This window comes from Paraburkholderia sp. Ac-20347 (genome assembly GCF_017104805.1).
Taxonomy (GTDB): Bacteria; Pseudomonadota; Gammaproteobacteria; order Burkholderiales; family Burkholderiaceae; genus Paraburkholderia; species Paraburkholderia tropica.
In genome coordinates this window covers 1-57,671 of the sequence record NZ_JAAGPN010000002.1, presented here as the reverse complement: position 1 = coordinate 57,671, position 57,671 = coordinate 1, and the positions used below count along the sequence as shown (strand labels likewise).

The 57,671-nt window shown below is 62.4% G+C and carries 52 protein-coding genes and 1 pseudogene (1 of these 53 running past the window's edge); 22 read left to right on the top strand and 31 right to left on the bottom strand.

Translation table 11 applies throughout. The annotated features are described in order from the left end of the window. The 4 genes in view from iolB to iolC are tightly spaced (at most 40 nt apart) and all read right to left on the bottom strand, a layout consistent with a single transcriptional unit that may run on beyond the window. On the bottom strand, positions 1-471 hold the 5' portion of the coding sequence (iolB, locus tag G3N97_RS00845; RefSeq protein WP_205991447.1) for a 5-deoxy-glucuronate isomerase. It extends 348 nt beyond the left edge of the window; the window shows 471 of its 819 coding nt (coding positions 1-471); its start codon is at positions 469-471; the stop codon falls past the left edge of the window. 38 nt (positions 472-509) lie between these two features. Next, entirely contained in the window at positions 510-1,439 is a 930-nt protein-coding gene (gene iolE, locus G3N97_RS00840; protein WP_205991446.1) for a myo-inosose-2 dehydratase, read from the bottom strand. 40 nt (positions 1,440-1,479) lie between these two features. Further along, on the bottom strand, positions 1,480-3,363 hold the full coding sequence (gene iolD / locus G3N97_RS00835; RefSeq protein WP_205991445.1) for a 3D-(3,5/4)-trihydroxycyclohexane-1,2-dione acylhydrolase (decyclizing): 1,884 nt from the start codon (positions 3,361-3,363) through the stop codon (positions 1,480-1,482). A 30-nt stretch (positions 3,364-3,393) separates the two neighbouring features. Next, positions 3,394-5,346: a 5-dehydro-2-deoxygluconokinase gene (iolC, locus tag G3N97_RS00830; protein ID WP_205991497.1), complete on the bottom strand. Its 1,953-nt coding sequence runs from the start codon at positions 5,344-5,346 to the stop codon at positions 3,394-3,396. Between the two features lie 314 nt (positions 5,347-5,660). On the opposite strand from iolC, the gene G3N97_RS00825 reads away from it, so the two are divergent. The 9 genes from G3N97_RS00825 (at position 5,661) to G3N97_RS00785 (ending at position 15,458) form a co-directional block, all read left to right on the top strand. Then, positions 5,661-6,587: a sugar ABC transporter substrate-binding protein gene (locus G3N97_RS00825; RefSeq protein ID WP_205991444.1), complete on the top strand. Its 927-nt coding sequence runs from the start codon at positions 5,661-5,663 to the stop codon at positions 6,585-6,587. A 65-nt stretch (positions 6,588-6,652) separates the two neighbouring features. Continuing rightward, positions 6,653-8,209: a sugar ABC transporter ATP-binding protein gene (locus G3N97_RS00820; RefSeq protein ID WP_241030281.1), complete on the top strand. Its 1,557-nt coding sequence runs from the start codon at positions 6,653-6,655 to the stop codon at positions 8,207-8,209. Positions 8,210-8,236: 27 nt separating this feature from the next. After that, positions 8,237-9,262: an ABC transporter permease gene (locus G3N97_RS00815; protein ID WP_205991443.1), complete on the top strand. Its 1,026-nt coding sequence runs from the start codon at positions 8,237-8,239 to the stop codon at positions 9,260-9,262. Between the two features lie 77 nt (positions 9,263-9,339). Next, positions 9,340-10,251 carry a sugar phosphate isomerase/epimerase gene (locus tag G3N97_RS00810; RefSeq protein WP_205991442.1) on the top strand — a complete coding sequence of 304 codons (912 nt, stop codon included), beginning with the start codon at positions 9,340-9,342 and terminating at the stop codon, positions 10,249-10,251. A 24-nt stretch (positions 10,252-10,275) separates the two neighbouring features. Further along, positions 10,276-11,286, top strand: a complete 1,011-nt coding sequence (locus tag G3N97_RS00805) for a Gfo/Idh/MocA family oxidoreductase (RefSeq protein ID WP_205991441.1) — start codon at positions 10,276-10,278, stop codon at positions 11,284-11,286. A gap of 10 nt (positions 11,287-11,296) precedes the next feature. Then, positions 11,297-12,223 carry a TIM barrel protein gene (locus tag G3N97_RS00800; RefSeq protein WP_205991440.1) on the top strand — a complete coding sequence of 309 codons (927 nt, stop codon included), beginning with the start codon at positions 11,297-11,299 and terminating at the stop codon, positions 12,221-12,223. 27 nt (positions 12,224-12,250) lie between these two features. Next, positions 12,251-13,423, top strand: coding sequence for a Gfo/Idh/MocA family oxidoreductase (locus tag G3N97_RS00795; protein ID WP_205991439.1), 1,173 nt, complete (start codon positions 12,251-12,253; stop codon positions 13,421-13,423). A gap of 59 nt (positions 13,424-13,482) precedes the next feature. Then, complete coding sequence (locus G3N97_RS00790; protein WP_205991495.1) at positions 13,483-14,376, top strand: MurR/RpiR family transcriptional regulator; 894 nt, start codon at positions 13,483-13,485, stop codon at positions 14,374-14,376. A gap of 827 nt (positions 14,377-15,203) precedes the next feature. Continuing rightward, the gene (locus G3N97_RS00785; RefSeq protein ID WP_205991438.1) at positions 15,204-15,458 is read left to right on the top strand and encodes a reverse transcriptase N-terminal domain-containing protein; all 255 of its coding nucleotides are present in this window, start codon (positions 15,204-15,206) and stop codon (positions 15,456-15,458) included. Positions 15,459-15,513: 55 nt separating this feature from the next. Here the strand turns inward: G3N97_RS00785 and G3N97_RS00780 are convergent, their stop codons facing one another. The 5 genes from G3N97_RS00780 to G3N97_RS00760 form a co-directional block, all read right to left on the bottom strand. Next, positions 15,514-16,263 (bottom strand): ABC transporter substrate-binding protein, encoded by a 750-nt coding sequence (locus G3N97_RS00780; RefSeq protein ID WP_205991437.1) that lies wholly within the window; start codon positions 16,261-16,263, stop codon positions 15,514-15,516. Positions 16,264-16,265: 2 nt separating this feature from the next. Then, positions 16,266-17,051 (bottom strand): SDR family oxidoreductase, encoded by a 786-nt coding sequence (locus G3N97_RS00775; RefSeq protein ID WP_205991436.1) that lies wholly within the window; start codon positions 17,049-17,051, stop codon positions 16,266-16,268. A 31-nt stretch (positions 17,052-17,082) separates the two neighbouring features. Continuing rightward, a complete protein-coding gene (locus G3N97_RS00770; protein WP_205991435.1) occupies positions 17,083-17,397 on the bottom strand; it encodes a non-heme iron oxygenase ferredoxin subunit in 315 nt (104 codons plus the stop codon). 25 nt (positions 17,398-17,422) lie between these two features. Then, positions 17,423-18,418, bottom strand: coding sequence for a 2Fe-2S iron-sulfur cluster-binding protein (locus G3N97_RS00765; protein ID WP_205991434.1), 996 nt, complete (start codon positions 18,416-18,418; stop codon positions 17,423-17,425). Positions 18,419-18,532: 114 nt separating this feature from the next. Beyond that, on the bottom strand, positions 18,533-19,480 hold the full coding sequence (locus tag G3N97_RS00760; protein WP_205991433.1) for a LysR family transcriptional regulator: 948 nt from the start codon (positions 19,478-19,480) through the stop codon (positions 18,533-18,535). A gap of 112 nt (positions 19,481-19,592) precedes the next feature. Here G3N97_RS00760 and G3N97_RS00755 point away from each other — a divergent pair, with 112 nt between their 5' ends. The 10 genes from G3N97_RS00755 (at position 19,593) to G3N97_RS00710 (ending at position 30,903) form a co-directional block, all read left to right on the top strand. Next, positions 19,593-20,855 carry an SRPBCC family protein gene (locus tag G3N97_RS00755; RefSeq protein WP_205991432.1) on the top strand — a complete coding sequence of 421 codons (1,263 nt, stop codon included), beginning with the start codon at positions 19,593-19,595 and terminating at the stop codon, positions 20,853-20,855. Between the two features lie 4 nt (positions 20,856-20,859). Beyond that, complete coding sequence (locus G3N97_RS00750) at positions 20,860-21,342, top strand: aromatic-ring-hydroxylating dioxygenase subunit beta (RefSeq protein WP_205991431.1); 483 nt, start codon at positions 20,860-20,862, stop codon at positions 21,340-21,342. A 25-nt stretch (positions 21,343-21,367) separates the two neighbouring features. Then, positions 21,368-22,393, top strand: a complete 1,026-nt coding sequence (locus tag G3N97_RS00745; RefSeq protein ID WP_205991430.1) for an aldo/keto reductase — start codon at positions 21,368-21,370, stop codon at positions 22,391-22,393. Between the two features lie 53 nt (positions 22,394-22,446). After that, positions 22,447-23,262, top strand: coding sequence for an alpha/beta fold hydrolase (locus G3N97_RS00740; RefSeq protein WP_205991429.1), 816 nt, complete (start codon positions 22,447-22,449; stop codon positions 23,260-23,262). 63 nt (positions 23,263-23,325) lie between these two features. Next, positions 23,326-24,726, top strand: a complete 1,401-nt coding sequence (locus tag G3N97_RS00735) for an MFS transporter (RefSeq protein WP_205991428.1) — start codon at positions 23,326-23,328, stop codon at positions 24,724-24,726. 174 nt (positions 24,727-24,900) lie between these two features. Continuing rightward, a complete protein-coding gene (locus tag G3N97_RS00730) occupies positions 24,901-25,980 on the top strand; it encodes a porin (RefSeq protein WP_205991427.1) in 1,080 nt (359 codons plus the stop codon). Positions 25,981-26,751: 771 nt separating this feature from the next. Continuing rightward, positions 26,752-26,985 (top strand): hypothetical protein, encoded by a 234-nt coding sequence (locus G3N97_RS00725; RefSeq protein WP_205991426.1) that lies wholly within the window; start codon positions 26,752-26,754, stop codon positions 26,983-26,985. A gap of 258 nt (positions 26,986-27,243) precedes the next feature. After that, positions 27,244-28,407: a porin gene (locus G3N97_RS00720; protein ID WP_205991425.1), complete on the top strand. Its 1,164-nt coding sequence runs from the start codon at positions 27,244-27,246 to the stop codon at positions 28,405-28,407. Between the two features lie 149 nt (positions 28,408-28,556). Next, a complete protein-coding gene (locus G3N97_RS00715) occupies positions 28,557-29,834 on the top strand; it encodes an MFS transporter (protein ID WP_205991424.1) in 1,278 nt (425 codons plus the stop codon). A gap of 163 nt (positions 29,835-29,997) precedes the next feature. After that, a complete protein-coding gene (locus G3N97_RS00710) occupies positions 29,998-30,903 on the top strand; it encodes an alpha/beta hydrolase (protein WP_205991423.1) in 906 nt (301 codons plus the stop codon). A gap of 208 nt (positions 30,904-31,111) precedes the next feature. On the opposite strand, the gene G3N97_RS00705 is transcribed toward G3N97_RS00710, so the two are convergent. The 7 genes from G3N97_RS00705 to G3N97_RS00675 all read right to left on the bottom strand — a co-directional run bounded on the left by G3N97_RS00705 (position 31,112) and on the right by G3N97_RS00675 (position 38,032). Continuing rightward, positions 31,112-32,209, bottom strand: a complete 1,098-nt coding sequence (locus G3N97_RS00705; RefSeq protein WP_205991422.1) for a mandelate racemase/muconate lactonizing enzyme family protein — start codon at positions 32,207-32,209, stop codon at positions 31,112-31,114. Beyond that, positions 32,206-33,006, bottom strand: a complete 801-nt coding sequence (locus G3N97_RS00700; RefSeq protein WP_205991421.1) for an NAD(P)-dependent oxidoreductase — start codon at positions 33,004-33,006, stop codon at positions 32,206-32,208. Before G3N97_RS00700 ends, G3N97_RS00705 begins: the two co-directional genes overlap by 4 nt. 20 nt (positions 33,007-33,026) lie before the next feature. Continuing rightward, on the bottom strand, positions 33,027-33,356 hold the full coding sequence (locus G3N97_RS00695) for a Dabb family protein (protein ID WP_346777995.1): 330 nt from the start codon (positions 33,354-33,356) through the stop codon (positions 33,027-33,029). Next, positions 33,317-34,789, bottom strand: a complete 1,473-nt coding sequence (locus G3N97_RS00690; protein WP_205991420.1) for an aldehyde dehydrogenase family protein — start codon at positions 34,787-34,789, stop codon at positions 33,317-33,319. Before G3N97_RS00690 ends, G3N97_RS00695 begins: the two co-directional genes overlap by 40 nt. Further along, positions 34,786-35,307 carry a nuclear transport factor 2 family protein gene (locus G3N97_RS00685; RefSeq protein WP_205991419.1) on the bottom strand — a complete coding sequence of 174 codons (522 nt, stop codon included), beginning with the start codon at positions 35,305-35,307 and terminating at the stop codon, positions 34,786-34,788. Before G3N97_RS00685 ends, G3N97_RS00690 begins: the two co-directional genes overlap by 4 nt. 167 nt (positions 35,308-35,474) lie before the next feature. Beyond that, a complete protein-coding gene (locus G3N97_RS00680) occupies positions 35,475-36,389 on the bottom strand; it encodes a hypothetical protein (protein WP_205991418.1) in 915 nt (304 codons plus the stop codon). 38 nt (positions 36,390-36,427) lie between these two features. Further along, positions 36,428-38,032, bottom strand: a complete 1,605-nt coding sequence (locus tag G3N97_RS00675) for an IclR family transcriptional regulator C-terminal domain-containing protein (protein WP_205991417.1) — start codon at positions 38,030-38,032, stop codon at positions 36,428-36,430. Positions 38,033-38,190: 158 nt separating this feature from the next. Here G3N97_RS00675 and G3N97_RS00670 point away from each other — a divergent pair, with 158 nt between their 5' ends. Next, on the top strand, positions 38,191-38,997 hold the full coding sequence (locus G3N97_RS00670) for a ribonuclease activity regulator RraA (protein WP_205991416.1): 807 nt from the start codon (positions 38,191-38,193) through the stop codon (positions 38,995-38,997). A gap of 347 nt (positions 38,998-39,344) precedes the next feature. Here the strand turns inward: G3N97_RS00670 and G3N97_RS00665 are convergent. The 15 genes and pseudogenes from G3N97_RS00665 to G3N97_RS00590 form a co-directional block, all read right to left on the bottom strand. Next, a pseudogene (locus tag G3N97_RS00665) lies at positions 39,345-40,666 on the bottom strand (IS5 family transposase). A gap of 390 nt (positions 40,667-41,056) precedes the next feature. Next, the gene (locus G3N97_RS40085) at positions 41,057-42,049 is read right to left on the bottom strand and encodes a zinc-binding alcohol dehydrogenase (RefSeq protein ID WP_205991415.1); all 993 of its coding nucleotides are present in this window, start codon (positions 42,047-42,049) and stop codon (positions 41,057-41,059) included. A gap of 118 nt (positions 42,050-42,167) precedes the next feature. Continuing rightward, complete coding sequence (locus G3N97_RS00655; RefSeq protein ID WP_205991414.1) at positions 42,168-43,637, bottom strand: NAD-dependent succinate-semialdehyde dehydrogenase; 1,470 nt, start codon at positions 43,635-43,637, stop codon at positions 42,168-42,170. An 11-nt stretch (positions 43,638-43,648) separates the two neighbouring features. After that, entirely contained in the window at positions 43,649-44,659 is a 1,011-nt protein-coding gene (locus tag G3N97_RS00650; RefSeq protein ID WP_205991413.1) for a dihydrodipicolinate synthase family protein, read from the bottom strand. Positions 44,660-44,675: 16 nt separating this feature from the next. Continuing rightward, positions 44,676-45,680, bottom strand: a complete 1,005-nt coding sequence (locus G3N97_RS00645; RefSeq protein WP_205991412.1) for an ornithine cyclodeaminase family protein — start codon at positions 45,678-45,680, stop codon at positions 44,676-44,678. Positions 45,681-45,734: 54 nt separating this feature from the next. Further along, positions 45,735-46,487 carry an SDR family oxidoreductase gene (locus G3N97_RS00640; protein WP_205991411.1) on the bottom strand — a complete coding sequence of 251 codons (753 nt, stop codon included), beginning with the start codon at positions 46,485-46,487 and terminating at the stop codon, positions 45,735-45,737. Between the two features lie 32 nt (positions 46,488-46,519). After that, the gene (locus G3N97_RS00635) at positions 46,520-47,653 is read right to left on the bottom strand and encodes an FAD-dependent oxidoreductase (RefSeq protein ID WP_205991410.1); all 1,134 of its coding nucleotides are present in this window, start codon (positions 47,651-47,653) and stop codon (positions 46,520-46,522) included. A 27-nt stretch (positions 47,654-47,680) separates the two neighbouring features. Further along, positions 47,681-48,019 (bottom strand): Rieske 2Fe-2S domain-containing protein, encoded by a 339-nt coding sequence (locus G3N97_RS00630; protein WP_205991409.1) that lies wholly within the window; start codon positions 48,017-48,019, stop codon positions 47,681-47,683. 26 nt (positions 48,020-48,045) lie between these two features. Continuing rightward, a complete protein-coding gene (locus G3N97_RS00625; protein WP_205991408.1) occupies positions 48,046-48,978 on the bottom strand; it encodes a VOC family protein in 933 nt (310 codons plus the stop codon). Between the two features lie 37 nt (positions 48,979-49,015). Next, positions 49,016-49,960: an NAD-dependent epimerase/dehydratase family protein gene (locus tag G3N97_RS00620; RefSeq protein WP_205991407.1), complete on the bottom strand. Its 945-nt coding sequence runs from the start codon at positions 49,958-49,960 to the stop codon at positions 49,016-49,018. A 28-nt stretch (positions 49,961-49,988) separates the two neighbouring features. After that, entirely contained in the window at positions 49,989-50,978 is a 990-nt protein-coding gene (locus G3N97_RS00615; RefSeq protein ID WP_205991406.1) for a fumarylacetoacetate hydrolase family protein, read from the bottom strand. 30 nt (positions 50,979-51,008) lie between these two features. Continuing rightward, a complete protein-coding gene (locus tag G3N97_RS00610) occupies positions 51,009-51,779 on the bottom strand; it encodes an SDR family oxidoreductase (protein WP_205991405.1) in 771 nt (256 codons plus the stop codon). Position 51,780: 1 nt separating this feature from the next. Beyond that, positions 51,781-53,064, bottom strand: a complete 1,284-nt coding sequence (gene hisD, locus G3N97_RS00605; protein ID WP_205991404.1) for a histidinol dehydrogenase — start codon at positions 53,062-53,064, stop codon at positions 51,781-51,783. Positions 53,065-53,404: 340 nt separating this feature from the next. Beyond that, complete coding sequence (locus tag G3N97_RS00595; protein ID WP_205991402.1) at positions 53,405-54,442, bottom strand: SMP-30/gluconolactonase/LRE family protein; 1,038 nt, start codon at positions 54,440-54,442, stop codon at positions 53,405-53,407. Between the two features lie 39 nt (positions 54,443-54,481). After that, positions 54,482-54,949, bottom strand: coding sequence for a VOC family protein (locus G3N97_RS00590; RefSeq protein ID WP_205991401.1), 468 nt, complete (start codon positions 54,947-54,949; stop codon positions 54,482-54,484). A gap of 154 nt (positions 54,950-55,103) precedes the next feature. Between G3N97_RS00590 and G3N97_RS00585 the strand changes: the two genes are divergently transcribed. Both G3N97_RS00585 and G3N97_RS00580 read left to right on the top strand, forming a co-directional pair. Next, the gene (locus tag G3N97_RS00585; RefSeq protein ID WP_205991400.1) at positions 55,104-56,033 is read left to right on the top strand and encodes a LysR family transcriptional regulator; all 930 of its coding nucleotides are present in this window, start codon (positions 55,104-55,106) and stop codon (positions 56,031-56,033) included. Between the two features lie 173 nt (positions 56,034-56,206). After that, positions 56,207-57,436, top strand: a complete 1,230-nt coding sequence (locus G3N97_RS00580; protein ID WP_205991399.1) for an MFS transporter — start codon at positions 56,207-56,209, stop codon at positions 57,434-57,436. Positions 57,437-57,671: the final 235 nt, after the last annotated feature.

The following is a 57,671-nucleotide window of genomic DNA, read 5'->3' as shown; positions in this document are numbered from 1 at the left end:
GACGAGCAATCTGTCCGCCGCCGGGTTGTCGCCCATCAGGATGTCGCACACATGGCGCGTATTTGTGCCTTCGCCGCGTGTCATGCGTCGCATGCGTGCGCCCTCGAGACGCTGAACCGGTTTGTCGGGGCTGACACCCGGCGCGGTGCACAATGCGACCTCGGAGTCGCGTGTTGCCGTGATCGTGACGGTCTTGCTTGCGGGTGCATACAGCGCGTCGGGCGACACGGCATCGAATACGCTGTCGCGCGTGCCGAGGTCGTCGAACACCTCGCCATCGACTTCGGCGCGAATCGTGCCGGTGAGCACGACAACGCACAATTCGCGCGAGCCGGTGGCGATCACTTCGTGATCACCGGCCTTCAGGCGCAGCGCGCGAAAGCCAACGTGCTGCCAACCTGCGGATTCAGGCGTGACGTTACATATTTCACGCTGGGACGATGCCTTGACCAGCAACGGGGAAATCGTCATGGAAGTGGTTCCTCTTCGGATTGTGGGCGCGCCGCACGTCAGGCGCCGAGCCCGTCGACGAGCGCGCGCAGCGTGTCAAAGCCCTTTTTTGCATATTCGTAGCTCGGCGCAACTGCGGGGTCCTGCTCGGCTTCAACGACGAGCCAGCCCTGGTAATTCGCAGCCTTCAGCACGCGCAGGGCCGCCTCGTAGTCGAGCGCACCGTCGCCTGGCACCGTAAACGTGCCGTTGAGCACTCCGTTCAGGAAGCTCCAGCTATCGTTGCGGGCCTGCGAGATGACCTGCGGGCGAACGTCCTTGCAGTGCACATGCACGACTCGCGACACGTGTTTTGTCAGCATGGCAACCGGATCGGCTGCTCCGCCGAAGTATGCGTGGCCGGTGTCGAACAGCAGGAACACCTTGGCCGGGTCAGTGAGCGCCATCAGGCGGTCGACGTCGTCCGGCGATTCGACATACGCACCCATGTGGTGGTGATAGGCGAGCTTAATGCCGTAGGTGTCCAGAAGGTGCGCGCCGAACGCGTTCAGACGGGCCGCGTAGCGCCGCCAGGCTTCGTCGTCGATGAAGTGCGGGCGCTTCGATACTGGCGTATCGATTTGCCCCTGGATCGTGCCCGCGCATTCCCCATAAACGACCACCCTTACGTCGTTGTACTGCAGCTTGGTCATGTGTGCACGGCAGCGCTCGATCTCGGCGGCAACCGTGTCGGCATCGTTTTGACCTGGCGCGACTTCGGCCAGGAATCCCGAATACCAGCCTGAGACGCAGGCAAGACCGAATTCGTCCAGCTTCGCTTTGAGCTCCGGTCCGGTCTTCGGAAACTTGTTGCCGAGCTCGAACCCCTCGTAACCAATCTCCGCGCCTTCCTTCAGTGCCGTTTCGAGCGGCGTTTTACCGCCGAGCGACGGCAGGTCGTCATTCATCCACGATAACGGATTGATACCAATACGAACATTCCAGCTCATGAGCTTTTTCCTTGGGGATAGTCAATATGCGGCTCGCGCATCAGCGCCGTTGCCGGTTCTTTTCTTCGAGATAGTCCTGGCGCGCGCGTTCGACGTCAGGGCGGGACGACACTTGCGGAACCGCCACTTCCCACCACGCGCCGCCATCGTCGGTCGTGCGATGGTGGGTCGTGTCGATCACGAGCACCTGGCTTTTCGTAGCCGTGCGGGCACGGCGCATTTCGCGGCGCAGTTCGTTGATGTCTCGCACATGAACGGCTTCGGCACCGAGCGCGCGCGCGTGCATGGCGAAATCGATCGACGAACGTTCTCCGCCTTCGGGGACGCAATCATCGAGCATGTTGTTGAAGCTCGCGCCGCCGCATTTGAGCTGCAGTCGCTCAATGCAGCCGTAGCCGCGGTTGTCGAGAATCACGACGATGATCTTCTCGCCGAGCATCACCGATGTCGCGAGTTCGGAGTTGAGCATCATGTATGAGCCATCGCCCACCATCACGATCACCTCGCGCTCGGGTCGTGCAAGCTTCGCGCCGAGGCCGCCTGCGACCTCATAACCCATGCACGAGTACGCGTAATCCATGTGGTAGTTGCCCGGCTGCCCGCTGCGCCACAGCTTGTGAAGCTCCGCAGGCAGCGTGCCGGCAGCACAGACGACGATGTCGTCCAATGCACTGTCGACGCCGACGTCGAGCGCGGATTGGCGCACCGCCCCGATGACTTCGGCGTCATATGGTGGCGTGTCCTTCGGGACGTGTGTCGTGAGCTCGGTCACACGCTCATTCCATGTCATCGCATGGTCGCGGCAACTGGCAGTCCACTCAGGCTGCGCCTGCCATTGGGACAGTTCTGCCGATAGCTGTTCGAGGCCCGTGCGCGCGTCGGCGACCAGTTGCTGGCCGCGCTTCTTGCCGGCGTCGAACGGCTGCACGTTCAGGCTCAGCAGATCCGCGTGGCCGAAGAGCGCGTGCGAGCCGGTGGTGAAGTCCTGCAGCCGGGTGCCGACCGCGAACACAACGTCGCATTGCCCGGCGGCCCGGTTCGCGGCTGGCGAGCCTGTTACGCCAATCGAGCCGAGATTGAGCGGGTGATTCCAGGCGAGGCTGCCTTTGCCCGCCTGGGATTCCGCGACCGGCACGCCATGCGTTTCGGCGAACGCGCGCAGCGCGTCCCAGGCCTGGCTGTACAGCACACCGCCACCCGCGACGATCAATGGACTTTTCGCCGACTTCAGCAACACGGCCGCATCGGCCAACTCGATCGCATCGGCTGGCTGGCGACGCATACGGATGATCGGAGGACGGAAGAAGTCCTCCGGCCAGTCGTACGCGAACGTCTGCACGTCTTGAGGCAGTGCGAGGCAGACCGGGCCGCATTGTGCCGGATCTGTCATCACCTGGATCGCGCGCGGCAGCGCGACCAGCAACTGCTCGGGAGTCGTGATCCGGTCAAAGTATCGCGTGACCGGGCGGAAGCAGTCGTTTGCACTGACGTCGCCCTGCTCGAAGCTCTCCACCTGTTGCAGGACCGGGTCGGGCATGCGCGATACGAAAACGTCGCCGGGCAGGAGCAGGAGCGGTAAACGTGCTACGTGAGCGAGAGCTGCGGAGGTCAGCATGTTGGTCGCGCCCGGGCCGATGCTGGACGTCACGGCCATCATGCGCTGACGGAAATTTGCCTTGGCAAACGCAACGGCCGCATTGGCCATGCCCTGCTCGTTGTGGGCGCGCAAGGTCGGCAGGCGGTCTTTTTCGGCCTGCAGCGCCTCACCGAGGCCGGCCACGTTACCGTGGCCGAAAATCGCGAACACGCCAGCGCAGTACGGCAGAATTTCGGTGTGGCCGTCCGGTTGGACGACTTCGGCTTGCAGTGCGGCCAGATAACGTACGAGCGCCTGGCTCACAGTCAGTCTTACGGTCGTTTTCATTGTTGATTCGGTATGTCGTTGCAGGGCGGCTCAGGCTGCGGAACGCGCGACACTGTGGCGGTTGATCCAGGCGTTCACGAGCTGGGCGAAGTTGCCTGCCACTTCGTTGATGAAGACCTGGTCATCGATTTTGTCGCTCAGCCACTTCTGCGAAGCGTCGGCCCACAGCGTACGGCCGACCATGAAGCCCTTGACGATCGGATTGGTGGCGCTGCCAAAGCTGTCGATCAGATATTGCAGCGGCTGGTTCAACCCGAGAATCACGGCGCCGCGGCAGTACGGATCGCGTTCGGCGATGAGCGCGTCGAGCTTGGTCCAGCCATCGGCGCTCATTGGTGCGAGTTTCCACCATTCGGGTTTAATACCGAGGTTGTAGAAGCGTGCGATAGAACGAAGAACCGCTTCGTCTTCGGTGCCGGGGAGCGTCAACGCACGCGGCGGAATCACCTCGACCAGCAATTCATTACCGCTTTCCCGGGTCGCTTCCCAGACCTCAAGCAGTCGCTGCTCCTGGTCGAGGCGCATGTCCACCGGGTCGTCTGGGTGATAATGCACGAGGCATTTGACGACCTGTTCGGTTGGCCAGTGGATCAGCGCGGAGCCTACCGAGCGCGTCTCATCGAAGCGCAGTGGTCGCGAGCCCGGCAACTCGATCGGGCGTCCGACCCACCAGCCTCGCCCGGTCGCCGACGCGAGCGCGTCGCGACCATACGCGCCGCCGTCGATCAGCACGCCGACGTGACCCTCGATGGCGTGACTGCGTTCCACCTGTTCGGCGGCCCGCACGAGCAAACGCTTGAGCGCGGGGATACGCGACTCGTCGGCACCAGCCTGAACCGCAATATCGTAGAACTGGGCGCGGTGGTCGAACGCCATTACGCATAGTTCTTCCCATTGCGGGCGAGCGATCGTCACGCGATGCAGATGAGCGAGATCGCGATCCATGTCGACGGCCGGGTTGCGGCTGCCGCTAAACCAGTGATCGAGTTCAGCCGGCGTCGGCATTGCCGCCGAACACGCATGCCGCGAGACCACAATCGCGCCACACGCGTTCGCGATACGCGTGGATTCGGCCCAGTCGTTTCCGCGCAACAGGCCGCTGAGCAGGCCGGACAGGAACGCGTCGCCTGCGCCAAGCACGTTGAGCACTTCGACCCGTTCTCCGCCAAAGGTCGGCGCATCGTCGACCCGCTCGGGAACGTCGCCCTCGATCACACAGCATCCAAGCGCGCCGCGCTTGACAACGAACGTTGCGCGGCTGATACGGCGCACCGCGCGAAGCGATGCGATCAGGTCGTGCGGCACGCCTCCCGCAATCAGGAATTCTTCTTCCGTGCCAACGAGCAGGTCGAATTCACCAAGCATGTCCTGCAGTTGCTGCGTCACACGCTCGTCCGGTACGTAGCGGTTTTCTCCGGCACCACGGCTCGTCAGCCCCCAAAGCACGGGACGGTAGTCAATGTCGAGTACGCGCACCACGCCATGGCGACCTGCGTAATCGAGTGCCGTTAGCGCTGCTTCGCGGGTGGTCGGTGTGGACAGATGGGTGCCCGTGATCGACAGCGCCCGGCAGCCTGCAATGAAGTGCTCGTCAATTTCATCGGCGCGCACCGCCATGTCCGCGCAGTTTTCCCGCATGAACAGCAGCGGGAATGTGTCGCGATCCTTGAGTCCGAGCAGCACGAGCGCGGTCGGGCGCTCCGGGTCTGACTGCAACTGGGACGTGTCGCACCCCTCACGCTCCAGCGTCTCGCGCAAGAAACGACCCATCTGCTCGTCGCCAACGCGCGAAATCATCGCGGTTTTCAGGCCGAGACGGGCGACGCCAAACGCCAGGTTCCCGGACGATCCGCCGAGATACATCTGGAAGCTGCGCGAATCTTCAAGGCGGCTACCAAACTGTTGCGAATAGAGATCCACGGCCACTCGGCCCAGACAGGCCAGGTCAATGGGGCGATTACTTGGAAAGTTCAACACGCTCATATCTGTCGTCACGCTCGCGCTCGGCGCGCAGCGGCGCCAGCTAATTGGGGCAGGTCCAGCGGAGGGTCGTTGACGGCGCTCGTCGCCGCGAGAGTCAGGCCTCCGCCTCCAGGGAGAATCCAGGTTGCGGATGAAGTCTAGTTATTTTGGAAATGTATTTCCTTCCGTGAAAACACCTAGAAATTAATTTCCAAAAACGAGTCTGCGTGAACTACAGTTTCGTTCTGACAAAGCATGCGGTTCGCGCTCCGGCCGGGCCGCACGACGAGCGCTGCTGCCGGACACATTCAACATATAGGAGACAGAGAGAGATCATGAAAACCAGATTGATGGCCGTCACCGCTGCTGCTGTTCTGATGTCCCCGCTGGCCCACGCGGAAAAAATCGGTGTGGCGATGGCGAATTTTAACGACACGTTTCTCACGATCCTTCGGCACAGCATGGAGAACGAAGCGCAGAAGAAGGGCGTGACCCTCGATATCGAGGATGCAGGCAACGACATCGGCAAGCAGCTGAGCCAGATCCAGAACATGATCGCGGAGAAGGACGATGCGATCATCGTGAACGCGGTGGACACTGATGTAACGCCCAAGCTCACGAAGATCGTGACGGCGGCTGGTATTCCGCTTGTCTATGTCAATCGCAAGCCGGTCGATTTCAACAAGTTGCCGCCTGGCGTCGCCGTGGTTGCTTCCGACGAGAAAGCGTCGGGGACGCTTCAGACCCAGGAGGTTTGCAAGCTGCTCAAGGGGAAGGGCGATGTGCTGGTCCTGACCGGCGACCTGTCGAACGAGGCAGCGCGCACGCGTACGCAGGACATCGAAAATGTGCTGGCAACCAAACCCTGTGCGGGCATCAAGATCGTTGACAAGCGTGAAGGCAAATGGAGCCGCACCCAGGGCCAGGACATCACAATGAACTGGCTGAGTTCCGGCACACAGTTCGACGCGATCATCTCGAACAACGACGAAATGGCGATTGGCGCAATCAACGCACTGAAGGCGACGCACAAGATGAGGCCGAACATGATCGTTGCCGGCATCGACGCGACGCCCGATGGCATTGCGGCGATGAAGGCCGGTGACCTGAAGGTCACCGTGTACCAGAACGCACTGGGCCAGGGCACGCAGTCGGTCGATGCGGCGATCAAGCTCGCACACAAGCAAAACGTCGATCGTTTCGTGAACGTGCCATTCGAGCTCGTGACGCCCGCGAACATGGCTCAGTACGCCAAGCCCTGATCGCCATTGTTGACGTCCGGCGGCTTGCTCGCGCGCTGGCCGCTGGTTTCCTGAGAGGAAAAAATATGTCCGCCGTCAAGATAGCGCCGGCCGCGCCAGATTTCGATGTGCACTCCGACTCGCCTGCGTTCGCCGACACGGACTGTCTGCTTGAGGTGCGCGGCGTTGGCAAGTCCTTTCCGGGCGTCGTCGCACTCGACGGTGTCCAATTCCGGGTGCGCCCGGGTAGCGTGCATGCGCTGATGGGGGAGAACGGCGCTGGCAAGTCCACGCTTATGAAGATCATCGCCGGCATCTATGCCCCAGACAAGGGCGAAATTCTCGTCAAAGGCAAGCCGGTTGCACTCAAGGGCCCGCTCGATGCGCTCGATCGTGGGATAGCAATGATCCATCAGGAATTGAACCTGATGCCGTACATGAGCGTGGCCGAGAATATCTGGATTCGCCGCGAGCCCAAAAACCGCTTTGGCTTCGTGGATCATGTGCAACTGCGCAAGCAGACTCAGGCGTTGTTCGAGCGGCTATCGATCGATATCGATCCTGACATCGATGTGCGCAAGCTCACAGTCGCGAGCCGCCAGATGGTCGAGATAGCAAAAGCAGTGTCGTTCGATTCTGACGTCCTGATCATGGATGAGCCGACTTCCGCGCTGACTGACAAGGAAGTCGAGCACCTGTTCCGCATTATCCGGCAGTTGCGTGAGCAGGGAAAAGGTATCGTCTATATCACGCACAAAATGAATGAGCTGTTTCAAATCGCCGACGAGTTCTCGGTGTTTCGCGACGGCAAATACATCGGTACACATGCCTCCAGCGATGTGACGCGCGACGATATCATTCGCATGATGGTCGGTCGTGAGATCACGCAGATGTTTCCGAAGCAGGACGTACCGATTGGCGACGTCGTGTTGTCGGTGAAAAACCTCGGCGTTGACGGCGCATTCCGCGACGTGAGCTTCGATCTGCGTGCCGGCGAGATTCTTGGCGTTGCGGGGCTCGTTGGCTCCGGACGCTCGAATGTCGCGGAGGCGTTGTTCGGCGTCGTTCCTGCGACGGCCGGTGAGATCCTTATCAACGGCAAGCCGGTGCGCATCGACAGGCCGGCGAAGGCCATGAAGCACGGCATGGCATTTCTGACCGAGGACCGCAAGGACACGGGATGCTTCCTGAATCTCGATCTGCTCGCGAACATGGAAGCAGCCGTGCTGCAAAGCCGCTATGTGAAGTTCAATTTCGTCAGGCAGACGGAGTTGAAGCGTGACTGTGAGGAGATGAGCCGGCAGCTTCGAGTGAAAACGCCCGGACTTTACGAAGAGATCCAGAACCTGTCCGGCGGCAACCAGCAGAAAGTGCTGATCGGGCGCTGGCTGTTGACGCGACCGAAGATCCTCATCCTCGACGAACCGACGCGCGGGATCGATGTTGGTGCGAAGGCGGAGATCCACCGCCTCGTGAGCAAACTGGCGGGAGAAGGTGTCGCGGTGCTGATGATTTCGTCCGAAATGCCGGAGGTTCTGGGCATGAGCGACCGCATCATGGTCATGCACGAAGGTCGGATGACCGGCATCGTCGAACGCAAGGACGCGGATCAGGTTCGAATCATGGATCTGGCGTCCCGCTAAGCCCAAGCAACCTACGGAGACAATGCAATGAGCAATTTCCAATCAGCGGCGCAACCGCCCGTCAGTTCGAAAAAGGAACGGCATTTCAGATGGCCGCCCGAGCTGAGTATCTTCCTCGTCCTCATCGGCATCAGTCTGTTTTTTGAAGTGGTCGGCTGGATCGTCGTTGGACAAAGTTTCATCTTCAACGTGCAGCGTCTCGAGATCATCATCCTGCAGATGGCGGTGATCGGCATCATCGCGGTGGGAGCGAATCTCGTCATCATCACGAGTGGTATCGACCTCTCTCCCGGATCTGTCGTGGCCGCAGCTGCCGTGGTATCAGCCAGCCTAGCGCAGACGTCCGACTATGCGGGCGCCGTATTTCCGCACCTGACCGACCTGCCGATCGTCTGGCCTCTGCTCGCGGGCATCGTCACAGGGCTGATGGTCGGGCTGATCAACGGCGTGTTGATTGCGGGAACCGGTATTCCGCCGTTTATCGCGACGCTCGGCACGATGGTCGCAGCGCGCGGGTTCGCGAAGTGGTTCACGAACGGCATGCCAGTGTCGATGCTGACCGACCAGTTCGCGGCCATCGGCTCGGGTATCAATCCCGTGTTGATCTTTATCGCGGTCGCTGTAGTTTTTCATGTGGTGCTGCGCTATACGCGCTTTGGCAAGGTGACGTATGCGATTGGTGCGAACCGCCAGGCTGCCGTTGTGTCGGGCATCAATGTGACGCGCCATCTGATCTGGATCTACGCAATTGCTGGTGCACTGTCCGGCATCGCGGGCACCGTGACCGCAGCACGGGCAATTTCGGGACAGTCTGGAATGGGCATGATGTATGAGCTTGACGCGATTGCGGCGGTCGTGATTGGCGGTACTTCGCTGACCGGCGGGTTGGGGCGCATCACGGGCACGGTGATCGGCGTGCTGATCCTCGGCGTGATGACTTCGGGATTTACGTTTATCCGCATCGACGCGTATTACCAGGAGATGGTCAAGGGTGCCATCATCGTCGCGGCGGTGGTCGTCGATCAGTACCGCAACAAGAAAAAGCGCCGCTGATTCCCGGTCCAGACAAGCATTGAATATCCGCCGCATCGTCTGCGGGTCCCTGACAATCTCTCAATGGAGAAATCATCATGAAAGTTGCTTTGGATCCCTACATGATCCGTCACCTGTCGCTGGAGGCGTTGCCGCGAGCCGTGGCCGATCTCGGTTACAACCAGATCGAGCTGTCGCCGCGCAGCGATTTCCTCGACTGGTGGGTGATGCCGCGCGCAACCAGGGAGCGCATGGGCTCGTTCAAGCAGGCCATGCAGGCGAGCGGTGTAGGACTGGCGTCGCTACAGCCAATGTACCGCTGGGCGAGCCCTTTCGAGGACGAACGGCAATGGGCGATGCGTTGCTGGAAAAAGGCAATCGAAGTTGCCGTCGAGATGGATTGCCAGCTCATGGTGTCTGAATTCGGCCGTGGTGCGTCGCCTGAGCGCTCCGTCGGTGAGCGGCCCGGCGCGAATCCCAAAGAAATGTGCGAGGCAGCATGGTTTCGCTCGATGGACGAACTGTTGCCGATCTTCGAACGTGAGGGCATCACGCTTTCGGTCGAGCCGCATCCCGAGGACTGGATTGAGCAACTGCAGCCGGCGATCGACATCGTGAAGAACATCGGATCGAACGCGCTGAAGCTGTCGTACATCGCGCCGCATACGTTCTACTACGGCGACGATATGGCCGCGATGATCCGCGAAGCTGCGCCGGTTCTTGCGCACGTGCGTGTGGCCGACACGTTCGATCACAAAAAGAGCAGCCAGTTGCGCTATATCGTCAATCCGCCCGGGTCGTCACACATCCGCGTACATCAGCATCTGGATATTGGCCAGGGGGAGATCGACTGGGACGTATTTTTCGGCACGCTCGGCGAGGCCGGATTCGACGGTGTGATGTCGTCATGTGTCTTTGCCTGGGAGGAGCGTGCCGAGGCATCCTCGCGTTTCATGCATGGCGAAATGAATCGCTATATCAATCAGTACTTTCGTGCCGCAGTGCGCTGAAGACTGGCTAAAGGGGAATATTTCATGACTCTACAGATTGGCGTGGTCGGTTGCGGTGCGATCGGTCAGGATCACATCCGGCGTCTTACGTGCACGTTGTCGGGCGCCCGCGTCGTCGCGGTGAACGATATTGATCCGCAACAGGCCCAACACGCAGTAACAGCGTATGGACTCAATGCCGAGGTGTACGTGGACGGTCATGCACTGATCGACGCGCCGGATGTGCAGGCTGTTCTTGTTACATCGTGGGGCCCGACGCATGAAGAGTTCGTACTAAAGTCGATAGCGCGTGGTAAGCCCGTGTTCTGCGAGAAGCCGCTTGCTGTGACCGCTGAAGGCTGCATGCGAATCATCGAGGCAGAGCAGGCGCATGGGCGCCGGCTCGTTCAGGTCGGTTTCATGCGTCCATACGATGCCGGCTATCGCGCCCTCAAGGCGGTTATCGACAGCGGCACGATCGGTGTGCCGTTGATGCTGCATTGCGCGCACCGGAACCCATCTGTTGGCGAACGTTATACAACAGACATGGCTATCACCGATACGCTGATCCACGAACTCGACGTGCTGCGCTGGATGCTCGGAGAAGACTATGTGAGCGCGCAGGTTGTGTATCCGAAGAGGTCGCGCAGCGCATCGCCACATCTCGCTGATCCGCAAATCGTTTTGCTGGAGACGACAAGCGGCGTGCGTATCGACGTCGAGATCTTCGTCAACTGCCAGTACGGCTACGACATCCAGTGCGAGGTAGTGGGCGAGAGCGGCATCGCGAAGCTGCCCGATCCGCCGACGGTTTCGCTCAAGCATGCGGCGCGCAATGGGTCGGCAATCATGACTGACTGGAAAGAGCGATTTATCGCATCGTATGACGTCGAATTGCAGGCGTTCATCGACGGTGTTCGCAACGGCGCGCTGACCGGCCCGTCGTCGTGGGACGGTTATGCCGCGGCAGTCGCTGCCGACGCCTGCGTCCTCGCGCAAAAGAGTGGCAAGGTCGAACAAATCACTCTGCCAGCACAGCCGGCCTTCTATCCATAAATTTTCGGCCATGACGATCAAGATCGGTTGTGCGCCTTGTTGCTGGGGTGTGGACGATGTGACGAATCCTCATCTACCTCCGTGGCGGCACGTGTTGGCCGAGGCGTCGCAGGCAGGGTACTCGGGCATCGAATTAGGCCCCTATGCCTATATTCCGCTGGAACGTGATGTCGTGCGCGCCGAACTTGACCGGCAGCGCCTGAGTATTACTGCGGGTACGATCTTCGATGATCTCGTTTCCCCGGGCAATCTGCAGAGCCTTCTGCGCCAGACGCGCGAGATATGTGCATTGATCAAGGGATTGCCGCAACTACCGACGCAGCCGGGTCAACGCTATCCAGCACCGTACCTGGTTGTGATGGACTGGGGGCATGAGGAGCGGGATTTCGCGGCGGGTCATACGGATCGCTCGCCGCGTTTGTCCGATGAGCAATGGGCGGGCATGGTCGACCATGTACGGCGGATTGCACAGATCGCCCGTGACGAGTTCGGCGTGCGCGCAGTGATTCATCCCCATGCGGGCGGTTATATCGAGTTTGCGGACGAGATCGATCGCATCATGATCGATATTCCATTCGACATGGCGGGATTGTGCCTCGACACCGGCCATCTGTACTACTCGGGGATGGACCCGGCAACGTGGCTGCGAAAATATTCGGGCCGTCTCGACTATGTGCACTTCAAGGACATCGATCTTGCGACATACGAACAGGTGATGGGCGAGCACATTTCTTTTTTCGCGGCGTGCGCGAGAGGCGTGATGTGTCCGATCGGTAAAGGGATTCTCGATTATCCGCTGATCAAGCGGACACTGGAAGAAATCGGCTTCGCGGGCTATATCACGGTCGAGCAGGAGCGCGACCCCCGTAACGCCGGGACCAGTCTGCGGGATGTGGCTGCGAGCCGTGAATTCCTCGTCTCGGCTGGATTTGCCTGATATTGATAGTCAAGGAATGTGATTAAAATGATTGACGGAAGACTTCTGGTAGAACGCTCCATCCCGTGGGGCCTCGTCGGCGGTGGCCTTGGAAGCCAGATCGGCTATGTTCACCGGTCGGCGGCACTACGCGACGGCAGCTTTGTGCTCATGGCCGCGGCCCTCGATATTGACCCGGAGCGCGGGCGAAGCTTCGGACAGGAGTTGGGGCTCAGCGCTGAGCGCTGCTATGCAGATTACCGGACGATGTTTGAAGCCGAAGCACGGCGGCCCGACGGCATTCGTGCGGTATCGATCGCAACGCCGAACAATACGCACTTCGAAATCTGCAAGGCCGCGTTGAATGCCGGACTGCACGTGGTCTGCGAGAAGCCGTTGTGCTTCACTACGGCCGAAGCCGAAGAGCTGCTCGAATTGTCGCGCGCGAAGCAACTGGTTGTTGGTGTGACCTACGGCTATGCGGGGCATCAACTGATCGAGCAGGCGCGCGAGATGATCGCGCGTGGAGATCTCGGTGAAATCCGTATCGTGCAAATGCAGTTCGCTCACGGCTTCCATAGTGAAGGTGTTGAAGCGGCCAATCCTGCAACGCGCTGGCGAGTCGATCCGAAATTTGCTGGTCCGAGCTATGTGCTGGGTGATATCGGCACGCATCCTCTCTACATCTCCGAAGTGATGCTGCCAGATCTGAAAATCAACCGGCTGATGTGTGCGCGGCAGAGTTTCGTGAAGAGTCGGGCACCGCTGGAGGACAACGCCATGACGATCATGGAGTACGAGAGCGGGGCGGTCGGCTACCTGTGGTCGTGCGCGGTAAATGCGGGCGCGATGCATAGCCAGAAAATTCGTGTAATCGGTTCCAGGGCGAGCATAGAATGGTGGGACGAGCATCCGAACCAGCTGCGTTACGAAATTCAGGGACAACCGGCGCAGATCCTGGACCGCGGAATGCCCTATCTGCATCTGAACGCACTCCATGACGACCGTATCGGCGCGGGGCATCCCGAAGGACTGTTCGACGCATGGTCGAATCTGTACTACCGCTTTGCGCTGGCGATGGAGGCTGCCGACCGCCGCGATGCACATGCGTTGCGTGACATCCGCTACCCGGGAATTGAGGCAGGCGTAGAGGGGGTGCGATGGGTTGAGAATTGCGTACGCTCAGCGGACCAGGGTGGCGTATGGGTCGACTATCGCTGAACGGATAGCCCGAATTGGCGGACCGTCGTCGTTTCGAGGACGGCATTTTGCGCGAAAAGATGAGCACAATCCAGAGTCCTCCCGACAGTATCGAAGATTTCCTCCAACGCATTACGAGTGAATACGATGGCTTGAGCAAGCGGCTCAAGGCGATTGCACGTCACGTGGAAACGCATGGCGACCGGCTCGGTCTCGAGGGAGTCCAGTCGCTCGCCGAGCAGTGCGGAGTACATCCATCGGCCATCGTACGTTTTGCCCAGCAGTTCGGGTTTTCCGGTTTCTCCGAAATGCAGCGCCTGTTCAGAGAGGGGCTGGTCGAGCAGATTGCGCCGGCGCGTGCATACGATTTACGGTTGCGTGACGTGATCGAATCGGGTTCGTCGAACCTGCGGCCCGAACAGATCGCCGATGAGTTTCTTGCCGGCAGCATCGCCGGGATGCAGCAGCTGCGGCAGACACTCGACCAGCAGGCATTCGCGCACGCGGTGGACATGCTTGCGCAAACACCGGCGATCTGGATCGCCGGATCGCGGCGCTCGTTTCCGGTTGCGGTCTATCTTGACTACGTGCTACAGCATACAGACAAGCGCATCGGGTTATTCAGCGGTCTCGGAAACATGCAGCAAGGGCAGATTCGCTCGGTACAGAAGGGCGACGTACTGATCGCGATTTCGTTCGTCCCGTATGCCGGGGAGACGGAGGAACTCGCGCAGGCGGGCGTGCGACGCGGCGCACGACTGCTTGCGATTACCGATAGCCGCATGAGTCCGCTTGCGCGGGAGGCCGAAGCAGCATTGCTGGTGCAGGACAGTGCGACATTCGGGTTTCGTGCGTTGTCGGCGACGATGGGGCTCGCGCAGGGCCTTTTTGTCGCGCTTGCCTATCGCCTTGAGCTTTCCTATCGACCCACTACGCTGGAAAATGGTGCGTCAGGCAGGGCGGGCGTGAACTGATCGGCATGAACACGTGAATCGTAAGCGCTGGGATGGACGCCCCCATCTATAACAGTATCAATGTGCCAGAGTGGAAGTGTCACACAATCCACCAGTCGAATAGCAGGAGCACCTCTTATGGAGATACGACCATCGGCATTGACCTGGCCAAAAATGTGTTTGTGCGACCTGCAAGTCGCGTGAGATTCTGTTTCACAAGAGTAGGTATGACCTGACGAAACCGGTTGTTCTATCAACCGTATCCCACCCGGACATGCGGAGCCGGTAACAGCTACGTATGAAGCTTCGGGGACAACGTAGCCGCCGGTTATCCGGTATGCCGGGCCGCGAGGCAGAGCGGAATCTGCTAGCACTAAGGCGGAGAGGAGCAAGGAATGAGCGGGTACGACCAACATATGTGAACTTCAATTTAACGTTGTGATCTTGAACAAGCCGAACGTGCTAAGAGGCTTGAACCAAAACGGTGCGCGGTGAGGAATGGTCTCCGAACACTGGACCATGATGGACAGAACCACCGCCGACGAAGCAGAAGGGGCCGCACCGCTCGGCAATTCATCCGGAACAGGGTGAGCCCATAGTACCGCTGGCAACGGCAGGTGAACCGCAAGGAACCATGTTGATACTGTGGGTAAGGAATGTGGAGAAAGCGAATGCCCGGCTGTAATGGATGGGATATGGGCTGAGACATCGTCCAACGCGAAAGCGGGCAGACTTCCGCGCGGTCATTCATGGCGAGAGAACTTTGACCAATCGTTATATGAGGGAAAGCAGATGACGGCGATCGGCGTGAAAGCGACTGGCACCGTGCGCCCTCGCGCGCTGCCCAAATGTGGGATCAGGTGCACTGGCCGCACATTGAAGCAGATGTGAAACGACTTCAGATGCGTATCGCCAAGGCAACCCGGGAAGGGCGATGGGACAAGGTGAAAGCATTACAACGTCTGCTGACCCGCTCCGCAGGAGGGCTCGCGGGGCACCATCAGACCACGATTTATAATGCCAGGTTGGAGTCCACCCACGTTCGCTCCATATGCGTTGGCGCTTCGGAACGTAGCCGCGAGTCGACCATGAGGGGAGGTTGATTGCTGCGTGACTTGCTGTACGCGGAAACGAGGCAGGATCATGTGGTTTGTTGCGCTATGCAGACGCGTCAGGGGTGGGTGCGACCGAAGCGCCAGCAATGCCATGCCGTGCCAGCGCTTCCGCGACGAACCCGCTGGCCTTCATTTCCTCGACGAATTCGTCCAGCGCATGGGCGGCGGCCGGCCCCCGGCTCTTCGGCAAGCCCATCGCCTGTCGGATGACCATGAAGCGCTCGTCCAGCATACGCAAGCCAGGCAGGTTCATCGCATCGGCTTCCAGTTGCTGCCTGATGCCCGCCGCGACTTCGAGCGCATCGTCGATGAACGTCTGCACGACAGCCGGCGATGTCGGTGTGCGCACGATTTGCGCGGCCTTCAGTTCGCGCGTGAGAAACAGGTCGTACGCGCTGCCGTTGCCCACAGCGATGCGATTGTGGGGATGATCGACATCGGCATTGGTTCGGATCGGCGAGTCGTCGCGCACCAGATAGAAGCCTTCGATCAGCACATACGGCGCCGTGAACGCGATGCGCTCGCCGCGCAACGGATCGATCGCGAAGAAGCCGAAGTCCGCGCGTTCATCGCGGACGGCCTGCACCGATTTGCCCGCCGTATCGAAGACCACGAGTTCCAGTTCGACGCCGAGCTCGCCCGCGAACGCACGCGCGAGATCGACGGACACGCCGAATGGCTCGCCGGTCGCTGCATCCTTGTTGGCGAGAATCGGATTGCCGAGGTTGATGGACGCGCGCAGTACGCCGCCTGGCGCGAAGCTTTGCCGAAGTGTGAGATCGTCGAAGTTCATGGTCAGATTGCCCGGGTTTCACCGCCATCGATATCGAACAAGGTTCCTTGCGCGAACGATGCAGCCGGAGACGCCAGAAACGCCACTGCCCGGCCGATTTCCTCCGGCTCGCCGAAACGGTTGATGCCGCACTCCGCGAGCAGCCGCGCGCTCGCGTCCTCGGGCGCGATGCCATGCGCTCCCGCGATCCGCTCGATATTACGTTCAAGCCTTTCCGTGCGGATGCGCCCCGGATTGACGGCGCACACACGCACGCCGTCGCGCTTGCCGAGATCGGCCATCGCCTTGGTGAAGTTCATCAGCCCCGCATTAACGACGCCGCCCACCGTGAATTCGCCTATGCCCGTCCATGCACCGACGCCCACCACATTCACGATAGCGCCTTCGCGTCGCGCCAGATGAGGCCATGCGGCGCGTGTCATGCGGACGTAGCCATGCAGCTTCAGTTCGAGGCCGTCCTGCCAGTCGTCGTCAGTGAGCGAGAAGAAGTCGCCACGTTTGGTCGCGCCCGCACTGTTGACGACGAGATCGAGCTGCCCGAAGTACGACACGGCGCGCTCGACGACCGAGGCGGCGGCTTCGCGCTCACGCAGATCGCAGGCGATGGTCAGCACGTCGCGATCGAAGCGCTGCTGCAAATCGTGCGCGACTTGTGCGAGCAGTTCCGCATCACGCGCGACCAGCGCGACGCGCATGCCTTCCCGCGCGAGTTCGCGCGCCACGCCCAAGCCGATGCCACGATTCGCACCCGTCACGATGGCGGTTTTGCCCGACAGACTCAGGTCCATGCGCGTGTCCTTTTATTATCTGATGGGCGCGTCAGTCGAGTTGCAGCAAGATGCGCTGTTCGACGATGCGCACCGGATACGAGCGGATGTTTTCCGTGAGCGGCGCGCACATCGCCTTTCCGGTACGGACGTCGAAGCGCCCCTGATGCAGCGGGCATTCGATCTCGCCGTCTTCGAGAAAACCATCGCACAGGCGCGCGTGGCCGTGCGTGCAGATGTTGTCGGTGGCGTAGATTTCGCCATCGACGTCGTATAGCGCAATCTCGCGGCCGCCCGCATTCACGGCGGTCACGTCTCTGTCGGGCACGTCGCTGCGGGCGGCGACGTCGGTCCATGTTTCGATCATTTGGAATCCTTGGTTTATGAAAGTGTTACGCGGGCTGAAGGAGGGCAGGTGTCTGCGCGTAAAAAGCGTCCGCGTAGATGTGTCCGTCCTCGATGCCATGCGCGATCAGCACTGCCCGCACGGCATCGACCATCGGCGGGGAGCCGCATACGTAGCCGCGAAATCCGCCCAGAGCGTCGGACGCGGGCCAGTCGTGCGCGAGCGCGTCGGTGACGAGTCCGGCGCGATGGCCGTCGTGCGCCGCGCCGCTCGCGACGACTACGTTCACGTGCAGATTCGGGAAGCGCGCCCGCAATGCTTCGAGCGCGGAGGCGCCATAGACATCGGCTTCGGAACGCACGCCGAAATATAGATGGATGTCGTCACGATGGCCACCTTCGAGCGCGCCGCGCACGATCGACAGCACCGGCGCGAGGCCAGTGCCGCCCGCGACGCAGACAATCGGCCCCGCATGCTTGCGACGCAGATACGACGTGCCCAGCGGTCCGCTGATGCGCAGCGTGTCGCCAGGCGACAGCTTGTGCGCGACGTGTCCGCTGAATGCGCCGTCCGGCACGACGCGAATGTGGAACTCAAGCAGCGCATCGCCGGCGAGCGAGGCCATCGAGTAGTGACGTTCTATGCCCGGCGCGATCTGCAGCGACGCGAACTGCCCCGGTGAAAATTCGAGCAGCCGGTTCGTCTTGATCCGCACGATGCGTACGTCTTTCACGGGCGCGTCGATCGACTGCACGATGCCTTTCAGCAGCCGAGCCGGATGCACGACGATCTCGTCCGGCTCGGGAATTTCGATGGTGCAGTCGCCCGTGAGCGTCACCTGGCAGGCGAGTACCACGCCATCTTCCGCCGTAGCCGCGATGTCAGGCGCGGCGCTGTCGATGATCTTGCAGCGACAGGTGCCGCATCGGCCGGCCGCGCAACTGTAGGAAATCGGCACGTTCGCACGTCGCAGCGCATCGAGCAGGTTTTCGCCCGGCGCGCATTCAATGGAGTGTCCTGTGGGCTGGACCCGCAACTGCATGGCGTCTCCCTTCCAGAATGTGTTTTTCCGGATCTTAGGGAAGCGCGCCTCCGAACGTAACCACTCAGCGGCAATGAGGAATATTCATGGATTGAATATGGCGGTGATGGCGCATCAGCCAGGCATCGGCACCAGCGCCTCTTCCGGCACGTGCGGCGCGAATTCGCGGAAGGTATCGAAGAGCAATCCGCGCAGCCACTGATTGGCGGGATCGCGGTGATATTTGGCCGACCAGAACACGTTGAGCGGAATCGGCTCCAGCTTCACCGGCAGCGGCGCCCAGGACAGATTGAACGGCACGATGCTGCGGTTCACGAGCCGCCCGGGCAGCGTGGAGATCAGATCGGTCTCGCCGAGAATGTGGCTCACCGCCGCAAAGTGCGGAATTTTCAGGCGCACGTTGCGGCGAATCTGCATACGCGCGAGTTCGTTGTCGACCATCATGTGGCCGGTGTTCGAAGCGATCACCACCAGATGATCCGCCGACGAGAATTCCTCCAGTGTGACGGCGCCCTTGTCGAGTGCGTGGCCTTTGCGGAAGGCGCAGACGTACTGGCTTGCCGTCAGCCGCCGCTGAAAGATGCCCGCGTTCAGGTCCGGCAACCATCCGACCGCGAGATCGACCGCACCGGTTTCGAGTTCATCCTTCAGATTGGCCGCGCCCTTGCGCACGGTGCTGATCGATACCTTTGGGGCGACGCGTTCCAGTGCGCGCATCAGATTGGGCAGAAAGTCGATTTCGCCGATGTCCGTCATCGCAAGCGTGAAGCTGCGGTCGCTCGTGGCGGCGTCGAACGCCATTTCCATGTTGATGACGCCGTGGATGGTGGCGAGCGCTTCGTTCAGGGGGCCCGCGAGCCGTTCGGCGTAGGGCGTGGGCTGCATGCCGCGGCCGGTGCGCAGCAGCAGGTCGTCGCCTAGCAGGGCGCGCAGACGGTTCAGCGCGTTGCTCATGCCGGGCTGCGACATGCCCAGATTCTGCGCCGCGCGCGATACGCTCCTTTCCCGCACCAGTTCCGCGAAAACCAGCAGAAGATTGAGGTCGAGATCCTGCAGTTCCATGTCTCCTCCTTCTGATATTGATCCAGATTATATCGTCCATTGATCGGCGTTTATTGGTCGTGCGTGCGCGCTGTTCCATCATGTGCCGACGGATCAAACATGGAGACGACGCATGAAGATGGAACCCGTTCCGATGTCGTTCGTGCCGAAGTGGAAGGACGACGGGTACAGCCGTATTCCGTTCTGGGTGTACACCGACGAGACGGTGTATCAGCGCGAACTGGAGTTGATTTTTTACGGCAAGCACTGGAATTTCGTCGGCCTCGAGGCCGAGTTGCCCAATCCGGGCGATTTCAAGCGCACCTGGGTCGGTGAGCGGTCGGTGATTCTCGCGCGCAACGAGGACGGCAGCGTGAGCGCGGTGGAGAACATCTGCGCGCATCGCGGCGCGGCGTTCTGCCGTGAACGCACCGGCAATCGCAAGGAGTTTCTCTGCCCGTATCACCAGTGGACCTACGACCTCAAGGGCAATCTCACCGGCGTGCCGTTCCGTCGCGGCCTGAAAAAGGACGGCGAAGTACGCGGCGGCATGCCGAAGGACTTCGATCCCGCTCAACACGGTCTGAACAAGCTGAGCGTGGCGGTGCGCCACGGCGTGATCTTCGCGTCGTTCTCGCATGAAGTGGAACCGCTGGAAGACTATCTCGGACCGGAAATCCTGCCGTATTTCGACCGCACTTTCGACGGCCGCAAACTGAAGATCCACGGCCACGCGCGCCAGCGCATTCCCGGGAACTGGAAACTGATGCAGGAAAACATCAAGGACCCGTATCACGTCGGTCTGCTGCATACGTGGTTCCTGATGTTCGGCCTGATTCGCGGTGATCAGAAGTCGCGCATCGTGATGGACGAGCATGGCCGCCATGGCGCGATGGAGTCCACGCGCGAAGCCACCGGCAAGGGCGCGGTGAGCGAAGGGCTGCACAGCTTCAAGGAGGACATGCATCTGCACGACGAGCGGATCATCGACATCAAGCCGGAGCCGTGGTGGAACGGCCCGACCGTGGTGATGCTCACGCTGTTTCCCAACCTCATCGTGCAGCAGCAGTCGAACAGCATGTCGGTGCGGCAGATCATTCCGCGCGGCACCGGCGCGTTCGATTTCGTGTGGACGCACTTCGGCTTCGAGGACGACGGTCCCGAAATGGAACAGCGCCGTATGCGCCAGGCCAACATGTTCGGCCCGGCGGGCTACGTGTCGGCGGACGACGGCGAAGTGCTCGAATTCTGTCAGGAATCGTACGAGCGGGGCGACAGCGCGCGCGTGACGATCGCGGAGCAGGGCGGGCGTGACCGCAGCGGCTCGACGCACACCATCACCGAAAACGTGCTGCGCGGCATGTACGCGTACTGGCGCAAGCTGATGGAGATCTGACGCGATGACCCCGACGCAAACGCTATCCGACTACATCGAAGTGATGACGCTACACGCCGACTATTCGGCCTGCGTCGATGCGGGCGAATTCGACCGCTGGCCTTCGTTCTTCACCGACGACTGCGAATACAAGATCGTCTCGCGCGAGAACCACGACGCGAAACTGCCGCTGTCGATCATGTGGCTCGAAGGGCGCGGCATGCTGCTCGACCGCGTGTACGGCGTGAAGGAAACGCTCTATCACGATCCGTACTATCAGCGGCATATCGTGTCCGCGCCATGCATCGTCGCGGCCGACGAAACCGAATTGCGTGTCGAGACGAACTACGTAGTCATGCGCACCAAGCGCGACACGTTCTCGGAACTGTTCAATCTCGGGCGCTATATCGACCGCATCGCGCGCACGCCGGACGGCCTGAAATTCCGCTCGCGCGTGTGCGTGTTCGACAGCGAGTGGATCCGCAACTCGATCATCTATCCGATCTGACGCCGCGACTCGTCAAAGGACCGACATGGACTACGTGAAGCTGGGCGCAAGCGGCCTCAAAGTGTCGCGCATCGCACTTGGGATGATGTCTTACGGCACACCGGAATGGCGTCCGTGGGTGCTGGGCGAAACCGATGCGCGGCCGATCGTGCGCCGCGCCGTGGAACTCGGCATCAATTGTTTCGATACCGCCGACATGTATTCGGCAGGCGTCTCCGAGGAGCTCACCGGCAAGCTGGTCCGCGAGTTCTGCAACCGCGATGAAGCCGTGATCGCGACCAAGCTGTTCTATCCGGTCGAGATGGCCTTCAAGGGCGGCGCGGCGGGCGGTCCGAAGCCGCCGAAGTGCCCCAACGCCGATGGCCTTTCGCGCAAGCGCATTTTCACGGCGGTGAACGAGAGCTTGCGGCGGCTCGGCATGGATCACATCGATCTGTATCAGATTCATCGTTTCGATTACGACACTCCGCTCGAAGAGACGATGGAAGCGCTGCACGACATCGTCAAGGCGGGCAAGGTGCGCTATCTGGGCGCGAGCAGCATGGCCGCGTGGCAATTCGCGAAGGCGCAGCAGATCGCGAAGGAGAACGGTTGGACGCGCTTCGTTGCCATGCAGAACCACTACAACCTCGTGTACCGCGAGGAAGAGCGCGAAATGATTCCGCTGTGCCTGGATCAGGGCGTGGCCGTGATGCCGTGGAGTCCGCTCGCGCGCGGCTTTCTCGCGGGCAATCGTGATGTGGGATCAAAAGAAGCCGATACGACGATCCGTGGCCGCACCGACGACGTCGCGTCGAAATACTATCACCGCGACGCCGACCGCCGCGTGCTCGCGCAACTCGGCGAACTGGCGCGCGCAAAGGGCGTGAGCAACGCGACGCTCGCCTACGCGTGGCTACTGCACAAGGGCGTCACTGCGCCCGTGGTCGGCGCAACGAAGACCAGGCATCTCGACGATGCCTGCGCCGCCTGCGATCTCACGCTCGGCGCGGACGAAGTCGCGATGCTCGAGGCGACTTACGAGCCGCATCCCGTCATCGGGCATCAATGATGACGTCGGACGCTCGATCTCTCGATTCATCGATCAACACGGGGAGCCGTTCAATGGACATCATGCAGGACACCGAATCCGGACATATCCGCGTGCGCGACGGCGCGCGCATCGGCTATTCACTGCGCGGGGATGCGAGGAGCGCACGGCGTTACGTGCTGCTGCACTCGCTCGGCATGGATCGCGCCTTCTGGGAGCCGGTGGCTGCGCGCCTGGCGTGGGATGCGCTGGTGATGACAGTCGATTGCCGCGGACACGGCGCATCGGACAAGCCGGCCGGGCCGTACACTGTCGAGCAGTTTGCGCAGGACGTGCACGAACTCGTCGGCGCATTCCGCTTCGACGACGTGGTGATCGCGGGCGCGTCGATGGGCGGATGCGTCGCGCTGCAGTTTGCGGCGACGTGGCCGCGTCTCACGCGAGGCGTCGGGCTGATCGACACGACGGCGTGGTACGGCGAGAACGCGCCGAAGAACTGGGAAGAGCGCGCGGCGAAGGCGGAAGCGGGCGGTCTCTTGCCTCTGGTCGAGTTTCAAATCACGCGCTGGTTCGGCGATGCGTTCCGTGCGCAAAACCCGGAGGTCGTCGCGCGTTGCGTCAATACGTTTCTGCGCAACGATGTGCATGCGTTTGCATCGACCTGCCGGATGCTCGGCGCGTTCGATGGCCGCGCGTCGCTGGCGAAGGTACGCGCGCCATGCGCGATCGTCGTGGGCGAGGAGGATTACGCCGCGCCGCCGGAGATGGCGCGAGCGCTGCACGCAGGAATCGTTGGTTCGACACTGACGCTGATTCCCGGCGCGCGGCATCTCACGCCGCTGGAAACCCCCGATATCGTGATCGCCGAACTGAGCAAACTCGCGGCGTGAGCGAACAGCCGAGCGCGCGGATCGCACAAGACCACGCGCCGATATAAAAACAGGAGACATTCGATGCGACATCCCGCAGGCAGTACCGGCCCCGGCTCGCCCGAAGCCGCGCCGCGCATCGCCGAGGCGCCGACCGGCGCGGCGGCATCGGAACCGTGGTATCGCGCACTCAACCGCAAGCAGTGGAATGCGCTGTTCGCTTCCAACCTCGGCTGGCTATTCGACGGTTACGAAACCTACGCGCTGATTCTGACAGTCGGCATTGCGCTGCGGCAGTTGCTCGAACCGGCGATGTATTCGCAGATACCCTTCTACGCGGGCCTTGTTATCGCGCTCACGTTGCTTGGCTGGGGCGTGGGCGGGCTACTCGGCGGCATCCTGACGGACTATATCGGCCGCAAGCGGATGATGATGCTCGCCATCCTCGCGTATTCGCTGACGACCGGACTGAGCGCGTTCGCCTGGAACTGGGAGTCGTTCGTGGCGCTGCGCTTCATCGTCGGACTGGCGATGGGCTCCGAATGGGCGACCGGCACGGCGATGACCGCAGAACTCTGGCCGGACCAGCATCGCGGCAAGGGTGCGGGTCTCATGCAATGTGGGCTCGGCATGGGTTTCTTCGCGGCGTCGCTGGTGTGGCTGTTCATGAGCCAGACGGGCGAACATGCGTGGCGCTACATGTATCTGCTGGGCGTGCTGCCGGGCCTCGCGACCCTGTGGATGCGTCGCGGCGTGCCCGAGTCCGAGCATTGGGAACGCGTCAACGAGAGCCGCAAGGAAATACGTGCGCGTCAACGCGACGGCGTGGCGCTCGACGAGCGCGAGCAGAAGCTCAGCCGCTTCACGCTGGTCGACCTGTTCTCGGTGCCGGCGTTGCGGAGGCGCACGATCATCGCCGTGCTGATGTCGCTCACGACGACGCTCGGCTGGTGGGGCATCTCGACGTGGGTACCGCCGTACATCGGTTCGGTGGCGGTGCAGACGGGTCTGTCGGCGGCGCGCTGGGCGAGCTTCGCGGGCATGGCGTACAACGTCGGAGCGATCGCAGGCTATATCGGCCTGGGCTTCATGGCCGATGCGTTCGGGCGCAAGCGCATCACCTTCCTGTTCTTCGGCATGGCGTTTGCGATGACGCCGGTGCTTTTCATGTGGACGCACGATATCGGGCTGCTGCTGGTCGTGTCGGCGGTGACGGGGTTCTTCAGCCTCGGTCAGTACACGTGGATGCCGACCTGGCTGCCCGAACTGTTCCCCACACGCATGCGCGGCACGGCCATCGCGTTCTGCTTCAACGTACCGCGACTGCTTGCATGGTCCGGGCCGCTCGTCGCGGGCACGCTGATTTCGCGTTTCGACGGCTACGGCCACGCGGCCGTGACGGTCGGCTTTATCTATCTGCTCGGCCTGTCGCTGACACCGTTCCTGCCGGAAACCAACGGCAAGCGCCTGCCCGAGGACGTGTAGCGCGTCCGTTCTGACAGGTGGCGCGGACAAGCCGGTCCGCCGCCGCTTTCCACCGAACGCATCCAACCGCACCGACCGGCGCGCGGACAGGAGAGCGTCGCGGGCGCTTGCATCCGTCGTTCGTGGCTCGCACGTCGGATCACGGCGAAAACTATAAAACTGGAGACATCGACCATGAAAAAGCTCTGTCTGGCCGTGTTCGCGGCCTGCATGCTGACGTCCGGCGCGCACGCTCAAAGCGCTGTTACGTTGTACGGCAGTATCGACGAAGGCGTCACCTGGACGAATAACGCGCAGGGCAACCATAGCGCGTTCGCGGGACCGATTGCGGTGCCGGATTTCTTCGGCCTGCGCGGCCGCGAGGATCTTGGCAACGACATGAGCGCGATCTTCGCGTTGCAGCAGGGCTTCAAGTCGAACACGGGGCAGTCGACGATCGCGGGCGAGGCGTTCGGCCACTTCGCCTATGTCGGACTGTCGAGCGTGCGATATGGCGCGCTGACGCTTGGGCGCCAGCTCGATCTTGCCGCCGATGCGCTACGCGTCAATTCGAACGGTGCGGATCAGTTCACGTTCTATCTCTTTCACCCGGCAAATCTGGACAACCTCGGCATCATCGGCGATTCAATCAACAACTCGGTGAAATACACCACGCCGCTCGTTCACGGTCTGAGCGCGAGTGCGCTGTACGGCTTTGCCGACGGCAGCACGCAGCCGGGCCGTGTGGTGAGCACGGACGTGGTTTATACGCAAGGTCCGCTGCGGGCGTCGTTCGTCTATAGCAGCTGGCGCAATCACGCGATTCCGCTCGTCTCCGGACTCGGCGAAAGCGCTTTCCTCGGGCAATCGCTTGCCAACGGGGCGGTTTTTCTCGCGACGAAGCAGGACATCTTCGGACTGTCCGCGTTATACAGGTTCAGCTCGCTCGTCGATGTACATGGCGTGCTGACGCAGGTGAATCTTGCATCGCGTACACAATCGGGGCGCATGCGCAACGCAGAGGCGGGCGTCGACTATCACGCAACACCCGCGAACACGATCACGCTCGGCGGTTACGTTTCGTGGCTGACAGGGACGCGCTATGCGGAACTGGGCATCGGGGATCTGTATTCGCTGTCGAAGCCCACGGTAGTGTATGCGCAGATTACGTATCAGCATGCGGAGGGTGCGGCGAATGCGGCGATGCCTCTTCTGGCACCATCCAGCAGTCCCAATCAACTCGCACTGCGTATCGGCGTGCATCACTTCTTCTAAGAGCGGGACTGCGAACGCAATCGTGAAGCACCAGCCAAGTTCTTAGGTGGCAACTCGGCCGATCTGCGGGATAGTTGATATCGGCGATTTGATCGTCAGGTTTTTCACCTCAACCCATGGGTCTCGGACCGTGGAGTCGCAGATCCGGATCTCCAAACGACTGGTGGCCCCGGTCAACCCCACCGTTCCTTCCGATCCAGGAGACGGCTATGCTAAAAGGTGGCCGTTCGACAGAAAAATTGGCCAGCGTGTCGCCGTTGCGATACCTGCGGCGGCGAGAAGCATGTCTCGCACGAGGCCGCCGCAATGACCGCCGATCGTCGTCGTCAAACCGATGGATTCCCGCTCGTGCCGGTCTAGAACAAGCGTTACGGGCACCGTACCCTGGGCGGGCGGTTCTGTGGAAATCCCTCTGCTGTGTGTGCTATACCCAGGACACTGCAGGCCGTCGTCGCTCGTCATCTAAATGCGCCTCTCACGTTTAGGCAGGTTTTATTGCCTATTGACGGACAGGTTGGATTAACCTCAGACGCCGCCTTTTTTGCAACGGGTACTGCGCCTGTGTGTCCGATGAAAACCGCTTGCTCGTGCCTCATGCTTCTCCGGCTCCAGGCCGTCGCTGCTGGCGAGAACACACTCGGCGATGGCACCGACCGGTGACTGCTAGAGCGCCCGGCGATGCGCAGGCAGCGCGTCGCCGGCGTCTGTCGATCCGCGATCGGGTATCGGGGGCGGCGTACTTACTCAGGCACGGCAACGGGTGGGCTGACCATGAAGTCGCGAGATTATGGCCGCCTGCTCGACGCGTGGCTGATGCATGTCGCGATCGACCGGGATCCGGACGGGCAGACGATGAGTGCATTGCAGCAACTGCTTGCCGCGCCAGTTGCGATCCCTTCTCGCGAGTTCAGGATGTTTCCGCTGACCAAAGGGCAGGGGACGGCGTATCTGTTAAGGGTGGTCGAGCGCCAGCATGCATGCCGGTGGCTTCTTCCGCCAGCCTGAAGGGTTCGCAGAACCCGTTTCCCGAGCGTTTGGCCTTGGCGTTTTCCCTGCTTCCGGCGGCGTCCGCGCGGCGCAGTTCCACGCCATGGAATTCGCAATACGTCCGCACGCCGCCGCCGGATTCCCAACCCTTCCAATCGTCCTTAGCATGCACCCGTGCGTCGACCGGTGATCTGCTGGACGAAGTCCCCGCAGCGATTCTTTCCGCAGGACGCGCCATTTACTTCGTTATCCATATATAAGATCTGGAGACCCTGGATGAAGCCCCCTCGTATCGTGCCTCTGAGTCTGCTCGCCCTGATGCTGCCGGCTGCTGCGCAGGCGCAAAGCAGTGTCACCTTGTACGGCATCATCGATACCGGGTTCATCTATACCAACAACATCCAGGGCTCGCACCAGTATGCGATGGAAGCAGGCTGGTTCCAGGGCAACCGTTGGGGGCTGGCGGGCGCGGAAGATCTCGGTGGCGGCTATCAGGCCGTGTTCCGGCTGGAGAGCGGTTTTTCCCCGCTGACCGGCGCGATGGGGCAGGGCAACGCGATGTTCGGCCGCCAGGCTTACGTCGGCGTCGGCACGCCGTACGGCACGACGACGCTCGGGCGTCAGTACGATTCGATCGTCGACTACGTCGAGCCCGCGCGTGCCAACACCGCGCTGCTGATCAATCACCCGGGCGAGTTCGACAACCTTGGTAACGACTACCGGCTCAACAACGCCGTCAAGTTCGCCAGCGTCAGCTATGGCGGCTTCAAGTTCGGCGGCGTGTTCAGCGCGGGCGGCGTGGCCGGCAATTTCCAGCGTAACCGCGCGTGGTCGATCGGTTCGTCGTATGCGCATGGGCCGTTGTTCTTCGGTGTCGCCTACCTCAATGCGGAAGACCCGAACTTCTCGTACTACGGCAACAACCCGGGTTCGAGCACGACGGCAAGCAACATGTCGACGTACCGGATCTTCTCGGATTATGCTTCGGCCCGCACGCTTGAGACGCTGGCCGCATCCGCCGGCTACAGCGCTGGCCCACTGAGCGTGGCCGCGACCTACACCAACGTGCGCTACAGCGGGCTCGGCGCGCTGGCCTCGCTCGACCCGAACGGTTATCGCGGCACGGCCGCGTTCAATACGGCGGAAGTCGCCGCCGGCTATTCGATCACGCCTTCGCTGAAGCTCGGCGCGTCGTACCAGTACATCCACGGCGCGCCGGTCGGTGGTGGCGACGCCGGCCGCGTCACGTATCACGAGGCTGACGTGTCGATCGACTACTTCCTGTCGAAGCGCACCGACGTCTACGCGATGGTGATGGCGCAGCAGGCTTCGGGACGCGATTCGACGGGGCATGCGGCGGTCGCGCAGCTGTGGGCGCTGTCGGCGTCGTCGTCGAACCGGCAGGTGGGCTCGGTGATCGGCCTGCGTCACAAGTTCTGAGCGCGGCGCGCCAGTTCCATGTGCTGGGAGTGGCGCGCCGGGGACGCAGCCAGCACAGCCCCCGTGACCGGTTGCGACGGGTAGGATTTCGAACATGGCCTTCGCGAAGCACGCAGGCCGGTCAAGACAATGTGCGGAGACAATCAGCGATGAAATTTCGCGGACAATATCGAACGACCATCCTGGTGATGCTGCTGCTCGCCATGGTCATCAACTACATCGACCGCTCGGCGCTGTCGATCGCCATGCCGTTCATCACGCGCGACTTCCATCTGAACGCTGCCGAGAAGGGCTTGATCTTCGGCGCGTTCTCGATCGGCTACGCGGCCTTCAATTTCCTCGGCGGTTATTTCTCGGACCGGTTCGGCGCGCGCCGCGTGCTGACGGTGTCGATGGCGGGCTGGTCGATCGCGTGTGGGCTCACCGCGGCCGTGTCGGGTTTCTGGTCGATGCTGGTGTTGCGGATCGCGTTCGGCGTGGGCGAAGGCCCGAACTCGGCGACCGCCAATAAGGTGGTGAACACGTGGTTTCCGCTCAACGAACGCGCCACGGCGGCTGGCGTGAACCAGGCAGGCGGCCCGCTCGGCGGGGCGCTTGCCGGGCCGGTGGTGGGCTCACTCGCGCTCGCGTTTGGCTGGCGCGCGTCGTTCCTGGTGATGGCTGTGCTCGGGCTCACGTGGGCCATCGCGTGGCGCTGGCTGTCGACGGAAACGCCTGCGCTGCATCCGCGTGTGAGCGCCGCCGAACTCGAGCAGATCGAAGCCGGCCAGGAAGCCGTCGAGGCGGAACCGCACGAGAAGGTGTCGATCCGCGAAGTGATCGGCACGCGCGCCGTGCTGACCACGGGCATTTCGCTCTTCTGCTACAACTACATCCTGTTTTTCTTCATCACGTGGTTCCCGAGCTATCTCGTCGACGCGAAGGGGATCAGCCTCAAGGACATGAGCCTCGTCAGCTCGCTGCCGTGGATCACGGGGGCGATCGGCTTCTTCTCCGGTGGTTTCCTCGTCGATACGATCTACCGTCGGACCGGGCGACGTATGTTCTCTCGCAAGGTCGTGCTGGTGACGTCGCTGCTGATCGCTGCAGCGTGCATCGCGTTGACGGGTCTGGTTGACGAGGTCTATACGGCAGTGGGCGTGATGACGATCGCTATCGGGCTGTTGATGCTCGCCGCGCCGGCTTACTGGGCGATCATTCAGGACAGCGTGCCGCGCCGCCAGGTCGGCACCGCGAGCGGCTTCATGCATGGTCTCGCGAACTGCTCGGGCATCGTCGGGCCAGCGATCACCGGGGCGCTGGTTCAGACCACAGGGAGTTTCGTCAGCGCGTTCGTGCTGGCGGGTGTAGTGGGGCTTGTCGGTTCGTTGATTCTCGCGTGCTTCGTGGATGGCTCCGATCGTCTGACAGAGCCGACGCTCGCCTGAAAGGGGGGCACCGAAGCAGAAAACGCCTCACTTGCTGCCTTTCGGGTCAGCTTCCTCGCAACTCCTGTCTTTTATTTGCAAGCGCACGTCTTCTCGGGGCGTGCGCTTTTTTCTTTGAGGTCACCACCGAATGAACGATTCGTCACTCGCCCTCAGCGAAGGCATGCAGGCCTTCATCCGCACAGCGGCAGCGTTTCGCAGCGCCAGCGATGACTGGCCGTCGCGGCGCGCCGCTTTTGCGCGTCAATGTGCGCATTTCACGCGGCCGGCGGAACGCACGCTGCAGGTCACCGATCAGCGGATCGGCGGCGTGATGACGCGTTGTTATCGTCCTGCGGGTTCGGCGCCGTCTGCAGGCTGGCCGGTGCTCATGTATCTGCACGGCGGCGGTTGGACCGCGGGCAGCCATACCACGCACGACTGGTTCGCCCATGCGCTGCTCGAGCGGGCCGATCTCGCGATCGTCGCGGTCGACTATCGGCTCGCACCGGAGGCGAGCTTTCCGGCGCCGCTCAACGACTGTCTGTCGGTATGGCGCGGGTTGGGGGACGCGGGTCTGCCCCTCGATCTGGCGCGCGTCGCGGTGGCAGGTGACAGTGCTGGCGGCACGCTGGCGGCGGCCCTCTGCATTGCATTGCGTGATCACGGACGAGCGCAGCCGAAGGCCCAGGCGCTGCTGTATGCGGTGTTGACTGCGGACGATACCGGTGCGTCGATGCGCGAGTTCGCGCAGGCGCCGACGTTGTCCGCGGCGGGACTCACGGAATCCCTCCGGCTCTATCTGCCGGAGGCGGGCGACTGGCGTCATCCGCATGCGATGCCGCTCGCAGGTGGAGACCTGTCGCGGCTTGCGCCCGCGCTGGTGCTCGTGGCGATGAACGACGTGTTGCGCGATCAGGGCATCGACTATGCCGCGCGTTTGCAGGTGGCAGGAGTCGACACGGAATTGTGGCGCGGCGAGGGACTCGTGCATGCCGCGTTGCGGGTTCCTGAACTCGCGGAAGTTGCGGCGGCTTACAACCGGCTCGCAGCATTTTTGCTTGAACAAGACACTGCGGAGCGGCGTTGACGTTAGCGACGGACGGCTGGCGTGTAGCGATGCGAGCCTTTGCGTCATCGGACCGCGCTGTCGGCGGTTATGGAGCGCGCGGAGTTGGGCGTTCGCGCGCTCGCGAATGGTCAGCGGGTCAACGCCTGGGTGCGCCAGGGAGTCAGTAGGTTAGCAGCTTAGAGGAGAGGGAGGCGGTCGTTGCCGCTGCCCACCCCGATAAACTTTCTCAACGCGCTCGCACGAAACGCGACACGACCGCCTCATCCGGCGCGAGCCCGATCCCCGGTGCGTCGGTGACGCGGAACCGGTGACCCTCACGGATCGGCGTGAGTCCGATCAGTTCTGCCGCGGGGTCGACGTAGAGGTACTCGACCTGCAGCATCTCCCGATACGCAGTGGCGAGATGCAGTGTGGCAAGAAAGCCCGGACCGAAGTATGGGCTGTGCGGCAGCACGCCAAGCTTCGCTTCACGCGCGAGCGCCATGATCTCGACGAACTCGGTGATGCCGCCCACCTTGCTGACGCTCGGCTGCAGATAGTCGACCGCGCCGGCGTCGATCGCGTGCCGGAACTGCGTGGCCGTGCACCAGTTTTCGCCTGCCGCGATCGGCACGCCGTGCCCGCGCAACCGCGCGAGCCGTGCGAAGTCTTCGGGCGGGAAGATCGGTTCCTCGAGCCACGAGATCCCGCCGAGTGCGCTCAACCGCTCCAGGTATCCGCGCGTTTGCGCATCGTCCCACGCGCAGTTGACGTCGACCGATACCGGCGCGGTGCCCGCCACTTCCGCGTGTGCCGCTTCGATCACGTCCATGTCGATCTCGTGCAGCTTGATGTCGGTGAAGCCTTCCTGCAGCGCGCGCCCGCAGATTGCCGATGCGCCCTGCGCGTCGCCGTAACGCACGAGGCTCGCATAGGTCGTGAGCGTGGCCGGTTCCGCGCCGCCCAGCAGGTTCCACAGCGGTACCCTCGCGCGCTTCGCCGCGAGATCGTAGAGCGCCATGTCGACGCCTGAGATCGCGAACAGCGTGATGCCGTAACGCCCGAAAATATGCAGTAGCCGTTGCGCCTGGCGGGTCCAGTCGGCAATGGAGTCGACCGTCGCGCCTTCGATCAGCGGCTTCACGCGGGTATCCACCACACTGCGCACGGCATCGGCAACGAAATAGCCGAATGCCTCGCCCCAACCGATGTTGCCATCGGTGTCCTCGACGCGGATCAGCACCGTTTCGAGCGACTTCCACGCGGACGGTGTGATGCCAACGCCCTTGCTGCGGTCCTCGAACGGAATCTCGACGACGCGTGTTTCGACGGAACGGATCTTCATTGCGGCGACCTCACGATGAGCGGTTGCGGCACATACGGTCCGCCGACGAAGTCGGGGCCGGCCGTCACCGGCATCGCCTCGCGTGCGACGAAGCCGGGCGCAAGATGATCGAGCGCCGCATCCTGCGGCTGATAGCCGAGTTCGACCGCTCGCGCGTTGTCGAAGAACGGATCTGGGCAGCGCGACACGCCATACACCACGTCGTGCGTGATGCCGTGATGCTCGAAGCCGATCCGGATCAATTGCGCGAGGTCGCGCCCGCTGACCCAGATATGCAGGCGGCGGCCATCGGCCACCTGATCGTCAGCGTTGCCGATGCGGATCGACAGCGCCTTGATGCCATGACGATGCGCGTAGAGCGCGCAGGCGCCTTCGCCGAACACCTTGCTGAGCGCGTAGAAACCATCGGGCGCGACAGGCGCGGCATCGCCGGCGAAGCCATCCACACGATGCTGGCCAAGCACGTGATGGCTGCTCGCGAACACGAAGCGGCCGATGCCGTATTCACGGCACGCGTCGAGCAGATAGAGCTGCGCGCGATAGTTGGCATCGAGCGTCGCTTCGAAGTCGATGTCGAAGCTGTACGCGCAGGCCAGATGCAGGATGCCGTCCACGCCTTCGGCGGCGCGGCGCACCGTCTCGCGGTCGGTGATGTCGCCCACCAGGGCTGTTTCACTGGCCGCGAGACCGGCGGGTTCGCGCCGGTCGAGCAGGCGCAGGCGGTAGTGTTCGCGCAGCCACGGGCGCACGCGGGTCGCGACGCCGCCGGCCGCGCCGGTCACAAGAAGGGTCTTCATCGTTGAAACGGGTTCGGTTGTCATCGCGTGTAGTCGCAGGCGACCCACTCGAAGTAAGTCTTCAGGTCGGCAATCAGCGCCTGATGCGCAGGATGCGGCAGGTACCGTTCCACTGCGGCGGCATCGTCGAAACTGGCTTCGAGCAGATAGTCCCAGCAGATCGGCCGGGCGAGTTCGTTGGCGGATACGCGCCAGCCGCGAATGAAGTCGATCTCGCGATCGAGATTGCGCATCCGCTCGACGAGCGCAGCTTCGCGCAGCGCATCTTCCGCGACCTGCGGCAGGCGTCGAAACATCACGACATGCTGCATCATGACACGATCCCCCCGGTGTTCGCGGCGATGGCCCACTGCGGTGCGTCCTGCAATGCGACGGGGCGCAGGAAGCGCTCGATTGCCGTGTAGCCGACCGAGGTGGTCTGCGGCTGCGTCGATGCAGGCCACGGGCCGCCGTGCTGCTGCGCGTCGCACACGGCGACGCCGGTCGGCAGGCCGCCGAACAGCACGCGTCCGGCGATCCGCTGCGCAGCGGCGGCGAGCGCGCGATGCTCGGGCGTATCGGTGTCGGCGCCCCACAGCGTGACGGTCAGCGAGCCTTCGACCGCGGCGAGCACGGCCAGCGTGTCATCGGCGTCGCGCACGTTGACGAGCAGCGCGGCGGGGCCGAACATCTCTTCGCGCAGCACGGGGTTGGCGATCAGGCTGGCTGCATCGGTTTCGTAGAGCCGCGGTGCCGGTGCTTCGCCGTCGGTGGACGATGGTGCGAGCCGCGTGCGGATGCCTGGTTGCGCGCCGATGCGTGCGGACGCGTGTTCGAAGCCCTGACGCATGGCTGCCGTGAGCATCGCGTGCGGTTTCTGTGCTTTAAGTGCCTGCGCGAGCGCAGCGGCGAAGCGTTCACCTTCGGCATCGTCGCGGATCACGATGAGGCCGGGGCTCGTGCAGAACTGGCCGCAGCCGAGCGCGATCGATGCAGCGAGCGCAGTGGCCGGTGCGTCGACGCCATCTGCGAGCGCTGCGGGCAGCACGACGAGCGGATTGATCGAGCCGAGTTCGCCGTAAAACGGAATCGGGCGAGGGCGCGCGTTCGCTGCACGCCACAGCGCGACGCCGCCCTGATACGAACCAGTAAACGCGACGGCGCTGATGTCGGCGTGACCGACCAGATACGTGGCGGCATCACGCGTGGCCTGGCCGACAAAGGCGATCACGCCTTCGGGCAGGCCCTGTTCGCGCAACACGCGTTCAGCCAGCGCATGCACGCGGTGCGACAACTGCGGATGCCCGGAGTGCGGTTTGACGACCACGGTGCAGCCGGCCGCGAGCGCGGACGCCGTGTCGCCGCCCAGCACAGAAAACGCGAACGGGAAATTGCTGGCCGAGAACATCGCGACCGGCCCGAGCGGTGCGAGCACGCGCGTGAGACGCGGACGGCCCGCAGGCGGTGCCCCTGGCACAGCAGCATCGTCGATAGTGTGCGCCGCGGCGCCCGCCTCGACACGTTCCGCAAACCCGCGCAACTGGAACGCGGTGCGAACTAGTTCGCCGGTCAGGCGCGTCGTGCCGAGCGACGTTTCGTCGTTGGCCAGCGCGACGAGTGCGGCGGCGTCGGCTGCGAGCGCGGCGGCGAGGCCGCGCAGCAGCGCACTACGGGTTGCGTGCGGTGCCGTGCCGTAGTGCGCCTGCGCATCGGCTGCGCGCGCGACAGCGGCATCGATGGCGGGAAACGCGCGCGGCGCGTCGTGCTGCTGCGAGGGCGAGTTGGGATACGTTGCATTGCTCACGATTGCGGCTCCGCTGCGACGTTGCTTTTCGCGTCGAGGTGATAGCCGCGCGCGGCGTAGTCGAAGTCGACCAGCTCGTTGATCGCCACGCCACGGTCTGCCGGCGACGCGTAGTACGCGCGGATCTCCCTGATCCGGCAGGTCTCACGGTCGAACACGTACCACTCGTCGCCGCGCAGTGCGGTGCCGGGCTTCGACTTCCAGTGCGTCCACTCGATCACCGCTTCATCCGAATCGTGCGACACGAGGATCTTCTCGATCGTCCATTGCGAACCCAGTTCGGCCACGCACCATTGCCATTTGCGTGCAATGGTTTCGGCGCCGCGCCACGGAATGTCGGGCAGGCCGGCCGGGAAGTAGTGCACCGCGTCGGGCGTGAAGCACGACACCAGCTTGTCGAAATCGGCTTCGTTGCAGGCGTCGAAGTAACGGCGGATCAGCGCGGCATAGCGGGCGGCCTGGCTCTGCGTGTCGTCGCTGGTGTTGCGCGTGTCGCGGTTCGAATCGGTTGGGGTCATGGGGTCGCTTGCCTCCTGATGTGAGCTGCGCGGTCAGGCCGTGCGGGTGCCGGGTGCATGAATGACAGTTGAAACGCTGAGCGCCAGTGTAGGAGCCTGCGGGCTGAGACGGGCCGTTGCCGGAGCCCGCGCGAGCCGTGCATTTCCAGATACTGGAACCGGCTCCGTCATCGCGCCGGTTCCCAGCCAAGCGTGACGCGCGCCTGCCAGCGCTCGCCCGGCGCCAGCACATGGGTGCCCGTGCCTTCGACGCCACGCGCCGCGAGATTGAAGCCATTCGCGAGGTGGCTGACCGGTTCCACACAGCACAGCGCGCCGCCGCGCGGCGCGTACACGACGAGGTGCGTGAGTGGGCCGTCGGCTGTCATGTGCAGCGTGCCCGTGCGTCGTTCGATGCGGGCGGCGCCGTTCCATTCGCTCGCATAGATCGCGCAGTCGTGGGTTTGCCAGTCTCGCGGCGTCAGGATGTAGGGCTGTTCTGCGACGCTGCTGCTTCCTGTTGGCAGGAGGCGCTCATCGAGTTCCCAGCGGCGGCGCGCGGCGAAGTGGATGCAGGTGTGCGCGTCGGTGGCGAGAAACGGATGCCAGCCGAGGCCAGCGGGCATCGGTTGCGAGCCGGTGTTGGACAACTCGAACGACACGTCGAGCGCACGCGCGCGCAGCGTGAATGTGATGCATGCGTCGAACGGCCACGGCCAGTGCGACGTCGCGGCCTCGCTGAGCAGCAGTTCCGCGCGGTAAGAATCGCTCGCGAGCACGCGCCACGCGCGGCGCTGTGCATGGCCATGCAGCGTGTTTGGCGGATCGAGCGGGTGAGGCTCAAGTGCGTGCTCCGTTCCGTCGAACGAGAGACGGGCGTCGGCGATACGGTTCGAATACGGAATCAGCGGGTAGGCGCCGGCTTTCGGCCAGCCATGTTCGGGGGCATCCCACGCGTGTAGTGGCACGACGAGTTCTAAATCGTTAGTGCGCGAGCTGGGATTGCCGCCCGCCGTGAACCGGCAGAGGCGAGCGCCGAGATGCGGTGCGATCTCGGCTTCGAGCGCGCCGTTGCTGAGCACGACGCGCGACAGGTCGTTCATCAGGAAGCTCCTGCGAATGGATGCGGTGAAGCAGGCACTCAGGCGTCGAACCGCAGGCGCAGCAGGTGGCCCGACAACGGTGCGCTGGCGAGCGATTCGATCGGCTGGTGATTGCGGTCGCTGGTCACATAAAGCGTCGCGCGTCCGCTGTCGGCTGGGACGAACGCGAGGCCCGTCGGCGCGGCGACCGGCAGGCTGACGATGCGCTCGAGCGCACCGTCGGCGCTGAAGCGCATCAGGCTCCAGCCGTCGCGCAACGCGGCCCAGATGCCACCGCTGTCGTCGAGCGCAACGGCCGACAGCCGGCCCGAACCGGGCGGCATCGACGCGAACCGGCGCACGCTCGACGAGCCACGCTTCAGCATGTACAGCGTGCCCGACGACGAGGCCGCGGCATACGCTTCGGTGCCATCGGCCGACCACGTGAGCGAGTCGATCGTCTCGCTGAATTTCCACACGGCCTCGAAGCGCTGTGCGTCGTTGACGAAGCCGAGCTGCCCATGTGTGCCGTGTTTGAACCACGCCCAGCTATAGCCGGACGGATCGATGCCGAGCAGCGTGATGTCCGGATCGTTCCAGATGCTTGTGCCTTCGTACGTGGTGAGGGTATCGTCAACGCCGAGTACGAGATGACGGCCGACCTGCGCGACCAGCAGTCCTTCCGGCCGCAACTGCAGCCCGGTAATGGGCGCGTCGAGCTGGCAGACAATGCGGTCGTGGCTGCCGGTGTCGCCTGGGGTATGCGTGCATGCGCGCACGGCTGGTGCAAGCGTGTCCGCCCAGAACAGCGTGCCGCGTGCCGGCCACCACACGGGAAACGCGCCATGAAACGCCCATGACGTGCTGGCGGGCGCGACCTCGTCGGCGTCGCTGCCGCGGCTCGCCGTCTGCAGTTGCGCGCCCACCCGGCGCGCCGCTTCGACCAGTTCCGGCCCGAGCAGTTCGAGCCGCGCGAGCGACATCCGCCATGCGGGGCCCGCGACGCTCAGTGCACCGCGCACGCGGCCCTCGCGGTCGAGGATCGGCGCCGCGACGCAGCGTACGCCCAGCACGATTTCCTCGTCGTCGATCGCGTAACCGCGCGCAGCCGTGATGCGCAGTTCCACCTGCAGCCGCCGGCGGTCGGTGATCGTGCGCGGCGTGAGCGCCGTCATCGTGACGCCGCGCAGCAGCGTGTCGCGGTCGTCGCGCGGCATGCACGACAGGATCGCCTTGCCCTGGCCCGTGCAATAGACCGGCTTGCTGCGGCCGAGTGCTGCCGACGAGCGCTGCGAATGCGCGCCGTCGCAGCGTTCGAGTGAGATCACGTCGCTGCCGTCGAGCGCCGCGAGATACGTGGTTTCGCCCGTGAGATCGCGCAGCGTGCGCAACTCGGGTGCAGCGGCCGCGACGAGGTCTGGCATCAGGTACGAGTTGCGCACCAGTTCCAGATACCGGAATCCAAGCCGGTACACGCGGTGCGTCGGATCGCGGCGCAGCAGGCCGTGTTCGATCAGCGTCGCGAGGATGCGATAGAGCGTGGTTTTCGGCAGACCTGCACGTGCGAGCAGGTCTGCATTGGTGAGCCCGTGGGGCGTTGCACCGACCATATCGAGCACCGTCAGGGCCTTTGCCAGCGCTGCGGTTCCGTCTCCTGCCGTCATATTTCCACCTTTTGGAATTCGCTGGTGATCGGCCCGTCTGTGGGCAGCTGACGTTCGCAACTTTAGCAGTAGGATCGTCGTTAATGGAGCGGTCGAGCTCCGCCAGTTCCAGAATATGGGACTGGAGTCTACCTAAACGACGGATATGAGGATTTCAGATGACATTGCACGCCTATGCGGAGGGCCTGGACCACGCAGTCGATCGCGCCATTCAGGTCAGCGACGAGACACTCGCACGCCTCGCGAAAGTCAGCAGTGGTTCGCTGACGACGCAGCTCTTTAAGCGTGGCTTTCGCCAGCCGGCTCTCGTCGGGCTGCGCGCGCTCAATCATCAGGTGAAGCCGTTCGCGGGCCGCGCGTTCACGATGCGCTTCATTCCCGCACGCGAAGACATCGATACCTACGGCACGATGACGACGCGGCCCAACGGCGACAACCTGCAATGGCAGGGCATCGAACAGGTTTGCGAAGGCGATGTGCTCGTGATCGACAGTCGTGACGATCCGCGTGCCGCGTCAGCGGGCAATATTCTCGTGACACGCCTGCTGGCGCGCGGTGCGCGAGCGATCGTCACCGACGGCGCGCTGCGCGACGGTAGCGAGATCGCACAGATGGCATTACCGGCTTACGCGCGTGAAGTTACGGCGACTACGCGCATTTCGTATCACCATGTCGCCGATCTGCAGGTGCCGATCGGTTGTGCGGGTGTGGCGGTGTATCCAGGCGACGTGATCGTCGGTGATGCGGACGGTCTGACAGTGGTGCCTGCGCATCTTGCCGTCGAGATGGCGGACATCTGTGAAAAGCAGGACGATATCGAGCACTATCTGGCGATGCGGATCGCGTCCGGGGATGCACTGTGGGGGGTGTACCCGCCGAGCCCGCAGGCGTACACAGACTACGAAGCGTGGGTGAAATCGGGCCGCCCGCCGATTGAGCCACTGCCGCAGATCACGCGCACTTGAGCATGCATGGGAGACGGGCGTTTGCGAGGAAGGCAATGCGCCCGTCCCAGTGAGTTCAGCGCGGCCGCGGCTGCACTCATTTGTCGGAAGCTAGTGATCTTCTTCGTTAGCGGCACTCTTGTAGTGACGGCGAGCGGGGAAGCACGCCGGTGGGAAGTGGCAGCGACGTGGAGACGTAGTACTCTTCTCGCGGGTATGGGTCGCCCGTATGGTCGACGATAATGCGCTCACGCATTGCCCGACTGCGGGGGCACCCTCAGTCCGATGGACCTGAAGCTTGAACTTTTGCGGTCGATCGCCTTCTTAAGGAGTCCGGTCTGAATAATTCGTTTTCGGCGTCGGCCGGCTCACGCTGCCAATGCCGAAGCCGCGAAGCGGTTTAACAGCGACAGGAGCACAAGGACGTAAAAACGCCGCAGCATCCTGAGAATCATGCGCAGGTTGTAGCCGGCGCCACAAAGCACGGCATTGATCGCATCGTCCAGCGTTCCCTTCAGCCAGTTCCTGTCGAGTTTGCCATCTGCCTTCATATGACCGATCGCTGGCTCGATCGCGCTGCGCCGGCGGATCATGGCGCGCAGCGTTCGCGTTATGCCGCGCCGCAGGCCGGGGTGGTAGACCTTGACGCCATCCGGTTCGGCGCCCCGACAGCCACGATCGACGGTGGCGATTTCCGGTTTGACGTCACTGAGAATCGCCGCCTGCTCCAGCGCTTCTTCTAGGGTATGACCATCGTACGGATTGCCCGGCATCGAACGCGCGCCTACGACCAGTCCTTCACGGTGCGTGGTCGTGATCGAAACCTTCACACCGAATTCGTACGGCGTTCGCGCCTTTCCTTTCGCCAGACACTCGACTTCCGGTGTGTGCAGCGCATACAGCTTGTTTTTGTCCTTCGTCTTCTGCGTCAGGATCCGTCTGGTTCGGGCGATTAGTTCCTGCAGCTCCGCCCGTTTGCCGTCAACTACCGCGCCGAGTTGCCGCTCGACATCGCGCATGACCCGACTCACGCGCGAGCGCAGGGTACGCAGCGCCTTTCCGATCCGCCGGTATTGCTTCGCATGTGCGTAGCGGTCGATCTGCGTGGCCAGGCGCGGTGCCTCGCGGTTGTAGTTCTGCCGCAGTTTCAGGCCGTGCCGCGTGGCGGCCTTCACCAGATGTTCGCGACAACGCTCCAGCAGCCGCGAGTCAGTCGGATGTGCAATCGCCTTTGGCATCACAGTTGTATCGACGATGATCCGCTTCGCGCTCGACGCCTTGATCACGCCGGCACGCTTCGCCACCTCGATCGTCTCGGCGAGCAGTTCCTCGACGCCGGCTTCGCCTAGCCGTTTGCGCCACCGCGTCAGACTCGATGGATCGATCGGCGGTTCGGTCTGCAGATACGTCTCGCCCGTAAAAACCTGCCAGTAAGGGTTCTCCACCCATTGCCACACGACATCCTCGTCGGACAGGTCGAAGGCGTGCTGCAGATACAGCAGTCCAGCGATCAGTCGCGTGATGTCGCTGGTCTGCCTTTAGCCGAGACAAAGCTCGCGCTCATCGAAGCGCCGAGCCGTTCCCAGTTGATCAGCTCGGCCAGGCGTACCAGCGGGTGCTTGAGCTCGACCTGTTCTCGCAGCGGATGCCGGAACAGGTCCTTCTCCGCTACAGGTGCCTTTGGACCCATCTGAACCTCGTCAGAATTGGCAGGCTTCACGCAGTAATATGCCAGGCCTCTGCAATTCCAACAACACGATTTCTATCGGCAACCCCCGCCGCTTAAGGCTCCACGGATTGTTCAGGATGGACTACGGAGGTCGATCCCTTCAGCGATCTGTCCTTCGTGTTTTGAGTCTCCGGGAAGAAAAACAACTAGTCCGGCCTTATGCTGCGCTTCCCGGGAGGACTCGTTATTTAGCGAGGTTTGCGTGACCTGCGTAGATATCTATTTGCGCCATTGAATCTCGCGATTGCGGCGGAGGTATCGGCCTCCAGCAGTTACCACGGTGATAGCCTTCAATTCTGATATCAGGTGGACTTGAGTCGATGTTGCATCAGGAACCTGGATATCCGGAATTCAGTTTTCTCGCCAACGAAAGACGGGGGCTTTGAGCGTTCTGTCCTGCGCCAGGACGCGGCGATAGACTTCCGGGGCGTCTTCTGGGGAGAATGGGGCGTCCAGCAGATATTCGGTATTGACTGTTCGTTCTCCTGCCAGACGAAGATAGGTCTGCGTACTTTGGCGGGCCAGCTTCGGCTGGGCATTCACGTAGCCGCCAATGATGCAAAGTCCTTTGGAGAAAATCGCGTCATAGTCCAGGTTCATGAATCCGCCATATCCTGTCGAAAACACCACCGTGGCCTGCGGCCCGGCGAGACGCAGCGCGGTATTTGTTCCCGATGGGTGGCCGGACAGATCGATGACCTTCGGCAGTCCGCCTGTCCGGTCGAGGAATGCGTCAAGGGCGGTTTGATCGGTGGGGTCAAGTACTTCCGTTGCCCCAGCCAAGATCGCTGCCTCGCGGCGCACTTCGACGAGGTCGAGGGCGATGACAGGCGATGCACCACAGGCCCGGGCAAACTGGACCGCCAGATTGCCGATCGGGCCTTGACCGACAATCCCGATGGAGTCGGACAGTCCGACACCAGCGAGCTTTACCATCATCGCCGCAGTCTGGCCGAGGATGAACAAGGCGGCCTGCTCGAACGATACGTTATCCGGAATGACATCGATGTCTACGGCGCGCGCCAGGGAGTATGCAGCATGGGCGCCAATTGGGCGTCCCTGATTATCGAAACCCGAGACGACGCGAGCACCGGGTTTCAGGTCTGCAACGCCCTGTCCCACGGCCGCCACATATCCCGTCCGGGAGTACCCGGGGACGAACGGAAATGTCGTCTGGAGCACCCGATGGGACTCGTCGCTGGAAAGCCATTCGGCCTCCGTTCCCGGGCTCACCGTACTGATGACGTTCTCGATGAGCACTTCGCCGTGACCGGGCTGACCGATTTCGACGTTCTGCAACTCGACCTTACCCGGGGCAGTCCAGACAATGGACTTTGTCTTCACCTTACGTTCTCCTGGATATGGCATGTTCGGGCGCGGCGCATGGTACCGCCCTGACGGGGCGATATCGTAGGCCCGGCTGCGCCCGTTTAAATCATGCCTTGTATTGTGTTACGTGATATCAGACGCCGCCCAAAGCGACGTATTTGATCTCGATGTATTCGTCGATGCCGTATTTGGATCCTTCGCGGCCCAGTCCCGACGCCTTCATGCCGCCAAAGGGCGCGACCTCCGTGGAGATCAGTCCTTCGTTGACGCCCACCATCCCGAATTCGAGACTTTCCGTGACCCGGAAGATGCGACCCACGTCGCGAGTGTAAACATAACTGGCTAGACCGAATGGCGTATCGTTGGCCAATGCGATGGCGTCTTCTTCCGTATCGAACCGGAACAGCGGAGCCACCGGGCCGAACGTTTCATCGTGGAAGATCTGCGCGTCGCACGGTACATCCGTGAGCACGGTCGGCTCGAAGAACGAGCCACCGAGTGTATGACGCCGCCCCCCAGCCGCAATCTTCGCACCGCGCGACACGGCATCGGCAATGTGCTCCTCGACCTTGAGGACGGCCTCCTCGTTGATGAGCGGACCCTGCATCACGCCGTCGTCGAGTCCGTTGCCGACCTTCAGGCGCCCCGTTTCCGCGGCGAGGCGCTGTGCGAACGCATCGTAGATGCTGGACTGCACGAGGAACCGATTGGCTGCGATGCATGCCTGGCCGGTATTCCGATATTTTGCGGCGACGGCACCCCTGACCGCGGCGTCGAGATCGGCATCGTCGAAGACAATGAACGGTGCGTTACCGCCCAGTTCCATGCTGGTCTTCTTGATCGTCGGCGCGCATTGTGCGAGCAGTTGGGAGCCGACCTCGGTCGATCCGGTGAACGACAGCTTGCGCACCTTTTCGTTTGAGGTCAGTTCGCCGCCGATGACGCGCGCTGATCCGGTCACGATGTTGCAGACCCCACGGGGAAGGCCCGCGCGCTCCGCGAGGACACCAAGCGCCAGCGCGGACAAGGGCGTCTGGCTGGCGGGCTTGATGACACCGGCACAGCCCGCTGCCCAGCCGGGACCAGCTTTACGGGTGATCATCGCTGATGGAAAGTTCCACGGCGTGATCGCGGCAAACACGCCGATCGGTGCCTTCTGCACGAGAATGCGGCGGCCGTCGATATTGTGCGGAATGATGTCGCCGTACACTCGCTTGGCCTCTTCGGCAAACCATTCGATGAAGCCGGCGGCATACAGGATCTCGCCGCGTGCTTCGGCGAGCGGCTTGCCCTGCTCGGCGGTCATGATGAGCGCGAGGTCATCGATGTGTTCGAACATCAGGTCGTAGAGCGTGCGCAGCACCTTGGCTCGGTGCTTCGGAAGCGTCTTGCGCCAGCTCTGCATCGCCGACTCCGCTGCGGCGATTGCGCGCTGGGTTTCCGCCGCCCCGGCGTTCGGTACGCGGGCGACCAGCTCGCCGCTGGCAGGATTGCGGACCTCGAGCGTCTGGCCGCTATCGGCTTGAACCCACTCGCCGTTGATGAGAATTGCCTGACGCAGCAGCGTCGGGTCTTTGAGTGGAAGGAGAACAGGTTGGCTCATGATGGCAGGCCTCAGTCCGGATGACGGCCGATGAAGAACGCTTCGTCGGGATCGCTCGTCGGATTCAATCCGGCGGCTTCCTGACCTCGCCGTAACGCGGCCATGTCGCGCGAATAGATGCGCGCGGTCGGGTGACGCAGCGGGCCGCCGTTATAGCCCTGCAGCCAAGCTTCGTATTTCCACATTACCCGGTTGATCAGCCCGTTAGAGGCCTGTGGCACGCTGTTGAACGCCTTGCGCGCGGGATCGAGCTTGTAGAACCAGTCGGTCGCTTCGTTATACTTACCCTCCTTGATGAGGTTGAAGATCTTCGGTAGCACCGGGCCGTAGTAGGCCGAGAAGTTCGTCCCGCAGAACTGCACCGGGATGATCTGGGCGAGCGGGATGTATTCCCATTCGATCGGCATCGAGATCACGACTTCCTTATGAAACGCGCGATGCACCTCGATGGCTGCCATGATGTGCGGCATCCCGCCTTCCGCCTTGATCGCGACGACGTTCGGGCAATCGTCGACCAGCCTGCGCAGCAGGGGCAGCGGAAGATCCGACGGATGCAGTCGTGAGAAGCCCCAGCTCGGCAACGGGAAGATCATGACGGCGAGATTCGTCGCGTCGCACAGCGCGCGAGTGTAATCGTAGACCTCTTCGTACGACTTCGGATAGAAGAACGGCGGGTAACCGAGCAGGACGAGTTCGGCGCCGGCGGCTTCCGCACGCTTTACGGCCGCGATATTGTCTTCGAGCGTGTTGAAGACAGCCTGATGGACAATGAAGATCCGGCCATTGGCCTGCTCAACCATGGTTCGCGTGAACTGTTCGTATTCATCGGGCGTGATTGCAACTTCCGAGCACGCGAGCGCGCCGGCAAAACCGTGACCGATCGTGGTTTCCACGTCATGACGGATCGCTTTCTCGTTGAGGCGTTGGAAATCGGACGTCATCGTGGGGATGACGACATTGGCAACACCCACGAGATGTTCGCGTGCCCATTCGCGGGCCTCGTTACGGTGATATCTGGCCATGGTAAATCTCCCTGTTTCAGTGTTTGGTTTCAAAGGCGACCGGCAGCGGTGTGGCGAGTCCTGCCTCAAGCGCTTTGGTCAGAATGAGTTCGGCCACGACGACGTCCTGGAGGCCACCACCTACCGACTTGAACAACGGTGCAGACGCGGCCTTGACCCGTTCGTCATGCACGCCGCTCATCAGGTCTGCCAGACTGATCGCCTTATGGTGGAAATCAATGCCTGCGTGGCTCGCCGCGATCATGTCACCGGTCTGTTCGAGAACTTCCTCGAGCATGTCGCCGACAATCAGATCGCTGCGTTCAACGACCGAGATATCGATCTCGCGCTGCTCCGGAACGGTTGAGCCGATCGACATGACAAGGCTGCCTGATTTCAGCCAGTTGCCATAGAGGATCGGCTGCTCGTCTCGCGAACGGGCCGCTCCCAGCACGATATCCGCACCTTCGACGGCTTCTTCCGCGCTCGCGGCCGTTCTGGCCGGCACGGCGAGATCCTGCGTCACGGCTTCGGCGAACGCGTGACGGCGATCTTCGGACGGACTGAAGACGACAACTTCGGAGAATTCCCGAACGGCTGCGAAGGCTCGCGCGTGCATCGATGCCTCCAGTCCGCTGCCGAGCACGGCAAGGCGGGCAGGGCGGTGCGGCGCAAGACGGTCGAGCGCGGCTGCTGAAGTTGCCGCGGTACGGAATCCGGTGATCTGGTTAGCGTCGACGAAGGCCGCGATGCGACTGGTTTCGTGATCGTAGAGCACCACCACATATTCAACGCCCGGGGTCGACGAACGGGCGGCCATGCCCATGAGTTTCGCGCCGTAAAAACGGCTGCCGGGCGGAATGGCCGGAAGCGTGCGCAACCAGGTCCCCTCCGCGCGTGCGATCGTGCGTGGAGGCGTTGCAGCCGCCCTGAGCGGCAGGCTGTAGGTCTTCTGGAGTGCCCGGATGGCGTCTTCCCATCGAAACACTTCCCGGGCTGCGTTGCCGGAGACAAACACCGGCGGATGAATGGCCTGGGTCATTGGTCTGATTCCTTTTGATGTTGAATGAAGCAATGTGCGGTTGCGAGTGCCGCGCTAAAATCCGAAGCCACCGCCATCGATATTGATCACCTGGCCAGTGATGAACGCAGCAGCGTCGGATACCAGAAACGCCAGCGCGGCTGTGAGATCGTCGGGCGTCTCGGTTCGCGGAATGAATTGCCGCATCCGGACGGCTTCAAAGTGGGCCGGTGGCACGTGGGCTGCGCTGCCGGCGTGACGGGTGAGGCCGGGTGAAATGGCGTTGACGGTGATGCCATGCGCGCCGAGTTCCGACGCGAGCGCGCGGGTCAGCCCGATTACGGCCATCTTGCTGCTGGCGTAGGCCGTCATTCCGGATGGAGGCCCCCAGACCGAGCTGGATGCGAGGTTGACGATGCGGCCCCATCGCTGCCGGATCATTCCGTGCGCGAAGGTTTGCGCGAGCAGAAATGGGGCATCCACGTTGACGGCCATGATCTGTCGCCAGAGCTGCGCGCTGATGTCGGCCAGATTTGCATGCGGCATGTACGCGGCGTTATTGACGAGGACGTCGATGGTTTGATACTCCTCAAGCACGCGGCTCGCAAACTGCTCGACTTCGTCGGGGACATCAAGGTTGCAGGCGAGAGTGCAGGCGCGACCGCCATCCTGACGGATGCGCCCGACGAGGGCGTTACACGGTTCGCGATCGGTCAGCACAAGTTCATGTCCGCTGGCCGCGAGTTGTGCCGCGAAGGCTTCGCCCAGGCCGCCTGCAGCGCCGGTGACGACGGCAACGCGCGGGCGCGTATCGGTGCGTGTGGTCATGTGGGTGTCTTCCGTAATCAGGAAAGGAGGGGTTACATGGGGGCTCGCAAAGCCTGTTGTGCCTCGACCATGACGCGGGTGTACTCGTCACGAGGTCCCCGTTCGCGCTCAAGCTCGCCGAGTCGACAGGACGCATCGACCACGAGGCTTGCCCTGTCACGGTGACGGTCCGCATAGGCGGCAAGTGCATCTTCGAGCGAAGGCCGTCGTTCCAGTTCTTCGGCCAGGACGAGGGCCCCCTCGATGGCAATGCCTGCGCCAGACGCCAGATGCGGTGTCGTGGCGTGTACCGCATCACCGAGTAGCGCGATACGTCCGCGGTGCCAGGGGCCGGCGATCAGGTGGGAGGAAAGCGGTCGGTACAGGATGCGTGGATGGCGGATCGACCCGTCAAGCAGACCGTCCCGGAACTGACCCACCACACCGCCGAATTCTGCAAGCAACCTGGCCAGCTCCTTCTGCCAGTGCGCAGGTTCGATGAAATTCATGTTGTCACGCCTGTCGAGCACGAACAGATAGCATTCGGTCTCGCTGATCGGGTTCATGCCAGCTTTGGCCGTCTCTCCCATATAGATGGTTGAATTCCGGCGGTAACGTGGCATGACTGCCCGCCACGATCCCTGGCCTGTGAACCGGGAACCTGTGAAGTCGGGCATCATGTGTCGTCGCACGGCCGAGTGGATGCCGTCCGCACCGATGACCAGATCAAAGCGGCTCGCGCTGCCGTCGGTGAACAGCACGTCGACGCCGCTTTCATCCTGGTCGAGCTGTTCGAAGCTCAGGCCGAGTCGAATGTTGACCCCAGCGTTCCGGGTGGCCTTGCCGAGAATGCCGGCGAGTGCGGAGCGCATAATACCGGCACCGCCGGGAAGATCTTCGGCGCCGATGGCAGGTACGACGGGTACCGTGACGTCGATGTTTCCGTCCCTGTCACAAACATCGATGGCGTTCCACCAGCCGCCATGCCTCAACACTTCATCGACCACGCCCACGTCGCGAAGGCTGCGCAGTGTGGGTCCGCTGATGGTGATGCCGGCGCCGTCAGGCGCCCATTGAGGATTGGTTTCGACCAGATCGACGGCAATGCCTTGCCGGCGTAGCAGGATCGCCGCGCACATGCCGCCGATGCCTCCACCGATCACGAGTGTCCTGCCGATCTGTGCCATGATGCGTCTCCGTATTGCTTGGTTGCGTCAGTCAAAGACGGAGGGCAGTTCCGCCGGAATCCACACGTTGCCGTCCTCTACGCGGGCCGACACTTTCGTCAGGTGTTGACCAATACAGGGTCCCGCGAAGCACTCACCAGTACGTATGTCGAAGTGTGCCGAATGGGCATAGCACACGATGTGCTGCCCATCTCCCGAGAGAAACCGGTCCTGCCGGTATTCCATCGGCCGGTGTTCGTGCGGACAATCGTTGAGCCACACGAGTACCTGATCGCCTTGACGGATCACGCAGAGCCGGTCGTCTGTACCTTCGCGCAACATGCCGCGGGAGTGACCATCAGGGAGGGAGGCCAGCGTGCACAGCAACTGTTCCTCGGTGTGGTGCCTCCTGCTCATTCCCCCGGAGCCCATTTATTGCAGGCATCGAACAGGAAAATCTGCGAGTTTTCTGCGCCAGGATCCAGCAAGCGCGGCACCCAGTTGTCGTCGTGCAGGTCCATGTCCGCGTCGAACTCCATCGTCGCCCCGAACGGGCTGTTGAAGTACCAGAAGAAGTTGCCGCCAAGGACATGTCGGCCCGGCCCCCAGAAGCTCTTGTATCCCTTCTGTACGAAATTCCAGCCATGCTGGAGGACCTCGCCGCCTGAGCCGAGGTGAAAGGTGAAATGATTGCACCCCACCATGTGCGCACTCTGACTCTGGATCAGGAAGAGTGTGTGGTGGTCGGTCGTCCCCGAAGGCCGCATGAACGGGCCAAGGTGCCTGAACCGGTCAACGACTTTGAAGCCCAGTCGCGCGTAGAACGCTTCAGCCTTCTTCACGTCGTCAACGAAATAGACGACGTGCGAGAGCGTGCGCGGCTTGATCACTTCATCCGGATTGGCGGCCGTATCGTTTGCCGGGCGGCCGGGGGCCTGTCCAGGGACGTTGAATCCCAGGTAGCGTGCGTCGAAGTTGCGACGCTTTGTGACCATGAACGCAACGCCGAAACCAGAGTCGTCGATGCAGTGAAGGGTGCCATCGGCATCCGCGTATACGTCCCGTTCAGCTTCTAGATGGGCGCGCAGGGTTGCAAGCGTGTCGGCGTTGTCGACGCCATAGACGGTTTCGCGCAATACCGGCGTGAGGGTGCCAGGCGGCGAGGGCGGCAGGCCCGGATAGTGGTCGGGACGCACGATGAGGCCGGTACCGTCGAGCGCGGTAAATACGCCACCCAGCGCCGGGTCGTATTCGCGTTCGGCAAGGCCGTAGTCGAGCAGATACTGCCGCGAGCCGGCCATGTCGTCGACGCTGAAGACAAGAAATTCGAGTCCCAGGATATTCATTTTTTCAGTTCGCCATGTTGGATCGTTCGCGCTGCCGTCAGTCGGCCATCGCGCGTGTGATAAGTTGGTCAATGCTGCCGTCGTGGCGCAGTCCGATGTGCTCTGCTTCCGGCGTCAGCAGTGGCGGGTACAGTGCGAAAAGCCGCTCGATGAACGGATCGGGGGCGTAGTGGACAAGCGCCTTGCAGTCGTCGCCAAAACGCGCCGCCAGCGCGTCGACGACATCGGCAATCGTGAGTCGCAGTACCGGCATCTGGTAGACGCGACGACTATTGAGCCGGGCGGTATCGATAGTCGCCGCGTAAAGCAGGTTGTCGACACATGCGCCCACCGAAATCCACCACGCAACGCCTTCCGGAGACACCGGAATGGTGATTGGCTCGCCAACGGCAAGCTTCCAGAACAGCTGGCTCATGAAAGCCGACATCATGCCCGCACCGTCGCCCGGACGCGCGACGACTCCGGGCAGTCGCAGCGAGCAGCCCTGCACCCAGCCAAGACGCGTCGCGTCGGATACCAGGATCTCCCCCGCGAGCTTGTGCGCGCCGTAGCTCATCACGGGGGCCGGGAGCGTTGTCTCGTCCACCGTGTCGGGCAATTTTTCGCCATAGACGGCGATCGTGCTCGCAAATACGAAGCGTGGCGGGCGCGGCTGGCCGCGGAGATCTTCAAGCAGTCCGAGTGTGGCATCGAGGTTGATCGACCGGCCGAGAGCGTAGTTCTTTTCGGCTGCGCCGCCCGGAATGCTCGCCAGATGAAATACCGCGTCGACCGGATGCGAATACGCATGCGCGCGGACTTCTTCGTCCGCGATGCTGCCTGCGATCTGCACGACGCGCGCATCGGCGGGCGGTGCATCGAACGCGACGTCCAGCAACGTGAGCCTCGACACCGGGATGCCGGCCAATCCTTGCGCGAGCAGCCGTCTCACGAGCGAACGGCCGACGAATCCCTGCGCGCCGGTTACGACGATATGTGTCATGTCATATGCCTCTGGTGGTACCCGTCGTTCAGCGGAAATGCTTTGCCTGCACAAAGCGATGCTCGATTGCGCCGAACATGGATTGCCCATCGCTTCCGCGCATCTCGAAGTGCAGCTGCTCGCCGAAGCGCAGCCACGGCGTGGACGGTGCACCGTGTTCCAGCTTCTCGATCGCGCGCTGCTCGGCCAGACATGCGGAACCGACTGAGCGGTAATCGACGTTGGAAAACGTGCCCGAACCGAGCAGCATGCCGTTGCGCAGGTTCCGGTTGTACGTGATGTATTCGATGAGTTCGTGGAAACCGAAGCTCATTTCCCGGCCGTTCGGATGGCCGACGAGCGTTCCGTCGCGCTGCACGCGCATGTCCAGGTGTACGCGGCCGTCCTGCCACGCGTCGCCCAGTTCGTCGGGCGTGACAGCGACGGGCGCGAACGCAGTGGCGGTTTTCCCGAGAATGAAACCAAAACCCATGCCCAGTTCGCGAAACAGGTGCTTCCGCATGCTCACGTCGTTGAAGAGTACGAGCAGGCGCACCTGCGCCAGCGCATCGGCCGCCCGCGTACCCATCGGGGTGTCGGCGAGGATGGCGCCGATTTCTCCTTCGAAGTCGCACTCATCGGCTTCATCCGGAAACGGGTATTCGTCGTGAGGGCCCCTGAAATCATCAGCCTGGCGCTGGATCAGCACCGGGATCGACGGGTCTGTCTTTTTTTCTGGGTGATACGCCTGTGTCATGATGCGCCCGTGATTCAGGAACGCTGATGCATCGATGAACTGGTGCGTGCGCGGCAGCGGTGCGCCGCAGGCGTAAGGATCGAAGTGGAACGCATCCAGCGCCGCGCCCGCGTTGAGTTCCGCGTAGAGCGCGTCCAGCGCGGGCGCTGCGGCCTGCCAGTTATCGAGCGCCGCGCGCAGCGTCGGTGCGATGGACGCTGCGTGCACGGCACGACGCAGATCGCGCGACACGACGATGAGTTCGCCATCGGGGGACCCGGACTTGAGGGACGCGAGTTTCATTGGGTCAGTCTCCTGTATGTCTATTTCTGTTTATTTGAGTGGGCGACCGCCGTCGACTGGCAAGACGCATCCGGTCGTGAAGTGCAGGTCGCGAACGGCTGTGACCACAACAGCCGCGACTTCCTCCGGCCGGGCAAGACGTCCGAGTGGCGTTCGGGCAGCCTGTTCATCACGCCATGCAACGTCCATCGATTTCACGAATTCGGTGTCGACGAGCCCGGGCGAGACCGAGACGACGCGGATGGTCGGTGCGAGCGCGCGCGCAAGCGACTTCGTGAGGTTGTCGAGCGCTGCCTTGGAGGCGCAATACATGACGTTGCTGCCCATCGCGGTCCGGGCGGCAATCGATGAGACGTTGATAACCACCGCCCCGCCGGGTAGCTCGCTCTTCGTCAGCAGGGCATGCAGTGCACGTACCGCGGCGAAGGGACCTCGTACGTTCGTGGCGAGAATTTCGTCGATGAGTGTGTCGTCAAGGCCGTCGAGATCGGCATGTTCGACGAAACGGGTGGTACCCGCGCAGTTCACGAGGACGTCGCAACGGCCATAGCGCGTTTTGATCGCATCGGAGAGTCCAGCGAGCACCGCAGTGTCGGTTACAGGCACCGCAAGCGCACAATGACCGGTTCCGCCGAGTGTCCGGACAAGCGCCTGGGCAGCATCGGCCGAACTGCGATAGCCGGCAACGATGGCGAAGCCGGCGTCGGCCAGTGCGCGGCAGATCTGCGCGCCGAGGCCGCCTGTCGCGCCGGTGACGACGGCGACAGGGCGGTTACTGCAGGTCACGGTGTGCGCAGTCATCTCAGACCTGCTTGCCAAGGCGGCGCACGCGGATATCCGCCTGCTCCTTGTGACCGGAAAAGTGTTCAAGCGCGCACAGCCGCGAGCAGACCTTGCCGATTTCGACCGAGGCCTCGTCGGTGAGAATCCGCTGGTAACTGTGCGTCTTGATGAACTTGCCGACCCACAGCCCTCCCGTGTAACGGCCTGCGCCCATCGTCGGAAGCGTGTGATTTGTGCCGATCACCTTGTCGCCGTACGAGACGTTGGTGCGGTGACCGAGGAAAAGCGCGCCGTAGTTCGTCATGCGCTGCAGGAACCAGTCGGGGTCCCGCGTCATCACCTGCACATGTTCGGAGCACAGGCGTTCAGCCTCCTGGAGCGCTTCTTCATCGGTATCGCACAGGATGATCTCACCGTAGTCGCGCCACGCCACACGGGCGACGGGGGCGGTGTCCAGGCGCGCGAGCACGGCATCGATGGCGGCGGGCAACTCGGAGGCGATCTTCCGGCTGGTCGTAATGCAGTACGCCGGAGAGGTCGGACCGTGCTCGGCCTGGCCAAGCAGGTCGACGGCGACGAGCTCGGCATCGACGCTGTCATCGCAGATCACGAGCGTTTCGGTTGGACCCGCGAACAGATCGATGCCCACACGGCCGTAGAGCTGGCGCTTGGCTTCCGCGACGAACGCGTTGCCAGGGCCGACGATCATGTCTACCGGGGCGATATGTTCGGTGCCGAGCGCCATTGCGGCTACGCCCTGTACGCCGCCCATGACATAGATTTCATCCGCGCCAGCGAGCGCCATGGCTGCGATGATCTCGGGCGACGGCCTGCCATCGAACGGTGGTGCGCAGGCAATCACGCGCTTGACGCCTGCGACTTTCGCCGTCAGCACGCTCATGTGGGCAGAGGCGAGTAGTGGATATTTGCCGCCGGGAATGTAGCAGCCCACCGAATTGACGGGGATGTTCCGGTGGCCAAGCACCACGCCTGGCAACGTTTCGACTTCAACGTCCCGCAGCGACAGGAGCTGGATCTGCGCAAAGCGGCGGATCTGCGCCTGGGCGAACTTGATGTCTTCGATGGCCTGTGCCGGCAGCGCGTCGATACACGCCTGGATTTCCTGTGGCGAGAGGCGGAAGGTTTCGGGGTTCCACCTGTCGAAGCGTTCCGAGTATTCGCGCACTGCGGTTTCGCCCCGAGCCTCGATATCGGCGATGATCTTTTCGACGGTGGCGCGCACCTGTGCGTTGTTATCGGCTTTGACTTGGGCACTCTGGCCCGTCTTGACGTGCTGGATCATATGGGTGTACTCCAGGATGCGGAAAACTGGTGGAATTGCGGGCTCAGGCGCACAGGATGACGGGCTCGCAGTGCACGACGATGGGTGCCTCTGCAAAGAACGGCTTGCAGCAGTGCGCGCCATTGCGCGAAACACGGCGAGCCCGGGAACCCCTGCAGGTGGTCTACAACGCTGTTCCAATGGATGAGTAGCCGGGTTTCCGCAGTGTCCTCGATACAGCGCTGCAGTTTGTGGCTTCGGCAGCCGGGCGTGGCTGAGAGTAATTGCTGGGCCGCGCCGTATGGGGCCTCGAAGGCCTGGTCGCCTTCTGGCACGATGCGGAAGTTTGCGATTTCGAGAATCACGCGCCCCCCCGTTTCGTCCAGTGTGCGAGCGGCAGCCCGGCAACGGGCGAGCGGAAGCTTGCGAGGCTGGTGCCGCCGAGGCTGCCGAGATAGACGGTGTGCAGATCAGGGCCGCCGAACGTGATGCTCGCCATCATCGGAGCGAGGGTGCCGCGGCAGGCACCCATCAGTTCGGGCGTCGTCGTGCCGGCCTGGTAATGCGCTTCATAGCGTGCGATGGCTTCGGGATCTCCGTCGTCCAGCAGCGTGAGTACCTCACCATGCGGTGTGAGTGCAATCAGCCTTTCGTTGAGGATCAGCGTGATCCAGAGGTTGCCATATACGTCGAAGGCAAAACCGTCGGGAAACCCGCCCAGATCTTGCGGGCCATAGATCTCGCGGCCCGTCAATGAGCCATCGTCCTGCACGCGAAGGCGCGAGATGCGACGGGCATTCGTCTCGACAACGTAGAGCCATTCCTCGGTGGCATCGAGCCGGATTTCGTTGGTCCCGACAAAACCGTCCGCGACGATGCGGATGCCGTATTCATCGATCAGTCCGACGTAACCATCGGCACTCTTCTCGTTGATCGACCGGGTCCAGGGGACCCGGCGCGTGGTGACGGTGAACCATATACGGCCGCGCGAGTCGGTGAGCACGAAATTCGCTTTGCCCAGCGGCTTGCCGTCGATGTGGTCATACAGCGTGCGCGAAGCACCGTCACGCGTCATGAGTTCGATGGCGTCCGTGCCGAAGTTCGCGATCACTATATCCCCCTCGCGGTCGAAGGCCAGGCCGTTGGGAAGCGTGCCGCCCATGACAAGCTGCTTGGCGTCGTGCAAGGCTGGTACATCAGACGTTCCCGTTTGTTGGGCGATCAGCGTCTGCGTGCCATCGGGTCTGATACGCATGACGCCTCCGCGGGCGTCAGCGGTCCAGAGCGTGCCATCGGGCTCCGCGAGGATGCATTCGGGACGCAGCAGGTTCTGGCCAACCATCCTGATGTCACCGCGATTGACCTGCCAGCCGTCTAACGGATTGCGTGAAGTCGTCATGGAAAAGATATGCCTGAGTGTGATAGCGGGAACGCGTGGTCAGCGTGGCTGGCGGTCCATGGCAAAGGGTTCGAGCAACTCGATCAGATTGCCGTTCGGGTCCCGGATGTAGGCCATGCGGTTGCCGTCAACCATGGCAATGTCAACGCCCTCGGCATGCAACGCCGCCACGGCAGCGGGAATGTTCGGTACCTCAAAGCACATATGCTTGTTGCCGTGGGTATGCAGGTCCACGTCCGGCTTGCGTCGCCCGGCAGGAAGCGGTGCTGCACCAGGGACCTCGAAGAGTTCGATGCGGTAGGCATCGCGCCGCAGAAAGGCAATGCGCGCCGGGATCTGTTCAATGACTTCCTGCTTCTCGAGCGTGAAACCGAGAACGCGGTCGTACCAGGAGATGGTGGCGTCCAGATCGGGCACGCTGATGCCAAAATGATGAGGCCGGAGGACCGGAAGGAGTCGCGTTGGCTGCGGGGAGTCCGACGTAGGCGGGGAAATCGTGTTGCGCATACCAGGGTGTCTCCGACTGTGGTGAGACCTCACCAGGCAGTGGTGATGAGGCGTTGGAATGTCGACACTCTAGGGTCAATTGAATATCGAGACTATCAATTCTTGGTGTAAGTACGTATTGATGGCATCGGATGGTTTCGGAATAGTACCCGGCATGAAACTGGGCCACTTCGACATGAACCTGCTGGTCGCGCTGGACGCGTTGCTTGATACGCGCAGCGTGACGCGGGCGAGCGAGCGTCTGCATATTGGCGCGTCGGCAACGAGCAGCGCGCTTGGGCGGCTGCGTGAATATTTCAACGATCCACTGCTTGTTCAGGTCGGCCGTCGCATGGAGCTGACGCCGCTGGGACGCAGCCTCGCTCAGCCGGTGCGTGAGATCTTGCTGAAGGTACAGTCCACGGTGGTAACGCGGCTCGAGTTCGATCCGGCTCAGGCACGGCGCAACTTTGTGATCCGCACGTCGGACTACCTGACAACGGTGCTGCTGACCGATGTCGTGGCCCGGCTCTGGCGGGAAGCGCCGGGTATCAGCCTGCACATTGCCAACATGTCGGATGACGTCCCCGCGCAGCTGGAGCGGGGAGAGGTAGACATGGTGATCTACCCGAGCGTGTATACCAACCCTGATCTGCCCTCGCAGAAGCTCTTCGAGGAGGCGTTCAACTGCATTGTCTGGAAAGGCAATACCGTGGTCGGAGAGTCGCTGACCCTCGAGCAGTTCTGCAGGCTGGGGCATGTGGCTGCGACCTTTGGCGATAGCCGCAGCATGAGCTTTGAGGGATTCATGATGGCTAATCTTGGGGTCACGCGGGCCATCGAAGTGACGACCACAAATTTCAATACGCTGTCACAACTCGTCATCGGGACCAACCGGATTGCTACCGTTCCCGGGAGGCTTGCACGTGTCTATGCGCGGTATCTTCCGCTTCGCGTTTTGCCGCTGCCGATGGATTTGCCGCCTCTCGTGGAAGTGATGCAGTGGCATGCGATCAACGAGGGCGACCCGGCACACACATGGTTGCGCAGTGTTCTCCAGGAGCAGGCCGGTGTCGTGTCCCTGCTGGAGTCGCCGTCGTTTTGAGCAGGCTTGGGCCCCCGGGCGGTCTTTCGACGCGATCAAATGATGTCGTCGATATAAATTGATTGTGCACAAGCCCGTTGGACGGAATGATTCGGTCAACAACAAGCCGTGCAGCGCAGATCCGGTCATGCGAAGGGATGCATGCGGTGCACATCCAGACCGGAGACACCCTGATGCATGCCCTCACCGAGCGGCGTTCTGCCGCCCCGGCGCGCGAAGCAAGTTTCTTTCATGCGCTTATTCTTCTCAGTACAGTCATTTGCGGAACACTGGCGCCGATCGTGATCGGTCCTGTGTTACCGGCGATGCAGCAGTATTTCGCCGGTGTGCGAGGCATTGCTACGCTGGTTCCCGTCGTGGTCACGATGCCCAATCTGGTACTCGGCGTCATGGCACCAGTGCTGGGCGCGCTCAGTGACCGGATCGGGAGGAAGCGCGTACTCGTCCTCTCGCTCCTGTTCTATGCCATCGCAGGGACCGCGCCGCTCTACCTCAACTCGATCTACACCATTATCGGCAGTCGTGCGCTTGTCGGTGCTGCGGAAGCCGCCGTGATGACGCTCAGCACGTCGTTGATCGGTGATTACTTCAGCGGTGCCCGCCGCGACCGTTACGCATCACTTCAGGTGACGATAGCGTCGACTTCCGCTTTCATTTTCAACCTGATGGGCGGATTTCTCGGGGTGTATGGCTGGCGGGCACCGTTTGCTGCCTATGCGCTGCCTCTCGTGCTTGCACCGCTCGTACAGATCTTTCTGTGGGATGTTCGAAGCAGGGCTGACGTACTGGCCGTGCAAGGTAGCGTCCCGGTTGACGAGCCGAAATTCCGTCCGTCGTTGCTCACTGTCATCTGTCTGGTCGCATTCGGCGTTGGCTTCGTGTTCATGGTGGTGCCGATCCATCTGTCATTCATGCTGGTTCAACTGGGTATGCATTCGACTGTGCAGATCGGTATGGCGTATGCGCTGAACAGCCTCGGCATCATCGCCGGGACCATTGTCTTTGGCCTGTGGCTGGGGCCTCGACTCCCGGTAACGCAGCAGTTTGCACTGGGCTCGGTCGTACTCGGGGCGGGATTTATCTGCATGGGTGCCGCGCACGATCCCTGGATGCTGACGCTGGGTGGTGCGGTAAACGGTCTGGGCTGCGGTGTGGTCTTGCCCGCCGTGGTCAGTTGGGGTCTGCGTTCGCTGCCGCTCGCCCGACGCGGCTTCGGTACGGGGGCATTTACGACCGCCCAGTTCGTCGGCTACTTCTGCAATCCGCTCGTCATCATGCCGATGGTCGCTCACTGGGGATCGCGCTTTATCGTAGTGGAGATGTGCGGAACGATGGTCATCGTTCTCGCCCTCCTTGCATGGGTCTACACGTTTCTGGGCGCACGGCACTTCAAGCTCAGCTAGTGCGCGTTGGGCCGCGGTGCAATCCGTCTGGTGCCGACGCTGCTGGCTGATGCAACGCGCCGGACCGATTGCTGGATTGCCGGAAAACTTGTGAATCGAGGCGTAATGCGCACTAAGTAGATTCTCAACATTATGTCGCGCCTTGCCGATTTTCACGACATTGCGTTTTCACCTGACTATTCCGGACTTCAACTCCCGCGTCATCGTCTGTCACGGGTAAAGGGGCGTTCGGCAG

Bases quoted from the DNA above. Each gene is read 5' to 3' on its own strand.
- iolE (WP_205991446.1), bottom strand. From the start codon at position 1,439: ATGAGCTGGAATGTTCGTATTGGTATCAATCCGTTATCGTGGATGAAT.
- iolD (WP_205991445.1), bottom strand. From the start codon at position 3,363: ATGAAAACGACCGTAAGACTGACTGTGAGCCAGGCGCTCGTACGTTAT.
- iolC (WP_205991497.1), bottom strand. From the start codon at position 5,346: ATGAGCGTGTTGAACTTTCCAAGTAATCGCCCCATTGACCTGGCCTGT.
- G3N97_RS00825 (WP_205991444.1), top strand. From the start codon at position 5,661: ATGAAAACCAGATTGATGGCCGTCACCGCTGCTGCTGTTCTGATGTCC.
- G3N97_RS00820 (WP_241030281.1), top strand. From the start codon at position 6,653: ATGTCCGCCGTCAAGATAGCGCCGGCCGCGCCAGATTTCGATGTGCAC.
- G3N97_RS00815 (WP_205991443.1), top strand. From the start codon at position 8,237: ATGAGCAATTTCCAATCAGCGGCGCAACCGCCCGTCAGTTCGAAAAAG.
- G3N97_RS00810 (WP_205991442.1), top strand. From the start codon at position 9,340: ATGAAAGTTGCTTTGGATCCCTACATGATCCGTCACCTGTCGCTGGAG.
- G3N97_RS00805 (WP_205991441.1), top strand. From the start codon at position 10,276: ATGACTCTACAGATTGGCGTGGTCGGTTGCGGTGCGATCGGTCAGGAT.
- G3N97_RS00800 (WP_205991440.1), top strand. From the start codon at position 11,297: ATGACGATCAAGATCGGTTGTGCGCCTTGTTGCTGGGGTGTGGACGAT.
- G3N97_RS00795 (WP_205991439.1), top strand. From the start codon at position 12,251: ATGATTGACGGAAGACTTCTGGTAGAACGCTCCATCCCGTGGGGCCTC.
- G3N97_RS00790 (WP_205991495.1), top strand. From the start codon at position 13,483: ATGAGCACAATCCAGAGTCCTCCCGACAGTATCGAAGATTTCCTCCAA.
- G3N97_RS00785 (WP_205991438.1), top strand. From the start codon at position 15,204: ATGTGGGATCAGGTGCACTGGCCGCACATTGAAGCAGATGTGAAACGA.
- G3N97_RS00780 (WP_205991437.1), bottom strand. From the start codon at position 16,263: ATGAACTTCGACGATCTCACACTTCGGCAAAGCTTCGCGCCAGGCGGC.
- G3N97_RS00775 (WP_205991436.1), bottom strand. From the start codon at position 17,051: ATGGACCTGAGTCTGTCGGGCAAAACCGCCATCGTGACGGGTGCGAAT.
- G3N97_RS00770 (WP_205991435.1), bottom strand. From the start codon at position 17,397: ATGATCGAAACATGGACCGACGTCGCCGCCCGCAGCGACGTGCCCGAC.
- G3N97_RS00765 (WP_205991434.1), bottom strand. From the start codon at position 18,418: ATGCAGTTGCGGGTCCAGCCCACAGGACACTCCATTGAATGCGCGCCG.
- G3N97_RS00760 (WP_205991433.1), bottom strand. From the start codon at position 19,480: ATGGAACTGCAGGATCTCGACCTCAATCTTCTGCTGGTTTTCGCGGAA.
- G3N97_RS00755 (WP_205991432.1), top strand. From the start codon at position 19,593: ATGAAGATGGAACCCGTTCCGATGTCGTTCGTGCCGAAGTGGAAGGAC.
- G3N97_RS00750 (WP_205991431.1), top strand. From the start codon at position 20,860: ATGACCCCGACGCAAACGCTATCCGACTACATCGAAGTGATGACGCTA.
- G3N97_RS00745 (WP_205991430.1), top strand. From the start codon at position 21,368: ATGGACTACGTGAAGCTGGGCGCAAGCGGCCTCAAAGTGTCGCGCATC.
- G3N97_RS00740 (WP_205991429.1), top strand. From the start codon at position 22,447: ATGGACATCATGCAGGACACCGAATCCGGACATATCCGCGTGCGCGAC.
- G3N97_RS00735 (WP_205991428.1), top strand. From the start codon at position 23,326: ATGCGACATCCCGCAGGCAGTACCGGCCCCGGCTCGCCCGAAGCCGCG.
- G3N97_RS00730 (WP_205991427.1), top strand. From the start codon at position 24,901: ATGAAAAAGCTCTGTCTGGCCGTGTTCGCGGCCTGCATGCTGACGTCC.
- G3N97_RS00725 (WP_205991426.1), top strand. From the start codon at position 26,752: ATGAAGTCGCGAGATTATGGCCGCCTGCTCGACGCGTGGCTGATGCAT.
- G3N97_RS00720 (WP_205991425.1), top strand. From the start codon at position 27,244: ATGAAGCCCCCTCGTATCGTGCCTCTGAGTCTGCTCGCCCTGATGCTG.
- G3N97_RS00715 (WP_205991424.1), top strand. From the start codon at position 28,557: ATGAAATTTCGCGGACAATATCGAACGACCATCCTGGTGATGCTGCTG.
- G3N97_RS00710 (WP_205991423.1), top strand. From the start codon at position 29,998: ATGCAGGCCTTCATCCGCACAGCGGCAGCGTTTCGCAGCGCCAGCGAT.
- G3N97_RS00705 (WP_205991422.1), bottom strand. From the start codon at position 32,209: ATGAAGATCCGTTCCGTCGAAACACGCGTCGTCGAGATTCCGTTCGAG.
- G3N97_RS00700 (WP_205991421.1), bottom strand. From the start codon at position 33,006: ATGAAGACCCTTCTTGTGACCGGCGCGGCCGGCGGCGTCGCGACCCGC.
- G3N97_RS00685 (WP_205991419.1), bottom strand. From the start codon at position 35,307: ATGACCCCAACCGATTCGAACCGCGACACGCGCAACACCAGCGACGAC.
- G3N97_RS00680 (WP_205991418.1), bottom strand. From the start codon at position 36,389: ATGAACGACCTGTCGCGCGTCGTGCTCAGCAACGGCGCGCTCGAAGCC.
- G3N97_RS00675 (WP_205991417.1), bottom strand. From the start codon at position 38,032: ATGACGGCAGGAGACGGAACCGCAGCGCTGGCAAAGGCCCTGACGGTG.
- G3N97_RS00670 (WP_205991416.1), top strand. From the start codon at position 38,191: ATGACATTGCACGCCTATGCGGAGGGCCTGGACCACGCAGTCGATCGC.
- G3N97_RS00655 (WP_205991414.1), bottom strand. From the start codon at position 43,637: ATGAGCCAACCTGTTCTCCTTCCACTCAAAGACCCGACGCTGCTGCGT.
- G3N97_RS00650 (WP_205991413.1), bottom strand. From the start codon at position 44,659: ATGGCCAGATATCACCGTAACGAGGCCCGCGAATGGGCACGCGAACAT.
- G3N97_RS00645 (WP_205991412.1), bottom strand. From the start codon at position 45,680: ATGACCCAGGCCATTCATCCGCCGGTGTTTGTCTCCGGCAACGCAGCC.
- G3N97_RS00640 (WP_205991411.1), bottom strand. From the start codon at position 46,487: ATGACCACACGCACCGATACGCGCCCGCGCGTTGCCGTCGTCACCGGC.
- G3N97_RS00635 (WP_205991410.1), bottom strand. From the start codon at position 47,653: ATGGCACAGATCGGCAGGACACTCGTGATCGGTGGAGGCATCGGCGGC.
- G3N97_RS00625 (WP_205991408.1), bottom strand. From the start codon at position 48,978: ATGAATATCCTGGGACTCGAATTTCTTGTCTTCAGCGTCGACGACATG.
- G3N97_RS00620 (WP_205991407.1), bottom strand. From the start codon at position 49,960: ATGACACATATCGTCGTAACCGGCGCGCAGGGATTCGTCGGCCGTTCG.
- G3N97_RS00615 (WP_205991406.1), bottom strand. From the start codon at position 50,978: ATGAAACTCGCGTCCCTCAAGTCCGGGTCCCCCGATGGCGAACTCATC.
- G3N97_RS00610 (WP_205991405.1), bottom strand. From the start codon at position 51,779: ATGACTGCGCACACCGTGACCTGCAGTAACCGCCCTGTCGCCGTCGTC.
- hisD (WP_205991404.1), bottom strand. From the start codon at position 53,064: ATGATCCAGCACGTCAAGACGGGCCAGAGTGCCCAAGTCAAAGCCGAT.
- G3N97_RS00595 (WP_205991402.1), bottom strand. From the start codon at position 54,442: ATGACGACTTCACGCAATCCGTTAGACGGCTGGCAGGTCAATCGCGGT.
- G3N97_RS00590 (WP_205991401.1), bottom strand. From the start codon at position 54,949: ATGCGCAACACGATTTCCCCGCCTACGTCGGACTCCCCGCAGCCAACG.
- G3N97_RS00585 (WP_205991400.1), top strand. From the start codon at position 55,104: ATGAAACTGGGCCACTTCGACATGAACCTGCTGGTCGCGCTGGACGCG.
- G3N97_RS00580 (WP_205991399.1), top strand. From the start codon at position 56,207: ATGCATGCCCTCACCGAGCGGCGTTCTGCCGCCCCGGCGCGCGAAGCA.